The organism is Paenibacillus sp. FSL R5-0914, from assembly GCF_038004525.1.
Classification (GTDB): Bacteria; Bacillota; Bacilli; order Paenibacillales; family Paenibacillaceae; genus Paenibacillus_AQ.
In genome coordinates this window covers 230686-288356 of the sequence record NZ_JBBORH010000003.1, presented here as the reverse complement: position 1 = coordinate 288356, position 57671 = coordinate 230686, and the positions used below count along the sequence as shown (strand labels likewise).

The following is a 57671-nucleotide window of genomic DNA, read 5'->3' as shown; positions in this document are numbered from 1 at the left end:
CGTCAAGCATAGCAAAATCCTGAAACACACGTACAGGATCAGCAGATGAAAGGACCGTCACAGCACTAGCCAGGCGAATCCGTTTAGTCAAGGACGCAGCAGCGGACAACACGATTGCTGGTGAAGAAGCTGCATAATCTTCACGATGATGCTCACCGATACCAAAAACATCAAGTCCCACCCGATCCGCAAGGACGATTTCTTCGACTACTTCTCGTAATCGCTGTGCATGACTCATCACAATTCCAGTCTCAATATCAGGCTTTGTTTCTACGAACGAAGTAACACCTATTTCCATGATTTATCACACCTCTTTTAATTTTTCTCCTGCACTACAACCAACAGATATTTGGGGCAACCCTATTTTTTTAAGAAGAATGCTCTAGACAACGGATTAAAGCTGTCCAATCCATCTCACCATAACCATGGGCTATTCCTTCAGATAAATGATGATGGATAAGTTGGCCCAAAGGTAGAGGAGCTTGGACGGACTGCGCTGCCTCTATAGCCAGTGCAACATCCTTCAGCCCTAGCTTCATTTTAAAACCAGCTGGTTCAAACCGCTGTTCTGTCATTATCGCCCCATAGTTCTGATATAAGGGAGATTGAAAAAGAGCATTCACCACATCCATAAAACGGGCTGGCTCTATGCCATACTTTCCTACCATCAGCTGCGTTTCTGATAAAGCTTCCAGCATAGAAGCAATTAAAAAGTTTACGCCTATTTTCACAACATTTCCTTCTTCGCTATAATCCCCAATCTCGAATATTTCCTGACCTAATTGTTCTAAAACAGGAATTAACTGTTGTCTGGCTTGCTCCGGACCTGCCAAAATGATGCGCAATTTAGCTGCTTTAGCGGCATCCGGACGCCCCAGCACTGTGGCAGACACAAAGTATTGCTTTCTCTCCGCATGCGCCGCGGATAATTTCCGAGCCAGATCTACACTGATTGTACTGGCAGATATGTGAATTCCTTTTTCTGATAATCCATTCAAAATTCCATTTGGGCCCTCAACAATCTCCTCCAAAGCGGCATCGTCAGAAAGCATGGTTATGACCATATCGCTCTTTTGTGCTGCCTCCAATGGTGTCTCGGCATAATGCGCTCCTTGATCTATTAGGGGTTGCGCTTTTTCACGAGTACGATTAAAAACGATTAATTCATTACCAGCTTTCAACAAATTTTGGGCCATTGGAAAGCCCATTTTCCCAAGCCCGATAAATGATATTTTCATAAGTCTCTTCTCCGCATTAAGGATGATTTACAATAACGGAACGATCGTTCCGGAATAACCAAAAAAAATTTATATTCCTGCAATTACAAAGCTTATCATCTCTTTGGCACGCTGCTGATCTTGATCTGCTTTTGCCATAATATTTATGCTTTGATGTAAATTCAGCAATAAATAAGACCACGCTTTGACATCAGTGGTTTTATCAAGTTCGCCTGATTGTCGGCCTTTTTCCAAAAGCTCGCAAAAAGCCTGTTCTAAATTCAAAAAACTAGTCTTTATCAATTCATTTATTTTTTCATCCCGCGACTCTAGTGTTGTAGCTGCATTCGTTACAAAACACCCGCCGGGTAGGCTCGTATCGTACGCTGAAGTAATATGTTGCTCAAAAAATTGTTGAATCCCTGCTCTAACGCTTGACGCCTGTTCAAGAATGACCTGTCTATTGAAGCTTACCTTTTTGTAATGTTCCAGTGCGGCAATGTACAACGTTTGCTTGTCAGAAAAAGTATCGTAAAGACTAGATCGGCTAATGCCCATAACCTGCAGCAAGTCCGGTATGCTTGTTGCCTCATAACCCTTTTTCCAAAACAACAGCATCGCTTGATGTAGTGCTTGATCCTCGTTAAACTCTCTTGTCCTTGCCATGAGTAACACCTCCTGTAATGGCAATATAACATATCTGGAACGATCAGTCCAGATAAACTTCGAGAGAAAACCTTACGGTTTGCTTGGCATAGCTGATGAACTATAATTAGCCCACAAAAAGACCTGTTCGGTAGGCTTCATCGCTTACGAACAGGTCTTAGTTTATTATTCCGGTCTCTCAATTTCAAAAATCTCACCAATCGTAGCGTAATTAGCTCCCGCTAAACGACTTACTGCATTTAAGGCTCTAGGGTCAATCCGCCCCTCCTGATAAATCGATTCATCGATATGAAACTGAACAATTTCGCCGATGAACAAATCACTCCCAGGTTCTTCTGCTCCTAGAGGTATCGCTTGTACAAGCTTACATTCCATTCGAACCTTTGCTTCCAATACACCAGGTACAGCTATATTTTTACTTGGGACCGGTGTAAGATTGGCAAGTTCAATTTCACTTTCTGCTCTTGGCAATGAGGCAGCGGTTTGATTGATTTTTCCAACATTCTCATCATCTACAATATGCACAACAAACTGATGATTGTTATAGATATTACGGGCTGTATCTTTTAATCGTCCCGCTGGTCTTTGAATAGACAGTGAAACCATCGGAGGATTAGACGAGACGATATTAAAATAGCTAAACGGCGCACCGTTCAAAATGCCATCTTCTGATTGTGTAGTTACAAAAGCAATGGGCCTAGGAATAACAGTACCAATTAATAACTTATAATTTTCCCGCTCACTATTTTGCTTCGGATCAATCGAAATCAATCTCCCCAGCTCCTTCTTCACTCTTTCACGAAATCGATCGTGCTTCTAACGGTATCAATAGGGCGTACTAACTTCTCAATTTGCTCACGTTTAGGTTCTAAGAATGGTGGCAATGAAAGCTTTTCTCCAACCGTTTCGTATTCCTCGTCTCCCATAAATCCAGGTCCATCTGTTGCAAGCTCAAACAGGATTTGTGGAGCAACACGTGTATACAGCGACTCGAAGAAATGACGATCCACATAACCTGAAGTACGGAATCCAAAGTCTTCAAAATGCTTAGTCCACTCATCCAGCATCGCACGGTCTTCTACTCGGAAAGCCGCATGGTGAACCGTACCAAAACCTTGGCGTGAATTCGGTAAGTCCTCGTTATGCTCAACAATAATTTGCGCCCCGTTTCCGCCTTCGCCGACTTCAAACAAATGATAAGCATCTTCCTGACTGATTTCTTTAAACAGCATGACTCTTTCCAACATTTCTTTAAAATAGCTGAAGTCAGCTATACGTACAAAGATCGGTCCCAAACCAGTGATCGCAAACTCTAAAGGAATTGGTCCTTTTTGCCATGGTGTACCTGATGCGACCCCTTCATTAAATTCATCGGAGATAAGTTGATATTGTTGATCATCAAAATCTACGAAGGATAAAGTCTTTTTGCCAAACTGCTCTTTAATTCCGGTATGCTTCACATCCAAGCGATCAAAACGTTTTACCCAGTAGTCTAATGCAGCATCAGTTGGTACTCGGAAGGATGTCTTGGCGATCTCATTGGTTCCGTGTACACCTTTAGGAATGTTAGGAAAGTCAAAGAACGTCATATCCGTTCCGGCACTGCCCTTATCATCTGCAAAAAACAAGTGATACGTTTGGATATCGTCTTGATTGACGGTTTTCTTCACTAGACGCATTCCCAATACGTAAGTAAAAAACTCGTAGTTTTTCTCTGCGCTGCTTGTGATGGCTGTTACGTGGTGAATCCCTTTTAAATTTCTCATGATTATACACTCCTAAAGTTTAGTTTGATTTTGTAATATAATTCCCTAGATCAAGAAAGATTAATTGAATTATCTTAATGTTAAGATATCCACCAAAAAAAATATCTTTCCAACATTCGATTACATGTATCTCACAAATTATCTTTACATTAATTATCTTTAACTTAAGATAAATTTAACACACTCCTTTGTTGTTGTCAACAAAACACTATAAAAGATAACAGCCTTGTTCAGTATGTAAATAGATATCCTGAACAAGGCTGTTTTGTTTTGGTGCTTACTCGATCACAAATTTACCAACCGTCTCATTCATCATTTCCGCAATATTCGCCTGGTGCTCAGAAGAAGCAGCCACATCTTCAAACGCTTGTAATGTATCTGAAATGTGATTTCGAATGCCACTTACATTGTCCGCAGACTGTTGAGATACTGCGGCAACATTCGTCATTGCTTGATCTACCTCTGCCATTGATAGCTTCAGTCCGTGCATTGAAGATACCATTTCACCTGTGATCTCATGAAACATATCGGCATCATTTTTATATTGCATACTTACTTGCTCGAAACTCTCATAATCACTTATCACCGTCGAATCGATAAAATCCAGCAGCGCTTGTGATTGAAAGGACACATTCTCAAAAGCATCTTCCACTAGCAGTGTCATTTTCTGAATCTTCCCCACCGACTCCTCCGACTGTAGAGCAAGTTTGCGTACTTCATTAGCAACTACAGCGAATCCTCTTCCCTCATCCCCAGCTCTTGCTGCTTCAATGGAAGCATTCAAGGACAATAGATTCGTTTGGGCTGCAATCTCTGAAATGTACCCAGCTATCTCTCTTACTTCATTAACAACTTTCCCTGCCTCGATCGCGTGCATAATGGAATTCTGTTTCTCAGCATACAAACTTGTCGCATATTGAATCGATGCTACAGCCTTTTCCTTCGCGGAAGCTGCCTGTACCAGAATTTCTTCGGAGGTATTTAGTGCGACTCCCGCCTTATCACTTAGCAGATCTGCATTGGAGATAATCTCTTGTACTGTTGCATTTACTTCTTCTGTTGTAGCACTTAAAGATTCACTTCCAGAAGCAACCTCTTGCGAGGAATTATAAATTTGATCCATTGTAGCATTTACTTCCTCAACTGTTGCAGATAATTCTTCGCTAAGTGCACCTAACTCTTGTGCTGAGGAAGAAGCACTAGTTACGATGGTTTGTACTTGCTCTGCCGAATGATTAAGCGACTTCACGATTCGACCAAATTCATCTTCAGCATCAAACTTAGCTCTTTGAGTCAGATCTCCTCGACCAAACGCCTCTGAAAAGTTCAGGATAATGGTTACTGCTCGTGAGAAATATCTTCTCAAGGACAAATATGAACCGATTGAAATCAGGATAACGAGAAAAGCAACAATGATATTGACCGTAAGTCCTTTTTGAAATAGCTTCTTATTCTGAACATCTGCATATTGGGCACTTCCTAAGTTCATTTCAACTAATTTTCCAAGGTCTTCATTTCGTTTCATATTTAACGCTTCAAGATCAGAGATGATATCTTCAGCAGGATCATATGTAGGGGTATTTAGCATCTGTTCAAGCATTGGAAGCTGAATTTGCCTATACTGTTTCGTTAATGATAAAACTTCAGCATAAATCTCCTTTTCGTTTGGGAGGGAACGTGTTTCTTCATACTTATTCAAGATTTCATTGTTTTCAGCTTGAAGCTCAACAACTTTCTGATAACTCTCTTGAAGTTCGCTTGGATCATGACTAGCGATCATCTTATTCGTTAAGGTTACTATTTCATGATTATTAGATTCGAATTTCCCAAGTGCATAAACTGACGTAAGATCGTTCTTATACATACTTCTAGAGTTCGCATACATATTGCTGAAATACACACTACCAACGATCGCAATGATCAGAGCACCCAACAATAATATTGAATTTGTAACAGTAATTTTGCCTACGATAGTCCAATTTCTCATTTTCCTCATGCTTTGCACTCCCTATGTACTTTTAATTAAGCTTTCATATTCTGCTACTGGCATTGGTTTCGCGAAATAATAACCTTGAGCGATTTCACAATCTATTTGTTTCAAAAAATCAATTTGCGCCTCTGTCTCAACTCCCTCTGCCACAACTTTCATATTTAAATCCCTAGCTAGCTTGACCATACTGGCAATTACTATCTTCCCTGTCTCATCATTTGACTTACTCATCAGAAAAGCCCTGTCTAACTTAATGACATCAGCAGGGAAATATTGCAATACATTTAAGGAACTATAACCTGTCCCAAAATCATCGATAGCAATGGAAAATCCTTTACGTTTCAACTCCAACAAAATATCTCTAACAAACTCTAAATTTTGGAATACAATAGACTCGGTCAGCTCTAACTCTATCAATCTAGCAGGTACCTGGTACCTGTTAATAATATTCGTCAAATGGAGCAGGAAATCATTATGATATAGGGTTATAAGCGATATATTCACTGAAATCGGAAGTGGCTGGATTCCTTCCTGGATCCATTTACTCAACATGATACATACTGATTTAAACACCATTAAATCTAATTTCACGATAAAGCGATTCCTCTCAAATATGGGGATAAATACTGCAGGAGATATAAGTCCCTTCTGAGGATCATTCCATCGAACCAATGCCTCAGCGCCATGAAAACTGTTCACTCGCAGATCCATTTTCGGTTGTAAATATACTATAAATTCACCATTTGTCATGGCAGCATCCATCTTTCTTACGATGTCTTGCTCTTCGTGTATCTGCAATAGCAATTGTTCGTCAAAGAAAGTGCATGAGCTCTTGTATCCACCTTTAATGGACTTACAAGCGATTCCTGCTCGGTCAATACATGTGAGGATATCGCTCTGACGATCATCTATACAGTAAATTCCACAATTAATCACTAGCCTAAAACCTTCTTCATTTCCAAACGTATAGTCGCTCATTTGTTCAGTAAGTACTTGTATACGGATGAATAATTCCGCCTTATTGTCATACGAAGTGAAAAGAATAAAACGATCACCCCCTAAGCGTCCAATGACATCCTCGTCTAATGTGTTTGCTGTTAAGCTATTAGCCACTTGAATCAAAATGCTATTTCCTTCATGAAAACCGACAATTTCATTTATGTATTTAAATTGTTCAATATCAAATTGCAACACAGCAAACTTTGTATTCGGTTTCTCTTTAAGTAAATACTGAGCATCTATAACAAATTTATTCGTTCTAGGAAGATGTGTTAACTCATCCTCAAAGGCAATCCTCTCCATCTGTTTCCTAATTTTGCTCTTATTTAATAGAATGTTAACAAATATGATCAATAATAAGACAAACATGATTACACATAATAAAAAAGTCGCCTGACTCATTTGAGACGCTTTGGCCATGATCACATCTTTCGGTATCACGGAGAGAATATACCAGTCCTCAACCCCCTGGATGCCAGAATAGCCAACCATTTTGCTATCTCCGTTAATCCAAAATATTCCTACTCCAGATTTTTTTGCGGTTATGTTCTCTTTAAAGATTTGCAGTTGTTTCTTATTTCTAGAATCAATACTTATACTTTCGAATATGTTATCAATGGACTTATCCTCTTCGAGATTCTTCGATTTGATAATGACTTGTCCCTTTTGATCAATGATTTGAGAATAACCATGACCTTTAAAGAAGGAAACTGCAAGAGCATCATAAAGATCCTGTGTATATTTGCTGGCAGATAAAGCACCCTTCACTTCACCTTTAAACTTAAGTGGACTATTGATCGTGATAATTTCTTTATTAGAGATCTTATCTAAGAATGGATCAGAAATACTGCTAATACCCTGAAGAGCTTTTTGGAATCCTACTTCATCTGATACATCAAACATCGTCCCATCTGATGCGTAAGCTTTACCATCTGGGCTGTTGATGCTAATTCGAATAAAATTATATTTTTTATCAAAGTGATGCAGATATTTTTTGGTCTTATCCCAATCCATATAATTGATTTCCGAAATAGAATCAGCAATTCCATCTAATGAATCTAATCCACCCTGTATCATATTTCCAATCGATCTACTCGCATGTATCGTAGCTTCTGATGTAGCAGCAACCGCTTCTTGCTCATAAGAGTTAGCAGTCCATTTTATGAAATAGTAAGAGCACCCCCAAAATATCAACGTTGCCATTATGACGAGGCCTATCATTCTCCATACTCTCAGTGGTTGTGTTTGATCCATGTACTATCATCCTTTTTCCGATTTATTACGTTTTTATTAGAAAACGAATTAAAAAAAGCCGCTATCAGAATGATAACGGCTGCATATGCATCAAAAAATAAGATCAAGAAACTCCAACTGCATGCAACCGGCTGTCATATCTATATGTAGATTTAGACCCTATGGCTTTGTGTCCCTACTTTTCAATAGGTTTACCAATATTCTGTTTTCACTATTATTAGTCATAAATACTCTATTAATAATAGGTTGCTTCCAAAAGACCTATTTCCGTAGTGAATTTTAATTTTTCCATGGGAAAATTTTCACAAATATCAATGTTAACTTTAATATAATATTCATTAATGTAAAGCAACAATTCTGCGAACAATTATAAAATTAGATACTAAAGCCCAATGTAACATTTAAATATGTCACATTGGGCTTATTTCTCAACACGAACTATGTTTGCCTTACAAACGCATAACGAAGAACAGCTTCTTCTAGAATATCAATCCCCATAATGATATCATCTAAATCCGTATATTCATTGGGGTGATGACTAAGTCCATCAACGGAGGGAACAAAGATAAGCCCTACTGGGCAAAGTTTGTTCATGTTCATGGCATCATGCCCTGCACCACTGATCATCCGTTGACTCGATATCCCCTTCTCTTCACAAATGGATTCTAGAGCATGAGTGATCTCATCCGATAATAAGACAGGTTCCTCGGAGATGATTTCCGTACTCGCAATTTCAAGTTGTCTGCTCTCTTGTACTGAGGCTATTGTCTGATATAAATGATCTAACACACGTTGCCTGGATGCCACTGAAGTAGATCTGATATCAATTTTAATTTCCACTTCTCCCGGAACCACGTTCATAGCGCCATTCAAGATATCTATCACCCCTAGCGTCGCAACCGTTCCAAATTCTTGTTCGAGTTTGGCTGCTTTCTCAAGCGCAAGTGCTATTTCTGAGGCACCCAGAAAAGCATCTTTTCTCATATTCATAGGTGTCGTTCCAGAGTGGGATGCCTTCCCTGATATTTGAATATGAAGCCTCACGGGTGCAGCAATTCCAGTCACAATTCCAATTCTTTTATTATTGTTTATTAAGACAGGACCTTGCTCAATATGTAATTCAAAAAACGCTTTTAATTCTTCATTCTCTCTACTCGCCTGATCAATACTGTTATAATCCAGTGCACATAGCGAAAATGCCTTTTCCATTGTAATACCGTCTTTGTCCTTCAAAGATCTATATTTCTCCTTCTGAAATAACCCTGACATTATTTTGCTGCCTACTGTTGAAATACCAAAACGCGAAGATTCTTCACAGGCAAATGAAATAATTTCGATGGGATGATCCGTTTCAATCCCTTTTTCGTTTAGACGTTTGATCACTTCCAAAGCAGCCGTTACACCTACTACACCATCGTACTTCCCACCTTGATATACCGTATCCAAGTGAGAGCCCATTACAACGGGTGGGAGCCCTTCTATCTTCCCACTTCTTCTAGCAATCACATTTCCGCAATGATCCATCCGAATATCTAAATTTTCAGCCTTGCACATCCGCATAAAAGCACTCGTACATGTCTGCTCTTCATTTGTATAGGCAATTCTAGTGATGCCCTTCTCACCCGAGTTATATTGATTAATATTATCAAATAAAGCCTGATATCTTCTCTTTCTATCCATGCTAATATCTCCAATCCTGGGTATTCATGATTATGGTTTCATCAAAATTCGTGAATGATATACAATAGAGGTAGTGCTAGTCTTTAAAAATTACTTACTTGATGAGGTGTAATGGATAGCTATGAAGAAGACCATTATTTTTAAAGAAAATGACTCATTTACAATTAAAGCTGATTTTTATGAAACAAACCGTCCCCAAGCCCCTGCTATTGTGTACATTCACGGAGGCGGTCTACTTTGGGGTGATCGAGAAGATCTATCCGAGGAAATGATACAACTTTACACTAATAATGGCTTTGCGCTATTTTCGATTGACTATAGATTAGCCCCTAGGTCCACCCTATCTGACATCCTTGAAGATGTCCAAGATAGCCTTCTTTGGTTAGAAAAGGAAGGACCAAAACAATTCTCCATTGACCCCTCGAGGATCGCTGTAGTGGGAAGCTCAGCAGGTGGTTTCCTTGCACTAAGCACAGGAATGTTTACCCATAAGCCACGTGCGATTGTCTCCTTCTATGGATATGGCGATATTAGCGCTCCATGGGCACTCGAACCAAGTAAATTCTATTGTGAAAAGGATATCGTCTCCATGGGGATTGCAAAAGGTACAGTGTCCGATCAAATCATTACGAGCGCAAGCGTTGACGAGCGTTTTCTTCTCTATTTATATGCAAGACAATCCGGTCGTTGGATCGAAGAAGTGACGGGCTTGAATCCTTCTCTACATAAGGAAGAACTCCTCAAATTCTGTCCTATTCATCATGTAACTAAGGAATTCCCCCCTACATTGTTACTGCACGGAACGAACGATGTAGATGTGCCGTATGAACAATCGGTATTCATGAGAGCTGCGCTAGTGAAAGAAGGAGTACCGGCAAAGCTTATTACTATTCCAAACGGAGAGCATGTATTTGAAAAAGATTTCGATAACCCTGTTGTGCAAAAAGCTCTTCATCAGGTGATTGATTTCCTTCAGCTTCATCTTGCTGAGTAGATCTGTAGAAGAACAGGAAAATCCGGCACTAAAATAGTGCCGGAAAATATAGTAGACCGCATGAATTATTTCTTGTTTAATTCGTGGAAATGCGTCCATAAATGATCGCAATCTTCTCTAGCTTCCACTTTAATCATATTAACAACACTCTCATCATGACCCACAAAATATTCGCGAAGGTGAATGTCAGAGAAGCCGTGCTCTTTCGCATCATCTCTTGTGCTGCAATAATGAACTTCTTTAACACCTGACCAAATAATAGCGCCCATACACATCGGACACGGTTCACATGTGGCATAAATTACACAATCCGATAAGTCCATCGTGTCTAGCTTTTTGCAAGCTTCTCGGATAGCTACCATTTCCGCATGTGCGGAAGGATCCGTGTCTCTCATCATTGTATTGCTAACCGCTGCAATCACCTCATCGCCTCGGACAATCGTTGCACCAAACGGGCCTCCAAATTTCTTGTTCATACCCTCGATCGTTGCATCTACGGCCAATTTCATGTAATCCATTTCAAAATTCCTCCTCTAGTTTAATTGGGATGATTTTAGTGTTTTGCTAAAGATGGTGTATAGAACAAAAGAAACAATTAAGCCACTAAAGAAAGCAAAATCATTCATCCTAACTAGGAAGGGGATACCCTTAAGAAATGCACCTGACATAGGAAGGATGAAGCTGACTGCTAGAACAGCCATCGCAACAGGATTGTAACCATTCTTATATTCACCATTGCTGCCTGCTGGGACATAGATATTATCAAGATTTAATACTCTTTTCCGATGAATAAAGAAGCTTGAAAGCATAATGCCCGCAATTGGACCAAAGATGGACCCAATAAAGCTATAGAAGTAGAATAAGGTCGTTGTACTTTCTACAAGCTTCCATGGCAAAATCAAAGTTCCAACAACGGCTGTTAAGACACCTGCAGTCTTTACAGTGAATTTTTTCGGGAAAAGAGATGACATTTGCAAGCCAGCTGGCAATAGGTTTGCAAACACTACGAAGGCGATTGCTCCTACGTTTAGCGCTAGAATCAATACAACAACAGCGAAAGTGTTTTCAATTTTATCAATGGCATGAACGATATTGAAAATCGGTTCACCAAACGCAATTTCTGTACCCGCGATTAAGGCCACACAAGTGATAGCAAAAAGAATATAAGACAAGATAAACCCTAATGGCAATCCAATCATAGCCGCTTTTGGTGATTTCGCACGATGTGTGAAGTCCGACATATTCACAACAGGACCCGCCCAGTTAGATACCAATGCACTCACGCAAGCAATAAAGACTAATGGACTTGAGCTTGGGTTCGCTGGTACATACTCTAAAATCGGACCAAACCCTTCAGCAATCTTGATCGCCCAAACAGCAGCACCAATAATAAACACATACACTACTGGGGAAGACCAGTTACCGAACTTACCTAATGTTTTCATTCCACCTAAGAACAACAGAACCGTTGCTGTCCAAAGAATCGCATAGGAGATCATTGTCGGGAATGCTAACCCGAATAGTGTGAAGCCACCGCCTAAATCCATATAATTCGGAATAAATCTAGCAAATATAACATTTAATGATTCTGCACCAACAACGGTAGTGGTTCCAAAGAATACTAATCCGGCAACAAGTCCTCGTATCAATGCCGGTATAATTGCTCCTTTTACCCCAAATGAATCACGAAGCAACATCGCGAATGGCAGCCCATATTTGGAGGCAGAATATCCGTTTAAAGCATAAAATGCGGAGACAATAATGGCCGAAAGCATAACGGCAAAGAGCACCTGTGTTGTATCCAATCCTAAGACGAAGAAGCCTGCAACTGTCATATACGACATAATATTATGAACAGCACCCATCCAAAGGGTTATATAGTTGGACATTCCCCAGTCTCTTTGCTCAGGCTTTTTAGGCAGTAACTCCTCACCGTAACCGTATGATTTGTACCTATCATAATTTCGTTCCAACTTTGCTTGATCCATATCTACACTTCCCCTCGCTTAAATTACTTCACGATATGAGTGCCTGCTTGTTCATTCATCGCATCCTTCAAGCTTTCCGGATTCGTAATAATAACTCGCGTTCCGCTTTTCTCTAAGAAGCTTAAACTCGCCTCGATTTTAGGCAGCATACTTCCTGCTGGGAAGTGATTTTCTAGCACATATTGTCTGGTCTCATCAACCGTCATTTTGGATAGCTCCTGTTGATTCGGCTTACCATAGTTGATGCATACTCTAGACACTCCCGTTGTAATAATTAAGGTCTCCGCATGAATTTGTTCTGCTAAAAGACTCGTTGCAAAATCCTTATCGATGACTGCATCAACACCTTTGTACGTGTTATCATCAGACTTCACGACTGCGATACCTCCACCGCCTGCAGCGACAACGACAAAGCCCCCGTTGATTAATGACTTAATCGCGTCTTTCTCCACAATATCTATAGGTCTTGGGGATGGAACTACTCTACGGTATCCTCTGCCAGAGTCTTCTACAAAGCTCCATTCCGGATGTTCTTTTTTCATTTCTTCCGCTTGCTCTTTGGAAAAGAAGGATCCTACTGGTTTCGTTGGATTCTTGAAATTAGGGTCTTCTGAGCTTACTTCGACTTGTGTAATCACCGTAGCTACATTCTTGTGGATCCCTCTAACTGCAAATTCATTAATTAAAGCTTGTTGAATTAAATAACCGATTCCACCTTGTGTATCGGCTCCACAATTCACTAGTGGAACAGGAGACATGCCGGCAATTTCATGTGCAATCTCAGATCTTCTTAGTCCAAACCCTACCTGTGGTCCGTTACCATGAGTAACGACGACATTGTAGCCTTCTTGCACCATATCAACAATATTGACGACAACTTCTTTTACTGCTTCAGATTGGTCATGAATCGAATCCAGCCCATTTTCCTTGACCAATGAGTTCCCGCCAATAGCAACGATTACAGTCTCTTTCATCTGATGCCTCCTATGTTGCAATTCTTATTCGCTAACCGAGTAACTCAAGAGATTGCTTTTTGTGTGAGTGGTATAACGGATTCGTTGGATCATTCTTAATTGCGTTCTCGATAGCCTCAATGGCCTCTTTATGCTTACCAAGCGATCTTAGACTGTTCGCCTTATGAAAGGAGAAGTCATATCTATTCGGCTGAAGCGCTAGCAGCTTATCCATCTCGATAACTGCTTCTTGGTGTCGCCCAAGTTCTCTTAAATAATTGGATTTGTGGTAGCGATAGAACGTTTCATTAGGTGCCAGCTCACAGGCTTTATCATATTCCTGAAGAGCCTCCTCCGGTTTTTTCCACAGTCTTAAACAATTCGCTGTGTAGAAATAAAATTCTAAATTAGCAGAATCCATAGATAAAACGCTTTCAAAGCATTGAAGTGCCTCTTCGTATCTCTTTAATTCCTGCAAGAAATAACCTTTATAATAGATGAAATCCAGGTTGTCAGCATCCACTTCTAGCGCTCTATTGATGATGGATATAGCTTCTTCATATTGATCGTTGTTAGCGAGAGCCTTTGCCTGCTTCACATATTCGTTATTTTCTTGGAAGCTTTGTTCTAGAATCTTCACGACTTTATGTTGACCGTTCTCTTCGGCACGTTGTAGGGATGAGAGCCCATCTCGATCAGGCAAATGCACATCTGCTCCTGCATGAACAAGCGCTTCAATAATGTCAGAATATAGTCGTCCGCCATTCCCCAATATGACTGCTTCAAGTAGGGCTGACCAGCCTAAGTCGTTGACATGATTCACTGGAACCCCAGCATCAATACACACTTCTACTGTTTTTAAATAGCCCTTTTCGCTCGATGGTAACAGCGCTGTTCCTCCAAATCGATTCACGCTCTTCAAATCAGCTCCACCAGCAATCATGAGACGCAGGATTTCATAAAAGCCATTTGCTGCTGAGCAAATAAACGGTGAGAGTTGTGTAATATCTCTAGTGTTCACGTCACTTCCTGCTTCTATTAACCTTTTAGCAATCGCGATTTGATTGTTTTGAGTTGCCGCCATTAACGCTGTTCTCCCTGCAGCATCTTTATATTCAACACTGGCACCTTCGCCTAATAGTTTCTCAACAGAAGCCAGTTCTCCCTGTTCACTCGCCTCAATAAGTTTTGTATTCAAGGATAGACTATCCAAAATTGTTCACTCCTTCACAGCCTAGCACGAAGATGTTCGTCTAGTTCGAAATAAGAATGGTGGGCTAAGCAAGTTAGCCCTCTTCTTATTTAATATTTTCACTTAATGCAAGTAATGCTTGTTCAAATGCTTCGATTGGAGGGTTAACGATACCTGCACCAATCATTCCAATCCCCGCATCTTTATGTGCAATGGCTGTATTGATAATCGGCATAATTCCTGTTTGGATGACTTTTTGAATATCAATACCTGTTGGAATCCCTATAAAGTCAAGCATTGGAATCGTCACGTTAGGATTTTCAGTGGTTGTGATTTCTGCCATTTTTGTGGTGTAACTGATTGCATCATCAACGGTACCCCCCACAAGCGAAACAATAGCCGGTGCAGTTGCCATAGCAAATCCGCCAATTCCATAGGTCTCCGTAATCGCACTGTCACCAATATCAAGACCAGAATCCTCAGGTTTGTAACCAGCGAACATAGGACCAATTACTTGTTGTGCAGGACCTGTAAACCACACGTTTCCAGCGATTCCACTCACACGGATACCGAATTCCACTCCGTTACGAGCCATTGTGGTAACAATGGTACTATTCTCAATGCCATGCGCAGCATCAAGGGCACATTTACATAGCGCCATCCATGTCGGACCCGAGAAATAATCGCTGCTGCTAACGAATTCAAACACTTCTTTTTTCTGCTCAACAGTGAAATCGGTTTGGATAATATAAGGCGTTAGTGCTTGAATGAGCAGGGTTGTTCCAGCTACATTTCGGTTATGACACTCGTCCCCCATATGAAGGGCTTGTGAGAGCATTAGGCGCAAGTCAATCCCATTTGGATTAAGTTTCATCGCATCTCTTAAAATAGGACCCAATACATCTCGCATCCAAATCAAACGCTGGATAACACTCTCGTCATTAGCACCCATACGAAGGATTTTGGACATTTGTTCACTTAAATTTGTATAGGCAATATTTCCATAAGTTTTATTCTCAACAATATGCATAAACATGGAAGCCGATGTTACACCAGCCATGGAACCAACACAGTTATGTTCATGACATGGCGAGAAAATAATCTCTCCAGACGCGGCTAGTACAGCTGCTGCTTCAATATTGGGGGCAAGTCCTTCAAATACAATAGCCCCTGTTATCGCACCTTTCATCGGACCATTCATTCGTTCCCAAGTGATTGGCGGGCCAGCATGTAAAATCGTATTTTTCGTCATACCAGGAACCACATTGATCGCTTGGTCAAAGCCAATCAGTACCGGTTGCGAGTTAATAATTCGCTCAACAGCCTCTTTGTTAGCAGCTTCAATCTTATCTGTAACACTTGGGTCTTCAAGCTTATCCAGCGCAGCAATTAATTCTGGATTCCCTCTGCCTGGCGGCGTCCACTCCAAGTGAGTTACATTCGCGTTTTGTTTTAACAAATCATCTCTAAAGTTCGCAATGCCTACATTTATGACATTTAGTTTATTCGTAAAAAGTTCATTGATTTTACTCATGACTATTCTCCTTTCACAACGAATTCTCTTGCTAGTAGACCTGCGTTCTGACTGCTGCTAGCATGTGTAGCACCAGAAGCTAACAATTTATTTATTTGACCTTCAATATTTTGACTATCTAGCTCGGTTCCAAGAATGTATCCAATAATCTCTAGATGTCTTCCTTCATCTTCAGCGGCTTGCTTCGCTTCGATAATCGCTGGAAGCATTGCGCCTACAGGATCTTCGTGTGCTCCGAAGCCTAGAACAAAGTCCATCACAATAACACCGACAGAAGGATCTTTCGCTTCTTGAATAAATCTTTCAATCCGAGTGGATGGATCTATCATTGGATGTGGCTTACCTTGTGTAAATTGGTCGTCTCCGAAGTCAATAAAGGTATGATCTTGGCTTACTCTAACATCTTTTAAGCGATATTCAGGATCTCTCTGAATGTTACTGTAGACATTATCGAATTTCTCCATAGCAATGTGCATCGCTTCATCACAGAGCGTACCGCCACTAAATAGTCCACGGATATATTTTTGCTGAGGATTTAACTTCGCTCGTACTTCTTCAATAAGCGGAAGATTTAACGCACGTTTGTTAAGCTTCGATTCGTCTGCTCCAGCTAAAAGTACCGCTTTAAGTGCCGCTTCTTTTGACATTTTTGCAAAATGACCGCCAGCTTGGGTGACCTTTTTTTCATTCCCACCCACAAACCAAACCACGACTGGTTTCTTACATTGTTTAATTTGTGCAAGTACTTTCTCTTCTACACTTGGTGCTGGTGGTTTAGATACGAGAACAATAACCTTTGTTGCATCGTCCTCTTCTAACGCTTTAATTCCGGCCAGCATCATAATGCCGCCAACCTCTTCACTTAGATCTCTACCGCCTGTACCGATCAACTGTGTGATTCCACCGCCAAATTCATGAATACGAACCGTTACCTCTTGGCTACCTGTTCCTGATGCGCCAACGATCCCGATATTGCCTTTTCTCACGGCATTCGCAAAGCACAAAGCGACATTACCAATAATCGCAGTACCACAGTCTGGCCCCATCATTAGCAAGCCTTTTTCTTGGGCTAAAGTCTTTAATTCAATTTCATCTTCAATACTTACATTGTCGCTAAACAGCATGACGTGAAGATTATTTTCAAGAGCTTTTCTTGCTTCTCTAGGAGCGTAGCTCCCATTTACGGCAATAATCGCTAAGTTAGCTTCAGGAGTACCGTTTACAGCTGAGGTAATTGTTGAGTATTTAACCTCACTCTTTCCTTTAGAGGAATCTTTCTTTTTCGTTAACAAATCATTGATGCTATCGAAAGCACCCTCACATAGTTCTTCAGAAGCAGCCTTCACAATAATCACTAAATCACTTGTTTTGGCACTTTCTACTTCAGGTGTCATCAAGCCCACATTTCTAATGACCTCTTTATTCATTTCAGTACCCATTGCAATAATGGCTTGTTCTACGATTTCGATCTGATTCGCTTTTGTTGAGAGTGACATCAAAGATACGGAATCGATATAAGTGTTTGGTTTTACTAAAACTTGAACAGTCATACTTGTACCTCCCATTTACTTGTTCATTTCCAGCCCTGCAACAATTCCTAGAGCTATATCAGTACCCGAAGTGGACCCTATAGCCAGTACCCTATCTAAAGCCAATAGCAATTCCTCTTCGCTACCTCTAAATAAAGCTTCCATTAAGTCACTTATAGACTCTCTTACCTGGCCAACTGCTGCTTTAGCTAATGCCATATAGCTGATATCATTGGTTAAAGCCTTCGCATGTAAGACGACTTCTTCACAAAACGATTGGTGTGAAAAGTATTGATGATTCTCGATGCCCATGACGGTAAACAATCCCACCAAGAAATCATCGCCGGCTGGCGTTAAGCCTGGTCCAAGGCCTATGAGCGAAGTTGCATGTGTGATTGCAGTAGAGATTCGCTTGTTTTGCAATTCCGATACAAGTAACTGCGTCCGTTCATGAAGCATTCTAGACATTTCATCGTCAAAAGGATTGCCGCTCTTGAAAGCCCTTTCAATTCTGCTGTTATTTCCGTGAAGTTTGATATATTGCTTCATGGTGGATACATTCATTATTAAGACATCAGCTTCTGAAGGATATTTAGGCAGTTTACAATTCCATCTCTTAACACCATTCATTGTGATAGACATCTTATTAGCAATTGATAAAACGGAATGACCCGAACTTACAATGTCATTCACCCTGATATCTGCTTCTTCAAGGTGTTCTAAGTCAATAATAAGTGTATTAGGAGCATTATCGATTCCCTTACACGCAATAGTATACAAATCTCCACGATCCAAACATTGAATATTGATTGTGCGATTAAACGTGCTATGAACAAAACCATGAAACTTATGATGAATGATTCGTTGAATAAAATCTCCATCACCGGATTTCGCAAATCTCACTAGAGTCACCTCTGTTTTAATTCCTTATATTTTCAAAAAGGTGATTGACCTCCTTTTCACTTCAACAGATGGATGAATGCATTGAATAATATGATTTGGTTACATCGTACAAAGGCAACGACAAGCGTAACTACCTTACGCACTTAATATATAATATACTGGTAGGGATCGTCATCGTTTAAGCGAACCAAAAAGAGTGCATCCTATTTGTGCATGTTATACAAGCGAATGTGTTAAAAGTGTGTCTGAGGAGCGTGCCAAAAATTGCTAACTGTTAAAGACTTAATGAAGATCAAGGCTATAGAGGGAATAAAAATTGTTGCTGGAGAACAAGGCATTGATAAATCCATATCCATCGTTAACATTATTGAGAATCCTGACGCCTTTGACTGGCTTTCACCTAACGAACTACTCTTATCTACAGGCTACATCTTTAAAAATAATGCAGAACTACAAAATCGAATTATTAAGGAACTTGCGGAGCTGAACTGTTCAGGATTGGTTGTAAAAATGAAACGGTACTTTGACAAGCTTCCTCAGAACATGATTGATGAAGCCAATAAGTATGGGTTGCCCCTTTTAGAACTGCCCTTTGAATACACACTCTCTAACATGATCTCGATCATTAATGAGAAGGTTTCCGGAAGATATGATTTGCTCAATAGAAAGACTTTAGATATACATAACTTGTTCTTCAAAATCACCCTCGAAGGCGGTGGTATTGCCAAAATAACTTCCATGTTATCCGAAACGATTAGTAATCCTATTATTGTCGTAGACAAGGATTGGCGATTATTGCATCACACTGAACATGCGAAGAACAACAGTCCTCTTGAGTATTATCTTGATTTTTCAAATCGACAGCCTGTTTTTAATAAAGCGTTCATCGATACTATTCCTACCAATCTAAATGAAATGAAAAAGTCTATTAAGAGGACCTATCATTCAGAAGGTGCAGAAATAAAATGTCGAGTGATTCCTGTCGCTGCTTCTAACTATATTTATGGCTATATTGTGATTTGGCAGACAGTGCAAGAGCTATCAGAATTTGATTACATTATTTTGCAGCAAGCCTCCACCATCATGGCACTCGAGCTGATCAAAGCAAAGGAAATTAGCGAACTTGAAATAAGAATTAAGCAGGACTCCATTGATGATTTACTTTCGGGGAAAATATCATCCCATGAAGCGCTGCAAACCTTATGTTATTTACATGGATTAAATCCGGGCTATATGTATTACAGTATGGTGATAAATATTGAAATGAATGAAGCAGACAAGTTTGAAGATATGATTATCGGAAAGTATAAAATGGAGTCCATTGCAAAAAAATGTGTGGACATCATTTATGACTTGTCGCATAAAGCGATTGGAGAAATAAAGTGCTTTTATAGAAATAATAGAGTCATCATTCTAGTAGGGCAAAATGAAGAAAGACCTCCTGTTGCGATTAGTGATGCCAAGTTATATGCAAATGAACTGCTTGAGGTACTTATTGAAAGAACGAAGGAAACACTCTTAATAGGCATTGGTCAGCAATACAGTACAATCAGCTCGCTGCATAATAGCTTTTCTGAGGCGAACGAAATGATTAAATTGATGCAACAAAAAAACCTTCAAAACAAGGTCTCACATTTCGAAGATTATTCAGTTTACCATCTGTTGGAAGCTAATATCAAGGTCGTTGCCTTAGAAGAATTTTTTCGGAAGTGTCTAGGTACAGTGTATGATCATGATCAATTACATGGTACAAGCTACATGTTAACTTTAGAAAATTACTTTATTAACAATCTGAATGTCACCGAAACTTCAAAGGCTATGTTTTTACACAGAAACACACTTATCTATCGCATTGAGAAAATAAAGGAAATCGTAAATCTGGACTTAAAGCATTCAGAAGAATTACTACGAATTCAAATAGCGCTAAAGATATTTAGTATTTTAAATAAAACGATTTAAAAAAACTCCCCATACAGCAGCAGGGTTCATTATTACACCTGTCTACTACATGGGGAGTCTTTTTATACATACTTATCTCGGCCAGACAACATTCCAAACGTTGTAACTACTCCAGAGATAACGATCAGTGTGATCAGTGGAATCGTCCACACTTGGGTCATATCGTATAAATAACCGATCAATATAGGTCCTATGGCTGCAAGCATATATCCCGTGGATTGAGCCATTCCAGATAATTCTGCAGCTTGATTTCCGTTTCGGGCACGAATTCCGATATAACTTAGCGCCAATGGGAAATTCCCTCCCAAAGCGATACCAATCAAGATAATACTTAGGATCATTATGGGGTAAGATGAGCCCATGCTTAGGCCACCATAACCAACAATGGAGCACATGCCTAATGCGAATGCAATCCATACTTGAGAGCGTAGTCGTCCTGCAAGAATCGGAACAAGAAAACTAACAGGTACGCCAACAATTTGTGTGAAGGATAATAACCAGCCTGCTGTACCCCTACTTATGCCATAGTTATATAAGATTTCAGGTAACCAAGACATCGTTATATAAAATAATGAAGACTGAAATCCCATGAATAGCGCTATTTTCCAAGCGAGTGGTGAACGCCAGATTTGCTTAGCACTGATCCTTACACTTTTCACTGCATTATCTTTGGCTGGATTTAATCTAATTAGAAGGATCCATACCACGATCGCTATGATTGTCGGAATTCCCCATACGATTAAGGCTCCGTCCCACCCAAGCTTCAGACCATGGGCTAGAGGAATACTAATACCTGATGCTAACGATGCGAACAATCCCATTGAAGTGGAATAGATACTTGTCATTAGACCGAACTTTTGTGGGAATTTCTCCTTCACAACTACCGGCAATAAAACATTCCCGATGGCAATACCTACTCCAATCAATAGCGTACCAACGAAAATAAAGAGTGTCATTGAAATGGAACGAATGCAAATTCCGACCAAAAGAATAACCAAACCTAACAATAGCGTCTTCTCGTTGGATAAACGAGCAGCGATTCTAGGAACGAGAGACGACATAACGGCGAAGGATATCAAAGGTATACTCATTAATAAACCTGCACTCCAATGTGCAAGCCCCACATCTTCTTGAATAACGCCTACTAATGGACCTACCGATGTAATCGCAGGGCGTAAATTAAAGGCTACTAGAACAATCCCCGAAATGAGTAAAATGATATATAACGAATTCTTGTTGTCTTGTGTCTGTGGTGAATGCAAAAACTAAATCTCCCCTCAACTAATCAAATGCCAAATGATCTTCAGAATGTAGCATTAGTTATAACATATAAGAAAGTAGTTTAAAAGTATAAAGTAGCAAGGAGGCGTACCCGTTTCGCATACAAAGAGATAAAAGCGGAAGCGTTCACCTAAGCGAACACGTTAATCCTAATTAAAAGACAAAGCTGTACCAAGTAGCCATTTTCATGACTTTGGTACAGCTTCTTTGTGCTGATTTTATGTTTAGATTTCGTACCACTTGATCTCATTCGCTTCCAGCTTGAGTGAGAAGCTAGAGCCATCACCACGATAAACGACAGTTTCCTGTGGCTCATAAGTGTTGTTAACGACGCAGTATTTACCATTTTTAACATAGGCATGAACCTCAACATTATAGTTTTCACTGAACCAGCGATTTAGCTCGTGGTCGCTGTGAGTGCTCCAGAGAATTGCACGGTAAAGTAAGCGACTGTTCTCAAAACTATAAGGCAATCCACTGATGTAGACAGATCGTCCACTACCGAATTCATTCACTGCAAGTTGAACTTCTTTATCAACCTGACGAAGGACAGTGGTGCCTTCGAGAGCGAATATATTCTTCTTTCCTTCACCGAAATCGATAATCTTCTTTCCTTTATCATCTACTCCGAAGTCTTCAGTAATAAAATGATCCTGCTCTTCCCAGTTATATTTATCATAACCGAGAGTGAATCCTTTTTCTTGCTCTACACCGAGGATGCTTGCAAGCTGGAAGTACCTTCCGTTCGCTTGATGAGCTGCGGGTTCGCCCACTCCAATGAATCCTCCGCCCTCATGAACAAATTGCTTCACTGCTGTTACAATATCTGTATCCAGCCACCAATCCCCACCTGTGTAGGCCGTATCGCCATCCCCTACATTCAAAATGACATCGATTCCTTTAAGGATAGAGGGGTCATTCTTAATATCATCAAAGCTAATGAATTTGACATCAAAGGGTGCACCAGATAACGTCTCTATGATCCCTGCATAGCTATAATTTTGTTTTTGATAAAGGGCATGATGAACCATATGATTACCCCATGCACGCATTTTACCCCAGCAGTTGAGTACTGCAACGGTTTTGACACTGTACGGTGTTGTTCCGTGTACATTATCATACAAAGTACGGAATTCATCACACACACTCTCGATGTAGCTCATGAAATCCGGAAAATCCAGTGCCAGCTTCAAATATCCACCATAACCAATTCGGTCAATCGGCTTACGAAGGATCGCTCGTCTTGCTGTGACCCAGTTTACTTTGGCTTCACGTACAGGATCTCCACCCTCATAGAACGTATCCGGGAAGAAATACGGTAGGAAACGTCCCTCTGTATAATTCACACCAGGTATATCGCTAATCAGCCGAAGGGTGGAACCATTGCCTACACTACCGACAACAGCATCTACCCCAATCGATGAGAACTCTTCCATAAATGGCTCGGTACCAATCCAGTGATCACCAAGAAACATCATGGCTGTCTTTCCATATTCGTGAGTAATATCGACTAATTCCTTAGCAAGCACGGCGACCTCACGCCGCTGAAATGCCTGAAAGTCTTGGAACTCCTTGGTCGGAATGCGATAGTTATTATTATAGTAGCCCTGATCAATGATATATTCGGCTCTAAACGGATAGCCCATCTCTTGTTCAAATTGTTCAAGAATATAAGGACTAACCGATGCTGAATAACCATACCAATCCACATATTTCTCACGTGCAAGCTCATCGAAGACGAGTGTGAATTGGTGGAAGAAAGTCGTAAATCGAATGACATTGACATATGGATGTTCATCAATAAATTGACGTAGTCGTTGCATTGTGAACTCACGCGACTTCGGTTGGCGAACATCAAAGGTGATCTGAGGCTCAACATTTTCCCAACCATTCGTGACCGCATTGTACATATGAACGGGATCCCACATAATATAGGCTAGAAAACTAACCGTGTAATCGTGGAAGGGACTTGCTTGAATAATAACACTGCCCGTTTCTTCGTTATAGCTCCATTGCTCAGTCGATAGCACATCTCCTGTGGTACGATCGATAACTTCCCACCAGCGCTTGATATCGTCACGAGTATTCACTTTCAGCATATCTGGATAAAGTCCCTTCATTAAAGGGATAATTAGACTAGAGCCTTCAGCTGTATAAAAAGGCGTCATAAGATACATCTGCTGGATTTCATCCGAATTTGCTTTTGCCCATCCATTTTCTTTACGAGTGGTATAGTAAGTGGAATACACCTTAGCATCGATATCCCGTAATTCTGCGGGAAAGTCAGTACCATCGCAATCACGTACTGCATCCGCGCCCCAGCGCTTCATAACTTCTATCGTTTCAGGAATAACATCCAGATCTGTGGGTATCGTGACCCGTCCTTTGTTCATCTTTCATAACTCTCCCTTTACTTAAATTTCCGATTATAGAACCAGAGAAGACCTATTAGAAGTGCCAGCCCCAGTAGCATAATTCCGAGCCCGGGTGCACCAATATTTTTTTGCCCAATAATAACGAGTACTAGCGCGAAGATGAAGACAATCAGCATCAACAAATTGCGTAACGGATTACTCATGGTATCACCTTAACCTTTCAACCCGCCCATGGTCATGCCTTGGGTAAGCTTCTTTTGTACTAACATATAAAGAATAAGGGTTGGCAGCATGACTATTACTAGACCTGCATACATTTGTCCATATTCGACAGCTGATTTCTGAGCAGCCATGAGATTCATTAAACCAACTGGTAATGTTCGAAGTCCTGGCTTCGTCAGTAAAGTCATCGAAATGATATATTCGTTCCAGAAGGAGAGGAAATTAAACAAGATAACCGTTACAATGCTAGGTTTAGCCATTGGCATAATAACCTGCACCATCGTTCGGAAATAGCTTGCACCATCTACAGAAGCAGCTTCTTCAAATTCCCTAGGTAATGATTTAAAGTAGCCCCCCAATAGATAAATCGTGAACGGAAGCGCCATTGCAGCATAGACAAGTGCCAGAATGAATAAATTATTCAGGAGTATCGGCTGTCCAAATAAATTGCGAGCGACCTTGTCACCGTTATTGAGCATAAGGAAGATCGGAACAACAATATAATTCACATTGATAAATAATCCTGCCATAAACATCAAATTCAAGATGACGCTTCCCTTGAATTTATAACGTGCAAGCACATATGCAGCAGGTAAGGCAATGACCAGCAGAAGCGCGATCGCAATCACAGTTACGATTACGGAGTTGAACATGTAACTGCCCATCTTAGCTTTCTGCCAAGCATCCGCGAAGTTTTGTAGATAAATTCCTTTTGGAAGAGCCCAAGGATTAGCATAAAACTCTACATTCTGTTTGATGGAGGCCATAAACGCCCAAGCTACAGGGACGATGATGATAATTGCTAGTAGGATCAGCACAACATAGATGAGGACCTTATACAACTTATCGCCGGCTCCATGATGTGTGAGTTTATTATTATTCAAGTTGTCCCCTCCTTAATATTCCAAATGTTCACGTCTAGTGACTGCGTTTAGGATAGCAGCTAGTGCGAATGAGAACAGGAACACAATTACACCGATTGCCATACCGTAACCATACGAAGAGTTGGTATACGCCTCTTTGTACATATAGCTCAAGAATACCTCAGTAGAACCGTCAGGCCCGCCTCCGGTCATCGCCACAACAAATAGGAAGCTCATATTGATTGTGCTGATGACGAAAAAGGTAAGGGTTGTACGGATATTTGTCCAGATTAAAGGGATCGTAATAGTGAAGAATTGATGTATCCTACTTGCACCTTCAAGGTCAGCGGATTCATATAAGCTTTCAGGGATATTTGCCATACTTGCCATATACATAACCATGTAATAACCGATAGCCTGCCAGATCATAGCGCCTGCGAGTGAGAAAATAACGATTTTCTGATCACCCAACCAAAGTGTTGGGTCTGATGTTGCTTCGCGGAATAAATTTAAGAATGCATTTAGCAGTCCGCTATTTGGATCATAAATTGCAGAGAATATTGCACTGATAACAACAACAGATAGAATGTTCGGGATGTAGAAGATAACTCGTAATACATTTTGTCCTTTTAGATTTTCTCGTGAAAGCATGGACGCGAACACTAGAGCAAAAGCAAACGTAATGATCGTAACTAAAATGATAAGTAGAAGACTGTTCTGAAACGCTTGATAAAATTTATCACTTTGAAAAAGCTTCTCGAAATTTTGCAGCCCTACAAAGGTTTTGTCATCTGTGTATCCACCCCATTTGTACGTGGACATACGGAATACATTGATTGTAGGTATAATTAGAAAAACAACGAATAGGATTATGGCGGGAGCAATACAGAAGAAAATAAAACGCCCTTGTCCTTTCTTGATTTCCATTGGTCCATCTCCTTCTTAAGGTAAAAATAATGGTGGCAGCTTCGCGCATGCCACCATTGTTCACAGATTGAATTGGTATCCAGCATTGCCTTTAATTATTTCAACGCTCCACGTAACTGATCGCTTGCTTTCGTAATCGCTTCAACCCACTGTGCTTGTGTCTTAGCCTTAGTCACAAGGGAATCCACGGTACCAAATACGGTATCCGAAATACTTACCCCTTCAACCGGATCTGTTGTAGCAAATGCCCCCATAGCTGCCTTTGCACCACCATCATAGATGCTATAGAAGAGTTTATTGTCACCTTCCAATTTGCCTGCCATACCGTTAATAGGTTGGACTGCACCTACTTTAGCAAAAATGCCTGCTGCTTCATCTGAATAAAGATAAGCAATAAATTGTTTTGCAAGATCTGCATTTTTAGCTTTCGCAGGAACCCAGATTTGTTCAAAGAAGGTGTAGGAGTATCTATCACCACCAGCTTTTACAGCTGGTAGAGCAGTGAATCCCCATTTAAATCCTTCAGCACGAGGTGCTTGACCCATTTCACCAACAACCCATGTACCGTTTGGCATGAAGATAGCTTTGTTATCAAGAATAAGCTGTTGATTCTTAGTGAAGTTGTCTTTATTTCCATTCGCCGGAACTGTTTTTTCAGTATAGGAAGCTAACTTATTAATAATATCAAATGCTTGTGTTGCTTCTGGTGTTTGCCATATTCCTTCTGTGTAATGCGTCGCTTTGGTGAAGAAATCAGGACCCCCAACTTCGTTAAGCAAAGCATAGAAGAATGAATCGAAATAACCGGTCGTTGGATAGGAGAACAATGCAATTCCATCAGCCTTAGCTTTGTCTCCTAATGCCCACATTTCATCCCAAGTCGTAGGGACCGCCCAGCCTTTCTTCTCAAGTAAGTCAGCATTGTAGAACAGACCCGTTGGGCTATAGAACATTGGCATTAGGAAGGTTTTCCCATCACCATAAGGGTTCGTAATAGTTGTATCCGTAAACCCAGGAATAAGCTTGTCCTTTACGGTAGCACTCTCACCGGGAACAGTCATTGAAAGTACGTCTGTAAGATCAGTGAGGTTATTGTCCTTAATGAAGGTTTCTGTCAAACCTTTAGGCTGACCTACGGCAAGATGGATGACGTCAGGAAAATCTCCTGATTTCATACCAGGTCCGATAACATCTTCAAGGCTTTTGTCGATCGTTGATTCAACTTTCACACCAGGGTTAGCTTTTTCGAATCCAGAAATTACCTCTTTCCATACATCAGATCCGTAAGCGGTTTCTAAAGCGGCTAGCTTAAGAGTACGAGTTTCGGCAGTCGAATTAGAGTTCTTCGATGTGTTGGTGGCATCTGTAGATGTGGAACTAGAATTACTTTCAGTATTACCACCACAGGCCGCAAGACTTAGAGACAGTGCAGCTGTAAGTGCAAGGCTAAGAACTTTTCTCATAATAACCCTCCATATTTATCTTTTTATTGATGCTGTAAACCGCATACATAGGAGCTTTCTTACTCATTCATCTTATCCGATCGTTCGAGTTTCTTTCAACAAACATGTTGCCGTTCATTTTATATATCTTGCTTTATTAGAATTTTTTTATAAATTATTGACTATTTCAATTTATTGTTATGCAGTCTAGTAATTGTGGTAAAGTAAGCTTATATCAACGCAAAGGACTGACCTTATTTGGGAAATGTACGTTATTCGCTACCTGGTAAAGGACGTGGAGAAATTCCCGCCAAGTTAATCTATGTCAGTTCCTCTATTTATGAAGGTGATTGGTACAGCATGCGTCATTCTCATAATTTTTCCGAGCTTTTTTATGTCCGAAGCGGGCGGGGAAACTTCATTGTAGAGGATGAAATCTATCCAGTGAAGCAAGACGATCTAGTTATTGTGAACCCGAATGTGGAGCATACCGAGCTATCGGTTAGTAGTGATCCACTTGAATATGTCGTGCTTGCGGTTGAGGGGATGAGCTTTGACTTTGGCGATCGAAGTGCTAGCCGTAATCATGAGATCATCAATTATCGTAATCAGAGGGATGAGTTATTCTTCTATTTCAACGCCATGCTTCGGGAAACGGAAAATAAAGATGCAAACTATGAGGCCATTTGTCAAAACTTACTAGAGGTTGTAGTCACTATATTAATGAGAAACTCTGGCCATCCATTTTCCGTCGTGGCTACTCAAAAGGCTAACAAGGTATGTAGCAGGATCAAACGTTATATTGACTCTAACTATTCAGAGGAGATTTCACTTGACTATCTAGCAGAAAAAGCACATTTCAGCAAGTATTATCTGGTGCATACCTTTGCAAAATATTATGGGATGTCACCCATCAATTATTTAATTGATGTCAGGCTTCGTGCCAGTAAGGAGTTACTAGAAACCACGGATCTCTCCATCTCTCAAATTGCGGAATCTACTGGTTTTTCTTCCCAAAGCTATTTCTCACAAAGCTTCCGCCGAAGCTGTAATCTAACTCCACGCGATTACCGACTTCAGACCAAGAGACGAGTTCAATGACGGGCGTAGAATTGTTTAATAATTCCGCGAAAAAATCCTGAAAATCCAAACAAAAAATTTATATCCCTCATGGAACAGCGCGCACCGATTGAGTATCGGCACGCGCTGTATTTCTAAGCTAGATAAAGAGAAATATTTAATTGTTTGATTTTCTCAATCCACTCTTCTGATAAACCTCTATCGGTTACAATCGCATCAAAATCATTTAACGAAGCAAAGTAAGTGGATTTAACCATATCAAACTTAGAGGAATCAATCACTAAAATTTTCTCAAGGGCACAATTAATTGCCGCATTCTTTGTGTCCACTTCACAACTGTTCGTGCAAGTAATGCCTAATTTAGCATTAACTCCAGCAGCAGAAATAAATGCTTTTGTTGTTCGTGTTCTACTTATTAAATCCAACCCTTCTCTGCTTTCAAACATTTGAAGTTCTGGACGGTAATGACCACCAATAAGAATAAAATCCTTAAATCCTTTTTTATGAATCTCAATTAATGCGTTCATAGTACAGCAAACAATTTCCACAGAATGATTTGACGGAATATGTTCGATGATTTGAGCGGTTGTTGTACCAATATCAATAAAAATAATATCGTTAGGCTCGATTAGTGAAGCTGCTAACTTACCTATATTATATTTTTCTGATGCTCGATTATTTTTTTGAGTTGTCAAATCATATTCATCTTGTTTATTCTCATTAGGGTCAGAACCATTATAAATAACCGCACCTGAAACAACTTGAACGATTTTATTTTCTTTTAGATATTTAATATCTCGGCGAACAGTCATTTCTGTGACATCAAGTTGATGTGAAAGTTCTTTGATGGATGCGCCACTTTTATTTTTTAGGATTGATACAATTGTATTTACTCTCTCTTGCTTATCCATACCGGTTCATCCTAACTACTAATAATAAAGTATAATTATCAGAATTATACCATATCTAATACCCCAATACTTCCTGCCCTTTTACAATTTTAACTATGGCACTAGTTCCTAAACGGTCTGCACCCAAATCGATAAATGCTTTAGCATCATCCAAAGAGCGAATGCCTCCAGCTGCTTTAATCTTCACATTCTGACCTATGTTCTGTGCAAACAGGCTGACATCCTCTTTAGTTGCTCCAGCTTTTGAAAATCCAGTGGATGTTTTGATATAATCAGCACCAGCTTTTGTAACAAGCTCACATACTTTCACTTTTTCCTCTTGGGTGAGCAAACAGGTTTCAACAATAACCTTTAATACTCTACTTCCACATGCATTTTTAATGGCACGTATTTCGTCGCAAACTTCCTCATAACGTCCACTTTTTAAGAAGCCCACATTGATTACCATATCAATTTCCGATGCTCCATTTGTAATTGCATCTGTTGCTTCAAATACTTTAACGGCTTGTGTACTATAACCATTCGGAAATCCGATAACTGTACATATTGCTATTTTGCCCTCTACATAATTTGCAGCTTCTCTAACATAAGCACTTGGGATGCAAACACTGGCCGTCTGGTATTTCATCGCATCATCACATAAATTCTTTATATCATCCCATGTAGCAGTAACATCAAGGAGGGTATGATCTACTTTTCCTAATATATCTTTAACGTCCATTCTGTTCACTTCTCCCTTAATAATTAATTATAAAACGTTTAAAATGTTAATATTCTAACAATTGTTATTGCACTACATGTAACTAGTTTTTCCATAGCCATTGAAGGTGAAGAACCGAGCTCTGGGTGCGTGCAACTGCAACTAATAAGTGCTCCTAATATGTATCGGTTTAAGTTGCAATTCCTTAGTTTCCGCTACAAATCAGGTTTCCCCCCAATAACTCACAGGAACAACTACTGTTCTGAATCACACTCCTCCTTCTAATAACTCCAGGATATTTCATTTGTTACATTACCAATATATATTGTTATATTAATAACATATGTTTGAATTATAACACAATTATGAATATAGTCAATTAAAGTAAAGTTGAAGCCCTTATTCGTGTCATACACCAATACATAGGCAGGAGCATAGACTTTAGGTATCTGTTAATTAGAGGTATCTAAGGAGGTTAATAAGTGGGATATTTTTACTTCAGAAATCCGTACTATGTGTGCCCAGGTCGTAGTTTCCCCCCATTCCAACCAATGACTCCAGGTGGCATGCAATCAGGCGGACCCATGCCCATATATTCTGGAAGCGGCACCCAACAACCAGGAATGCAGACGCATTCTAGTGGTGGCCCAGTATTTGCATATCTAACCATCACTGATATTCAACCTTTCCTCGGAAAATGGGGGATTTTCACCTTAAGTAGTGGTCAAAAGGTTGTAGCCTATGTCAATACAGTTAATGCTGATTCAATTAGTGTGCTATTTGCAGATGGCAAAAGTGCTGTCATTGACGTAAAAATGATATCCATGGCTGAAGGGCCGTTTCCCACAATGCCAGCTACTCCTGGTAGTGGATCTGGCGGGGGACCTGGTAGTGGTTCCGGTAGTGGCTCTGGTAGCGGCCCTGGTAACTGCACTTGGAAAGAAATCCCCGGCCTTGGTTGGATTTGCATATAATAACTCACGATCCGTCTATGGAATTTTTCCTTCCGACGGATTTTTTGTGTTGTTTTACTAGATTACTAGTTGATATACGAAAAGGCCGCCGGATTATTTCCGACGACCTCTATAACTTCTCTTCAGGTTAAGTTATGATGCTGAGCAATAACCCCTTCTTGAGTTTGCTGATCCAACTTATAACATATCAAAGCAATCACACATGCTGATATCGCCAGGATGGAAGCAGCTATAGGAAGGGAGATTAATCCTCCATGCTGGGCAACCACTCCACCAATTGCGGATCCTCCTGCGATTCCCAGGTTAGACGCTACTGGATTCAACGATGCAGCTAGGTCCTTCGATCTTGGTGAATACTGCTTGGCCAAATCTATCAAATAGAGCTGGGCTGGTGCGCTAACAATACTCGACATTACGGCTAGCATCATTAGTACGATCATTCCTAGAATCGAGATCGATGCGGTCAAACTAAAGATGATATAGACCACAGCTTGGATAAGAAATACGAATCTAAGCTTACTTACCGCATTTCCGGTTGCAACCTTGCCTCCAATCCAGTTGCTGACAATCGTGGCAATCCCGTATACAAACAGTACGCCACTAACCGAGCTCTTAGGAATATTCATCACTTGCTCCAGCAATGGTGTAATGTACGTGTACATCACAAACACCGCTCCCACTGCCGTAACTGGAATGAGAAACGCGAGAATAATGCGTCCATTCGTGAGCAGTTCGATCTGATCCTTAAGTGAGCTAGGTACAGGCTTCGGTAGTTTGCGTGGAATATAGGCATAATTTAGCGCGATGGCAATTCCGGCTAATACCCCATTTAGTACAAATGCTGCAGGCCAGTTGAAATACTGCCCTACAAAAGTGCCGATCGGTACACCAAATACATTCGCAACAGCGAAACCGCTCAAAATTGTAGCGATCGCTTTGCCTCTTTTCTCCGGGTCCACCGCTTCATTCGCTACCGTAATGGCTACAGAAAGAACAAAACCACATAGTACAGCAGTAACTATTCTAGTCACTAGCAGCATACTGTAGGTTCCAGTTATAGCACTCCACAAATTCAGCAGCAGAATCAATACAAGCGATACAAGAATCGTAATCCGTTTCGGGATACGGCTGAACAAAGACATCATAATGGGTGTGCCAATGGCATAAGCGATCGCGAAACCAGATACCAAGCCCCCGGCTGTCGCTAACGTTACTCCGAGGCTCGAGGATATTTCCGAGAGTAAACCAACGATAATATACTCCGTCGTACCCAGAATAAACGCCATAAAAGTAAACGAGAAAATCAATGCGTTCTGTCGTGATGTTGTCATGGTGCTCTCCATCCTATTTGTCTCTATTTTTATAAGAACATACCTACTCATAATACTCATTTAGACTATATTGAGCAATCCTATTTTTCATAAAAAAAGAAGCTTCACACAAGTTCAAAGAACTCATGAGAAGCTTCTAGTTTTACATCATGGAATTATTTTGCTTCAAAGAGCTGTTCAAAAGGTCTCTAACTCATTTTACCTACAACCTTAACTCTTAATCGGGTTGCATTTTCCGGATGATAGGCAAGTGGCGTCTCTTCAACCTCAACCAATTTAATCGTAGTAGGATCGGCTCCTGCCATTACCGCTTGTTTCACCGCTTTTTTTTCAGCATCTATTAACGACTGTTCTCGCGGCTCTCGCGAATAAATATAAATTTGTTCATACTGTCCGCTAATTTGAGAAATTGATGCACCGATGGCATTGGCAACTCCACCGTTCTCTACTTTAATAATGCTGGCTACTCCGGGAATTCCATCTGGAATAATAACACTGCCCCCGCCTACGAGTACAATCTGTACATCTTCGGAAGAAGTTTTCATCTTATCAATCGCCTTGGCTATGATCGAAGAAATTACGGATAGGACTTGTTTGGAAAATTGTTCATCGATGTGACTTACTAAACTTTTATCTCCCACGTCAGCTAACCCAAGGCGAACCGCAATATCCGTCGTAGTCAAGGTGCTTCCACCAAATACGAGTGCTTCTTCTGTGATCTTATAGCCCACGCTATCCGGCCCAACTGTAATCTTGCCATTGTCTACGCGAACAATACTTCCGCCGCCAAGTCCTACAGAGATAATGTCTGGCATTCTAAAGTTCGTGCGAATATCTCCTACTTCCACTGCTACAGAAGACTCTCTTGGAAATCCATCCTGTAAGACACCGATATCCGATGTGGTGCCACCAACATCGAGTACCATCGTATTTTTAATGTTCGCTAAATAAGAAGCTCCCCGGATGCTATTTGTTGGTCCACAGGCAATCGTAAGGATCGGAAATTGCTTAGCATATTCAATCGACATAAGTGTACCGTCATTTTGGCATAAGTACACCTCAGCGCCTTGAATCCCTTCTGCTTCTAACGCATTTTCAAAACCTGTGCTAGTGGTCTCGATGACTTTGCATAAAGCCGCATTCAGTATGGTTGCATTCTCACGTTCAATCAGGCCAACAGACCCGATCAAGGAGGAGCAAGAAACCGGATAATTTGTCCCGTATGCTTCCCAGATTAAGTCTCGAACCTTGAGCTCCTGGTCATTTTTGATGGATGAGAACACACCAATGATCGCAATAGATTCTACTTTATTTCGCCATTCTACTAGAAGCTCTTTAATCTCCTCCTCATCAAGCTCACTGAGCAACTTACCATCATATTCATACCCACCATGAACTAATGCATAGTTTCCTGATAGTTTTTCCACCATGTCTCTAGGCCAAGCCGTATATGGCAGAACAGAAGCGGTAGCAGGGAATCCTAACCGAATCACACCAACTTTGGCTAATTTCTTCCGTTCCACAATGGCATTAGTACACTGCGTTGTCCCAAGCATTGCATGTGTGATTTTCGTTTTATCAATGCTCGCTTCCTTCAATACATTACGCAGTGACGTCTCAATCCCCGTTTTTATATCCAGTGTCGTTGGGGATTTAACGCTATGAATTAATCGGCTTTGCTCGTCCAAAATAATAGCATCGGTATTCGTGCCACCTACATCTATTCCAATTCTAAACATGTTTAGCCACCGCCTTACTCACCAATTCTTCAATAGGAGCATAATCGTAATCATACCCAAAGTATCTCGGTCCTACCGTTTCGATTCCTTTTTCCGTTCTCCATTTAGGATGTGCCGGTAAGCCAATGACGCGTACGCGTTTTCCATATTTCAAACTCTCTGTTGTAACAGGCAATAAAGTTTCATAATCGACTAAGCATATTAAATCCGGGGTCATGGCTACAACCTGGCCATTTTTCTTGGCAAGCAGATTCTCATTTTGAAAATATACCTTCATCTGTTCCTCTTTATTTCCTTCAATGCCCTCTAGGTTCATTTCCCCAAAATTGAAGCCGCCTTTGGTTTCCCGGATGACATCTGTTATTTTCCCTTGAAACAGCTCGTAACCGGATGTCAGGTTTAGAAGCTCTTCAAGCTTGTCTTTTGCATCTCTGTTGTTTGAAGAAATGATCTCTCCAATCTGCTCAGATAGCGTCACGATGTTATGGACACCGCTGTTCTTGATTTGAGCCCCAGTCGTTGGATACAGACTTACCAAAGCACTAGCTCCCATCTCCACAGTAGCTGTACGGGCTAACCGTTCGGTCCATTTATTATCGATCGTCTCAAAAATACCAATGTTCCCTTTTTCATCCGAAATTGCGAGCGGCGCAGCTGAAATGCCATCCAGGTTAAACGTCACCATCTGCAATTCAGGAAATGCCCTCCCCATCCCATCGCAATCAATAAGCGGTAAATTCAGCTGTGCTGCAACGACGATCGGAATCATCGAATTGACTCCGCCTGCTTCCATCGGAAACGTGCCTGTAATTTTTTCTCTGCCCAAATATTTGGCCAGCATCTGAAACACCTTAACAAACTCATCGCCTTTCGGAAATTTCTCCACTAATACAGAAGGCGCACCCATCATGGCGGAAGGAATGAAAAAATCTTCATCCTCGATTTCATCCACAGAGTAAAGTCTTACAGGTCCGTACTTTTCAATAGCCGAAAGAGCCATGAGTTTACCGATGTAAGGATCTCCTCCTCCACCTGTGCCTAAAAATGCAGCGCCTACGGCAATATGTTCAATCGATTGTTTATCTAAATATCTCATTTATTTCCCTCCAGTATGACAGTTTTTGAGGTAGCAAATCGGTAGCAGACAATGTATAAGACAAATGAAATGACGATACCGAGTAATGGCTGATTTGATAATTGAGGTAAGCTTGGGAAAAAGGACAGCACAACGGGCATACAAGCAATAATGGATCCGATCAGCCAAGAAAATACCCCTAGACGATTAACGCCCTCTGTTTCCTTCCAACGGTTCTTATCGCCTTTATTCATGATCCAATAGGATGCAATCATAACCCCTGCTACCGGCGGAACCATAGCTGACAAGATCGACATCACTGGCGTGAAGTAATTCAAGATACCGATCACGGCGAGTACAGTCCCGATGAGTCCAGCAATCCCTACTGCCCATTTCTCTTTTTCTTTGGAAATATGCAATACATTGGTAAGCGCAAATCCACCCGAGATTGCGTTGACCATATTCGTTTTCCAAGCAGCCAGAATCAAAACAGTACCCCCAATAAAAGGCGTTGTAATATTTATAAAGACGGCCGCAATATCGCTAGTCTGGTAAGCAATCGATAAAATAGCACCCACACTAATCATCAGTACGCCAGAAGGAACAATTCCGATTAACGCTGCTTTTAATACGTCAGAACGTTTTCTTGAGAACTGAGAGTAGTCGCCTGCAATGACAGCCCCTAAGGCAAATGAGCCTATTGTTACAGCTAAGCCATCCATGAAATTCATATGCTTCTCAGGCTGGTAGCTCCAAATGTTCTGCACGGAATCCATAGTGAACACTTGAACTAAACCATATATGCAAATCACGATTAATAAAGGTACTGCAATATAACTAAGTACTCTCAGCACTTTCATTCCGTACATTGCTGAGATCACCATAACCAAACCGCTAATTAAAGAAGCAAGGGGAACTGGGACTATCACTCCATACTCCGCCAGCAGGTTCGCCAGTGCCGCCCCGCATACATTAGCCTGAATCCCGAACCAACCGAGGCAAGCAATAGCGAGAATAATGGATAAAATCGTTCGCGAGCCTTTTTTGCCAAAGACTTGGGCTGCGACTTGAACGGTTGTTTTCCCAAGATCCGTACTCTGAATCCCCTGAAGTATCATAAGGACAACGATAATGGCGTACCCTAAAAAAGCGATCAATAATGTCATAGGTAAGCTCATACCAGATATCAACGTATTCCCAACCAGGAGGCCAGGTATACTGATCACCGCTCCGGCCCATACCATCCCCAGAGTGAACCAAGACTGAGGTGCTCCGTCCTTTCTCATGTTAGTTCTCCTCCTCGAAAAGTAATTTTTCTTATTATAGAAGGAACTATGAGATTACGTCTTTTTCTAAAATAAAAAAAAATCCGTGATTTTTGTCTTATTCGACAAAAACTACGGATTATACTAGCTATGTGTGAGTCGATAAATCATGCAAGCGATATACACATCGTAAGATTCGGAGTTGACGGTTACATCATAGCCAATTAATTCACTGATCTTTCTAATACGATATTTTACTGTATTTTTATGAACAAACAGCATTTTCCCACAGTTATCAAAATTCCCCTTTGCATCTAACAAGAAGGTTATGAGTGTTTTTATCGACTCTGGATCACCTAGAATGGGGTCAATCACAGACATCCATTCTTCAAGTATTTCTTCTCCCTGTTCACTTAACTCAATAGCTTGTTTCATAGAACGCATCTCGGCTGCTGTGTACAATTTACGATGCTCATACATCAGATGGACTTTCCGTCCCACACTGTTCACCAGCCGATACATGCGTCGTACATCTTGTGTATTTCTCATTCGGGGAGCATAGACCATTTCGGAAATAAGCGGGGCTGAATTCGTCGTGTCAATATACTCCCCTGCAATTTCATACTCATTGTACTTGTAAGAGCAATTTCCCATAAGGGCTATTATACAATGATCGATAGTTTGAATGACCGCCGTTTTATAATATTTGAACAAATGCTCTTCCAGCTCTTCACGAATTTGTTTCTCTTGCGATAAATCGTGAATATATACTAACCACATCATCTGAATGGAAGAGACATCAATGTGGAGAAAATGAGCCAGTCTTCGCATTTTTTCGCTTTCATCATTAATAATTGCTTTTACCAAGGCATATTCGCTAACCTCGTTATGCTTATCCCCCCACAAATTGATCGCTACTTGTACAACCTCGCTGATTTTATCGATGGTCTTCGCAGGTAATTTTGAGTTCTCTTTAATCAAAAATAAATGCAGCGCTTCTCCGTTTTTTTGATGAATACTCTTGTATTCCACATAGCAATTTGAAACAGGCTCTGCTTGTCCTTTCGTCATATTCATCAAATAGGGGGCGAAGGTCTCAATAATATACCCCACGTTTAACGATGAATTACGGGGCCACATTACTTGATTTACGATATCTAACTGGGTGTTCGTCAGGATGACGTTCGCTTTCAGCCGATCAGACAATATTTTCAGCGTAATTTCGACGCTCCGTGAGTGTTCTGGCAAAAGGGATACTTTCTCTAACGCTTCATTTACAAAATTATCATTGATCGTCTGATTGTTCAGAACAATCGCTTCCATCACTTCATAAATCACTTCGTTGTAACGAAGTGAAAAATCATTTTCCGGCATACAAATGATGATGAAATTTTTGGACTCTGCTAATTGCAGTACCTCGTCAGCTACTTCAGGAATGATAATTCCTACATAGTATAAGATCAATCCTACTTCTCCAAGCTCGTGCAAGTACTCAATCGTTTCACACTGTTTCTCTACACTGTCCTTAATGGAGTAAAAAGAGCTGATCACTATCTCTTCCGCATACCACTCTTCTTGAATGGAATGGACAATTCGAGAAGAATAATCCGCATTTGAAACCTCTAGTACGGATAAAGAAGAAATGGTGCGGTGTAGATTATTATTTCCAGTTAGCACCTTTGCTCCTCGAAAGGAAGGAAGTTGCAGCATATCTTTTACAGTTATCCCCATATCTTCACCACTTCTACTGTATTGTTATCTCATGTTGCCATTAATAAAGCTTTATACATCTTATTTTAGCACTTCAAGCTATAAGCTATGTATATTGATTTCGCTGTATGTATTCTCCTTTCTTCTGTGCAATAAACGAAAAAAAATGATAATATGTATGTTGGGTAAAAGGTCTTTGCTATAACTTATATGTTTTTATATATCGCAACAAGAGGAGATAATATGAGTAACGAACAAAACTTTTGGCTTGATTTACCGAAGCCGTTTTTTATATTAGCACCAATGGAAGATGTCACAGATGTTGTATTTCGTCACGTCATTAGTGAAGCTGCCAAACCCGACGTGTTTTTCACAGAATTCACTAATACAGAAAGCTATTGTCACCCTGTAGGAAAAGACAGTGTACGTGGTCGATTAACGTTCACAGAAGATGAGCAACCAATTGTCGCTCATATTTGGGGTGATAAACCTGTATTTTTTGAACAGATGAGTATTGATATGAAAAAACTTGGTTTTCGCGGTATCGATTTAAACATGGGATGCCCCGCACAAAACGTCGCGTCCAATGGAAAAGGTGCTGGATTAATACTACATCCTGAGGTTGCAGCAGAAATTATTCAAGCAACAAAAGCCGGTGGATTGCCGGTTAGTGTTAAAACAAGATTGGGTTACTCTGAGATTGATGAGTGGCGGGATTGGTTAACACATATATTGAAGCAAGATATTGCGAATCTTTCCATTCACCTTCGTACAAAAGAAGAAATGAGTAAAGTAGATGCACACTGGGAGTTAATCCCTGAAATAAAAAAATTACGCGATGAAATTGCTCCAAATACGTTATTAACTATAAATGGAGATATCCCGGACCGCGCAACAGGATTAAAGTTAGTTGAGCAATACGGCGTTGATGGTGTCATGATTGGCCGCGGCATCTTCACCAATCCATTTGCTTTTGAAAAAGAACCTAAAGAACATAGTCCAAAGGATTTTCTCAATTTACTTCTATTACAGTTGGATCTTCACGATAAATATTCAAATGAACTCGAGCCACGTTCATTTAAACCACTTCTTCGCTTTTTCAAAATCTATGTTCGTGGATTTAGAGGCGCAAGCGAATTAAGAAACCAATTAATGGATACAAGATCAACAGATGAAGTACGTCGTTTAGTAAAAACTGTTTTAGAACAAGAATTAGAATGAGGCATATTCACCTGTGAATTGCCCCGTCAATTAGACAGTATAAAACTATCTAATGCTTAACAGAATGAAAGGCCTCTCGTATTCCTACGAGAGGCCTTTCATTTTTACCCTATACGGTCAGAACGTAGTCCTCAATTCTAGTAAAATCAACTTATCCCCATATGGCAATGGAGATGATCCCACAGGTAATCACAGCCGACATGATAATTCTTCGCACTCCTTGCTTCTCTTTTAGTACAAGTATGCCAAGAATCGTACCTACAACCGTTCCAATTTCTCGTATTGGCGCAATTGAAGCTAGTGGAGCAAGCTTCATTGCCATCAGAAACATAAAATAAGAAGCTGGCGAGCAAATACAACCAATCAAGATCATTTTCCAGTTTTGTTGCCATTCCCTTATAATTTGTGCACGACCGGCTCTTATAACCATGAAGAAAGCGACGATTACATAATTAATATTGGATAATTCAAGCGTTGATAGTGGAGATAATTGCTGGACAATTAGTTTGTCCATTAATGTATAGCCCGCAACACACATCCCTACTACAATTGCATAAAGAATGGATATAGAATGAGTCGTTTTCCCTTGATTTGCATGACGATTAACGATTCCACTAATAATAAAGAGCCCTACTATGATACAACAAAAGCCTATCCAGCCTACTAGAGTTAAGGAATCCCCGAATAACACAACACTTAACAAGGTCACTAGCATGACACCAGTACCTCGCATGATTGGATAGGTCTGCGATAAATCACCATAGGAATACGATTTAGAGAGGAAAATGAAGTACGACCCTTGAAATAAAGCAGATATCGCCATATAGCCAAGTGTCTCCGCATGAAGCTCAACTTGAAGCAGCTCAATAATAAAATAAGGTAATAGAGCAAGTGTACCAACAATATGAATCGACCAGAGAAATACGTATTTATTCAGACTTCTCTTTGTAAATAGGTTCCATACCGCATGGGTAATACCTGAAAATAAAACTAAAAAGAATGCCATTGAAATCATAGAAATATCCTCATTTCACTTATGCGCTAACTCATATGTCCAGTTGCATCCCATCAAATGCTACTGTAATCCCATTCGGCTCAAAAATATGAACCAAATCTTCATGCAACAGATGAGCATTATGAGAGAAATGAGTGACTACGATTCGCCCTTCTGCTTTCATAACAAAATTCTCGATTAACCATTCCCGTGTTTTTAGAGTATCTTCAACATTCATGTGAACTTCACAATTTGGGGCATTCCCAGTCGTACATTCTAGAATAGCAAGATCCAGTTTTTTTCCTTTCAACCAGTCCCAAGTCTGTTTGGGAAACCAACCGCTGTCGTGACCATAGAAAATGGCTTTTTCATCCTTTTCTATGTAATACAATAAACAAGTTTCTTTAGAATCATGATTGGCAAGCAATGGCGTAATCGTAGCTGTTTGTGTTTGTACGGTTTCAAAGGGCTTCAAGTTGTGAAGTTGGAAGCGATGCCTTTCCGTGGCAAGCAATTGACTACAGTGCTTAATAGGCAAATCATGACCGTATAGATGAAGTTCTTCCTCTTCATTAAATTGAGCATAACCAAGCGCACGAATCAGTAAATCTTCAGGATACAAATGATCGGAATGTGAATGTGTAAACAATAAATCGCGAACCTTATCCATATCTACAGAATCACGAATGGAATGATGTAAGGTGTCCGCCGGAAAATCAATCTTAAGTATTTCATCAATCAAGACCGAAGTGCGTGTACGAATATTTTTTCCACCACGTACTTTGGCATGCTTGCAAGTCTCGCAATGACAGAATAACGAGGGAATCCCTTCAAATGCAGCCGTTCCATGAAAAAGAACCTTCATAAATATACCACCCTTGTAGTAGAGAACAACAGGAGGTTAATCCTGTTGTTCTCTCTAAGTAACTCTAGACTAGCTTACTGAATGTTATTATCATCCAAATACTGCAACCATTGCTTCGTGTATTCCGCTTGAATTTTATCGAGACCAGCTTTTTTCGCCTTTTCCATAAATAACTTCAAGCCGGCTTCAACATCCTTAACCATACCATCATTCAAAGGATATAAGTACTGCTTTTCAACTTGTAGAAGGGCCGCCTTCTCTGCTTGATAAGACGTCCAATCCTCTCCGAAACCTTGGAAAATATTCGGTTTTGCTATCTTATCCATTTCATCGAACATGTCTAACACAGCTTGATAGCTCTTATCAAACAACATGAACTCCGGATTTCTCCATGCCCATCCATTCATACCTTCTCTTGTGAATCCATTTGATTGGGCATCACCAAGCATTTTGTAATATTTTCCATCTTCAATTTCAAAATGCTTGCCTTCAATACCGTATTGCGTCAGCCAATTGTAGCGTTTATCCGTGACCAATTTCTCATAGAAAGCAAGAGCTCTCTCTGGGTTTTTGCTGCTGCGTGGAACTGCAAAGCCATTATGAATCGGGTGAACGGGTGAAGAGAATCCTTTCATGTTCGGATACGGGGAATAGCCTAGCTCCCAATCCGGATGCAGTGATTTCACTTTGACAACAGCATCACCAAAGCGGTTAGGATTCTCACTTCCCAAAATTGCTGCGGCTTTACCGGCAGCAAATATATCACTACCACTATCTTTAATGTTCAGCATATTCTTCATAAAGTACCCTTTTTCTTGCCAACTCCTGAACATTTTCAAATCTTCCAAATGCTGTTGAGAGCCCCAATAGCTGGTTACGTCTCTTGGAGTGTCATACATGATGCTAAGTCCATATGGAACTTTATCGTTGGTATTCACAGTTTTAGTAGTCATTTGACGGATGGAATCTACATGACTAACCTCAGTATCCGCCAGAGGTAGCATATCCGGTTCATTTTTGCGTATGCCATCCAAATACTGCTCTAGCGTTTCGAGTGATTCCGGCTTTGGCAAATTATACTTTTTACGCAAATCTTCCCGATAGGCAATACCATCATTTACATACTCCTTCCAGATAGCTGGAACGGTGTAAATTTTCTTGTCAACCTTGACTGCTTCCCAGAAATCCTGTGGTACATATGCTTGTAGCTTAGGTGCAGCCTTCGGTAGGAGATCATCTAGCGGAAGGAAAGCCCCTTTCACCGCATATGACTGGTAATTTGTCCATTCTGCCGTAAAGATCAGGTCAATCGGCTGTCCTGAGGACAACAGAAGCTTATACTTCGACTCCCAGTCTGTCCAGGTTGTGAAGTTGAATTTGACGGTTGCATTCAAATCTTCTAATGCCATTTTGTTAACTTCATCCTGAATGAGATTTAAATCCTTTGGGGCATCGCCCAGCATATAGAACTGAAGCTCTACTTTCTTGGATGTGTCGATTCCAGTCGCTTCTGATGCTTCTGGTGCTGGAGTACTGGTATTCGAATTCGTTGTTGATTCTGACGATGCCTCCTTAGTATTCGTGCTATTACTACTGCAGCCAGCAAACAAACTTGCAGTTAAGAATAAAGAAGTGCCGATCGTTAACAATTTCTTTTTTCCTTTTCTCATACTAACCCTCCCCTTAATTAAATGATCTATGTCAGCCGATCGCATACGAGTTCCCTTCGTTTGCTTTCGGTACTAACCCTTCACTGCACCAATCGTTAATCCCTTCACAAAATATCGCTGCACAAACGGATATAAGAAAATAATGGGTCCAGTAACGACGATCGCCATTGCCATCTTGGTCGACTCTGTCGGAATGTCTCGCCCTAGGGTTACACCGGTTCCAGTGGCCATTTGAGAAACGAACATCATGGTATTGATCGTGTTATACAAGTAGTATTGAAGCTGATACATGCTAACGTCATTAATGAACAAAGAAGACATGAACCAGTCGTTCCAGTACGTCAGAGCAAGGAACAGACCGACAGTCGCTATGCCAGGCATAGCAAGCTTCAGCACGATACTGTAGTAGATCCTAAAGTCGTTCGCGCCATCGATTTTGGCCGATTCGAATAATTCTTCCGGAATCGCAGATTTGATAAAGTTTTTCATTAAAATAATGAGAAAAGGTGTCATAAGACCAGGTAATATCAGTACGGCATAGGTGTCTGCCAGCCCAAAGTATGTAGTCAGCATGATGTACCAGGGCACAAGCCCCCCTCCAAACAGCGTTGTGAAATAAATGAAGAAGGACAAATGATTGCGATACTTGAAATCTTTCCTCTGCAGAACGTAACCCGCCATCGTAATAAGAAACAATCCCACCAACGTTCCAATCACAGTTACAAAAATCGTTACACCATAAGCCTTGATTAGCTGAGTTGGAAAGATAAATACCATTTCATAACCTTCCAGCGAGAACACTTTAGGAATCAAGTGAAAACCGTCGCGAATAATGGATTCATTGGCTGTCAATGAGCCTGAAATGATCAGAAGGAAAGGAAAGAGACAGAGCAAAGAAAAAATCATAATAATCAGGTAAGCCATCATGCGGAAAACTCTAGAACTTAGAATGTTGTCATCCAATGTAATCCCTCCTCCCTACTTTAGAACAATGCGTAGTCATCATTAATTTTCTTGATGATATAATTCACTGTCATAATCATTACAAATCCGAAGATAGACTGATACAAACCAGCAGCAGTTGCCATACCAATATCAAAATTAACTTTCAAAGATCGATAAACGTAAGTATCTACAATATCCGTAACGTTGAAGAGCACTCCGTTGTTCCCGACAAGCTGATAGAACAGATCGAATTGACCTTTCATAATGCTTCCGAGTGCAAATAAGAGCAGAATGATAAATGTTGACTTCAGCATAGGTATGGTAATATACCAGATTCGCTGAAAAATATTTGCACCATCAATTTTGGCAGCTTCGTAATACTCATCGCTAATTCCCATGATGGATGCAAGATAAATGACCATGGAATAACCCAGGTTCTTCCATAAATAAAATGCTGTAATCAGAAATGGCCAGAGCCATGGTGTATTGTATATGTCTACTGGATCCAATCCGAACGATTTGAGTAACTGATTAACAAAACCGGAATCAGCATTAAACATGTTAAACGCTAAAACACTAATCAGAACAAACGAAACGAAGTAGGGTAGAAACATAATGGATTGTGATAACTTTTTAAATAGCTTCCCTCGGACTTCACTTAATAGGATTGCTGCCCCTATAGATACCACGTTACCTAATATGATAAAAACCACGTTGTATCCAAGCGTATTGATTGTCAACTTCAACAGAATTCCAGATTGCGTTAAAAATTTAAAATTGTCTAATCCTACAAACGGACTTCCAAATAAACCACCTGCAAAATCATAACTTGTGAATGCATAATAGATGCCGACCATTGGAGCATAAGAATTTATTAAGAAAAAAAGCAGTGTCGGTGCTATCATCAAAAACATGATTTTATTCTTATTTAATTCATAAAAAAAACCTTTCTTCTTAAACATGACTGACCTCCTCCTGAATAGAATTGCTCGTGAATCTTACTTCCAAATCATAGAAGAAGCGGATTCGATAATATACTGTACAATGACACACATTGCTGTAATCTCGGTATTTGTGAAGTATGAAATTTCTGTACTTTTGTGAATATTCACTACATTTAACCTAATTTCGGCTGCTGGATTTATAAATTTGATTGAAAGCACCAGACTGATGATTTATACTCAGACCAGCGATGAAAGGGGTTTCAACAAATGATAAAACATTGGTCTAAAGAGCATAAAAAAGTTTACAGCCGAATACTCCTTGGCTCTATTGGATGTGTTGTTATTACCCTTTTGATAACTTCAACTATTCTTTATATGAACTTTACAAGCATCGCACTTAAACAAGTTTATCGTTCCGATTCAAATAGTCTAAATCAAATTAAAACGCAATTATCTACTATGACAGAGACTGTTACCTCACTGTCCTCCCAGATTTACTATGATTCTGCGGTATCTAAGTTGTTGTATTATGCGGACTTGAATATCTATGATGTCATTTTTGCACAGCAACAACTTGATAACTATCGCGCATCCTTACCATTCATTGAATCCATTTATGTATATAATGCGAAATCCAATCAGTTCTATATTAGTTCCAATAATTCACGAAGCGGAATTCAACCGAAGTCCGAACTGGATGATGATGGAATTCTAGACCTTTTTATGAAATTCAAAGAACATCGTCCCTTTCAACCGATTCCCAGAACCTATAACATTGGTTCGGTTCAGACCACTCCAGTATCAAGCTACACTTACTTATGTTATAGCGTCATTGATGATAATAAAGATTTAAATACAGCTGTTGTTGTCAATATCTCGGCATCATGGTTAGGCCTGCGAATGGATCAGTCGGAGAAAGAGATCTCGGAGAATAACACGTTTATCATTAATCAGGATGGAATATTATATTCCAGTAGTGATAAGCAAGAGATGCTAACTGATATATCTGATAAAACCTATATACAGAAAATTATTCAGGATACTTCAGAATCTACATATTTTGTAGACACTGTGGATGGAGTTAAATCTTTAATAACGTTTACTACACCCGATTCATTAGGCTGGAAATATGTTCGGATTACCCCTTATAGCAATATCACTCAAGAAATAAATGAAATGAGGTATCGAATATTATTTATCTGTATTGGCATTCTTCTCTTAGGATTGTTGATTTCGTTAACTTTATCCCATAGCGTATATCGCCCGATTGACAAAGTCATACGCAAGTTCAAAACCCTGGAAACAGAAAGACGTAACCATCAACATATTCTCAAGCAGGATTTCCTTAGAAATACGATTTTAGGTAGAGAAACGAATAATGCTGAGGTGTTACAACAGAAATTACATTACTTCAATTCAGAGCTTATGGTTAATAATAAATCACTGATTGTTTTGATAAGGATCGATCAATTCCCCACAGTCCTCGAGAAATACAAAGAAGATATAAAATTGCTCAAATATGCCATAATGAACATTTGTACAGAAATTTCCTCACCGATCTTTCAAGTCGAAGCCATTGATATGGGGGATGATAGTCTTTTACTTTTGCTAAACTTTCATGATCCGCTTTATATAACGGAACGGGATTCGCTGATTGAAATGGCAGAGCTTATGCAATTGTCAATCACCAAACATTTAAAATTATCCATCACGATTACCTTTAGTCCTGTGAAGGAATCCATTGAGCAATGCATCTTAGTCTACAAGCAAGTACTTGAGGCTTCTTACCATCGATTATTCAAAGGATACGGCAGCATCCTCTTTTCGGTTGACATTATGAACTTAAAAACCAAAGAATATATGTTTCCAGTTCACAAAGAAAAACAGTTCATTGAATCCTTGATGTCAGGAAATGCGGAAAAGGCACGGAGCATCTATATTGATATCGTAGGAGAAATATCAGAATATTCTTTTACCGTTGTTCAACTTGTCGTATCGCATTTAGCACTTACTGTTAATAACGTCTTGCGAACATTAAAAAAGAACAATGCGATTTTAACATTACCCGAATTCGATACAACGTTCTTACTACCAAATCATGTTGAAACCATGGAAGAAATCAACACTCCATATTTCAAGATATTTGAAGAAATAAGTGAAAAACTCGAAGAAAAAAGAAGTACAAAACAAGAAGATCTCATTAGAAAAGTACATCAAATTATTGAGCGAGATTATAGCAATTCCAACCTGTGCATAAATTCAATTGCAGACGAGCTCTCGATGTCTCCAATCTATTTGAGCCGGTTATATAAACAATTAACTACAAAAGCACTACCCGATATAATTAGTGAAATGCGGTTGAATAAAGCCAAAGAGCTACTAAAGACCTCTGAATGTACCATTGTTGATATCGCAGAAAAAACTGGATTTACTAGTAGTTCGTATTTTTATCGTTTATTTAAGAACAGTACTGGTATAACCCCGAGCGATTATAGAAAAAAAAGAGATCCTCTACAATTTTGTGCAGCAAGCGAAAAAAAATGATACTATGTATGATGGGCAAAATGTTGTAAAAGAAGGAGAACTTAATGAGTAACGAACAAAATTTTTGGCTTGATTTACCAAAGCCGTTTTTTATATTGGCACCTATGGAAGATGTCACAGATGTTGTATTTCGTCACGTGGTTAGTGCAGCTGCAAAACCAGATGTGTTTTTCACGGAATTCGCAAATACAGAATATTACTGTCACCCTAAAGTAAAAGTAAAAGAAAGTGTACTTAGTCGATTAAAGTTCACAGAAGATGAACAACCGATGGTCGCTCATATTTGGGGTAATAAACCGGAGTATTTTGAACAGATGTGCATGGATATGAAAAAGCTTGGTTTTCGTGGTATCGATATTAACATGGGATGCCCAGTAAAAAACGTCGCAACCAATGGAAAAGGTGCTGGATTAATTCGACATCCTAAAGTAGCGGCAGAAATTATCCAGGCAGCAAAAGTTGGTGGATTGCCGGTTAGTGTGAAAACAAGATTAGGTTACACTGAGATTGACGAGTGGCGCGATTGGTTAACACATATACTGAAACAAGATATTGCGAATCTTTCCATTCACCTTCGTACCAAAAAAGAAATGAGTAAAGTAGATGCACACTGGGAGCTTATCCCTGAAATCAAACAATTACGCGATGAAATTGCTCCAAATACGTTGTTAACGATTAACGGAGATATTCCTGACCGTGCAACAGGCTTAAAATTAGTCGAACAATACGGCGTGGATGGTGTCATGATTGGCCGAGGTATTTTCAAGAATCCATACGCTTTTGAACTAGAATCTAAAGAACATAGTGTGGAGGAACTTCTTCATTTACTACTTTTTCATTTAGATCTTCACGATAAATATTCAAAAGAACATGAACCACGTCTATTTAATCCACTTCGGAGCTTCTTCAAAATCTATATTCGTGGATTTGATGGTGCCGACGAACTAAAAAATCAATTGATGGAGACGAATTCAACCGATGAGGTGCGGCGATTGGTGCAACCATTTTTAGATAAAGAATTAGAGTAATTCGTAATAAAAATTAACGGCCTCAGTTCTGAATTTCATCAGACAGAGGCCTTTTTTATTAAAGATAACCTAATTCCACTCAAGCTTTGGCAGCAATTCTTTTTGCAGCTCACACATCTCATCGATCATCGCACAAGCTTGATAATAGGTTGGAGCTTGCGGATCAAGCAGAATCGCTTGCAGCAATTTTGTTCTCGACTCTTCAACAAACGCCTCAAGTAACAGCTTATGGATTGTACCTTGGATATGGATCGTTCCGATAATGGCAGTTGGCAGTTCAACCGTCATTGGCTTAAATTCGATACCATTTTTGTTAACGATCGCTTGTGTTTCAACGACCATATCCTCTGGAAGTCCTTTAATCGCACCATGGTTTGGCATATTAACAGCATTCAGCTCGATTTCATCGTCGAAGAAGATCGCTTCGATAATTGGCACTGCATATTCATTACTGATTTGAACCTTATCTTTATCAAATAGATAAGCCTGCTCAGACCACTGCTCTTGATTCAGCGTATTCTCAAATAAGCCTTTATCCAAAGTACTGCCACTTGCACAGTATACAAATTCAGGTGTTCTGGAGTCCTTCTTCCACAGCTGCTCACTCATTGGGTCGTAACGGAACTGCAAGGGTAGTCCAGCATAGAAATCTTCAGCCCATGAGATATACTCACCGCAATGGTTAGTACCTGGGTAAGGATAGTATCCGTACGTATGGTACAACGTTCTGGATAATCCAATATGATCGAAATGTGCCAAACGGTTAGCTAGCTTTTCTTTCTCGTGGAATAGAGGATATAAATCTTCTCCCGTGTTCTTGTTCCATATCTTCGTGAAGAAGCCAAAGTGGTTCAATCCGCCGCCTTCAATCGCAATATCTTTACTATCCATCTCCAGAAATTCAGCTAGCTGATGAATACCCATGTCTAAACCATGGCACAAGCCCACCACTTTGATTGAAGTTAATTTGGAAATGGCTTCCACTAGCTTTGCTTCCGGATTCGTATAGTTAATTAGCCAGGCATTTGAACAGACCTTTTCCATCGTCTTTGCAATTTCCAGCATTGGACCTAGATTTCTCAATGTATGGAACATAGATCCTGGACCGCCGTTCTCACCATATAGCTGTTTGCTACCATAACGCCGTGGAATGTGAAAGTCTTGTGACCAGTAGTGATATCTCTCTACCTCAATCGCAACGATAGAGAAATCAGCATCCTTTAAGGCATCTTCCAAATTCGTCGTTTGCCAAATCTTCGCAGGATGAGAAAATGCCGTAAACATTTCGGTTGCATACTTGTATGTTCTATTCACGTTTTCTTCTACAATGTCCATAAGCGCGATTTCGAGTTCTACTTGATTTCTCAAACGTTCTGATAACACGAGATCTTGAAGTGCTCCTAGTCCAAAGGAAACACTTCCTGCTCCGATTAACGCAACCTTCAACTTTTTCATGATCTTCAAGCTCCTTTTGTCTTTTTGTATATGTTATATCCAGCACCAATAATTCCAGCATCAGGGCCAAATTCAGTTAACACGATTTTAATGTTCTCTTTTAAATGTGGAAGGACTTTCTTTTTAGCGCTTTCTATCACTCTATCAATCAGCCACTGGTTGTGATGAATGACCGCTCCTCCGATAACAAAAATATTCGGATCAATTGTTTGCATCAAAGAAACAATTGCGTTGGAAAAGTACTCAACCCACCTGTCGATCACTTCAATCGCTTGCCGATCTCCCATATGATATCTTTCAAACAACAAACCCGACGTGGCATCAATGCCATATAAAAACTTACTTTCCGCTTCAAGAGCAATGCCGCTGCATAGGGATTCCAAAGTGCCGTTATACAACGTTGAGTGGTTTCTTTTGCTGTCGGAAATAATCATGCTTCCGATCTCGCCCGCATATCCATGAGCCCCTTGAATAATTTTCTTATCAAGTATGATACCGCATCCAATTCCTGAACTAACCGTTATATAAATGGATTGATTATACGGCTTGGCAGCTCCATGATCCGATTCAAGCACTGTGATCACGTTTACATCATTCTCAAAAAACACTTCATAATTCGGAAAGAACGCCCTGATAGTTTCGATACTAACATTCTCTAGGCAAGGGATATTGGTTATATCTCGAATAAACTGTGTTTGATCATTCCAAGGAATCGGCAATACAATACCTATCTTGCTTGCTAGCTGTTCATGATCGACTTTCGCTGTCATTTCCTTGACGGTTTTGAAAATTTCGTCAGCATTTTGGAAATCTCTTGTTAATGCCGACTCCTTCCGAACAAGTTCAAGGTGCTCATTCACTAATCCAACCCTTATATTTGTACCTCCAATATCAACACCAATAACGAAGTTACCCATATTACGCTCCTCAACTATGATGACTGATCCATATATTTGGCGGCTGCAGCATCTAAAAAGAAATCTATATGATCATAGCCGAGCAATTGCTGAGCAGGCAGCCGTGCGTCAGAGTTTGTGAAAATCTCCTTCACGATTTCAGCTTTGCGTTCTCCAGTTATGACGACAACCACTCTTTTACTACTTGCAATCTGTTCCAAACCTAATGTAATGCCTTGCTTTAATTCAGTCTGCTCATGAAAATATTTTTGAGCGACAGTCTTTGTTGTTTCCGACAGCTCCACAACACTGCTGTAATTTAATACTGGGCTACCCGGTTCATTTAATCCGATATGCCCATTCATACCTACGCCCATCAAGCTGAATGTAATTGGGTGTTGCTCGATAAAGTGATCAATTCGCAAGCATTCCTGCTTCATATCCGGCGATGTTCCATCAAAAAACACAATCTGTCTGCTATCCAGTGAAATCTGCGAGAACAGATCTTGATTCAACATCTGATAGCAGCTTCCTTCAGAGCTTTTGTCAATGCCAACCCACTCATCCAAGCTAACGATGTTAAGCCTCTTGATTTTCAATTGGAGGTCCGCATCATTGGAAAATTTCTGATAGCTTTTTTGTGGAGTACTCCCTGAAGCCAGGCAGAACACGGGATGCTGATCGGTAAATAAATGATCTTTCATCTCTCTGGCAATTTCGTTTGCTACTTCCTCTTCATTCTCAAAGATTTTGATCATGTTGTTCACTTCCTTCTTGTTTACTCCGAAATGACATTAATCATCTCTTGCTGGAGAATAAGTATAGCTGCTCCCATTGCTGTTGATTGATGTAACTTACTCACCGAAATTTGAGGAGTCCACTCCGTATATTGCTCGACATAGCTTTTCGTGCGGTCCAATATACGTTCCGGAAACAGCGCTACCGTTTTACCGCTAATAATGACCTGGTCGATATCCAAGATGCTGATCATATTGGTAATCGTTAATGCCAGATTCTTCGAAACATAATCAATGCAAGCTTCTACGTCATTCGTTGAATTCAAATCATATTTGCTTAACAAATACTTAATAGCTAATTTGCTTTCCAGCCAACCGACTGAAGATGGAGTCCTTTTATATTCTGAATCAAAGCACATATACTCCAGCTCACCCGCACTTGCATTAACGCCGCGGTGAAGCTCTTTGTTAATAATCAAGCCGCCCCCGACCCCATCACCTGCAGCAACATGAACGAGACTCGTCAGTGCTTGATCCGAGTTTTCAAGATTCCGAAATTCCGCCACAGTCGCTGCGTTCACATCATTCTCCAGAAGAATGGGCAAGTTCACTTCGCTCTTGAGAGTTTCAATAATCGTTTCATACTTAAAGTCGTTTTCTTTATTGTGATGCGTTCTCATCCGGATCGTTTTCTTTCTTGTATTGATCGCACCATCAACGCCAATACCAATCCCCAATACAACACTATCCGTTTCCTTCGCTTTACTCTTCAAATGTTCTACAATCTCTATAAATATCGAAGTGAACTGCTGGCTATAGAACGGAATATCTGTTTCAATCGAATACGAATCTATGACCTTGCCGTGCAGATTAATAAGTACCGCTGTAATCGTGTTGCCAATAATCTGTATCCCGATTGTCGTATAGCTGTTTTCATTAAATCTGTAAACCGTACGCTTTCTTCCCAAGCCGCCAGATCCTTCTCGACTTTCACCAGTGACGGTCAATAAACCAATCTGTTCAAAAAAGGTAACTATCTTGCTTACAGTAACAAAGCTCATTGCCGTTTTTTCTGTGATCTCGACTTTCGCCAGTTCAGGATATTGAAGCAAAATATCGAAGACTATTTTTCTATTCTCATCTTTAATATCATTGGGCAAAAATGATTTCATATGTCCTCCTCGTTATATTATTAATATTATTAATATAATTAATAAATGAAGTTAAATAATTAATCAAAAAAATCAGGTCAGCACTGACCTCTTGAATTTATTATATATTCACTGTAGTGAACGTCAAGTGTATTTATTTAACTTCCTTAAATTTATCTGTTCTCTATCTTATTATCACCAACTAGTCGTGCATTTGGTACGCCACAAAAAGAAGCCTCTCATAAGTTCAATGAACTCACGAGAGGCTTCTAATCCAACCTATTTCAAGGCTTTATCAGCCTTATTACATCATGCCGCCCATACCACCCATGCCGCCCATATCAGGCATACCTGGTTTTTCTGGTTCTGGCTTGTCAGCAATTACTGCTTCAGTAGTCAAGAACATAGCAGCTACGGATGCAGCATTTTGAAGCGCGGAACGAGTTACTTTAGCAGGGTCAACGATACCTGCTTCGAACATGTTCACCCACTCGCCAGTAGCAGCGTTGTAGCCGATGCCGATAGCTTCTTTTTTCAAGCGATCCACGATAACGGAACCTTCTTGACCAGCGTTAGCTGCAATGGTACGAACTGGTTCTTCGAGCGCGCGAAGCACGATGTTAACGCCTGTTTTCTCGTCGCCTGTTACATCTACAGCAGCAACAGCATTATATACGTTCACAAGAGCTGTACCACCACCAGAAACGATACCTTCTTCAACCGCAGCGCGAGTTGCGTTCAGGGCGTCTTCGATGCGAAGTTTACGCTCTTTCAATTCAGTTTCAGTTGCAGCGCCAACTTTGACAACGGCTACGCCGCCAGCCAATTTAGCCAAACGCTCTTGCAATTTTTCTTTGTCGAACTCGGAAGTTGTTTCTTCCAGTTGAGCACGAATTTGGCTTACACGAGCATTGATGTCCGCTTTGTCGCCGCTTCCGTCTACGATTGTTGTGTTTTCTTTAGTTACGCGTACTTGACGTGCGTTACCCAGTTGTTCAATGGAAGTGCTCTTCAGATCAAGACCGAGCTTCTCAGTGATCACTTGACCACCAGTCAGGGCAGCGATATCTTGCAGCATAGCTTCGCGACGGTCGCCAAAGCCAGGAGCTTTAACAGCGACAGCGTTGAATGTTCCACGCAGTTTGTTCACGATCAACATTGCTTGTGCTTCGCCTTCGATATCTTCAGCGATAATAACAAGCGGTCTAGCTTGTTGAACGATTTTTTCAAGCAATGGAAGGATTTCTTGAGTGCTGCTGATTTTTTTATCAGTGATCAAGATGTATGGGTTCTCCAGAACAGCTTCCATTTTGTCCGTATCAGTAATCATGTACGGGGAAATGTAACCGCGGTCGAACTGCATACCTTCTACGACTTCAAGTTCAGTAGCGAATCCACGGGATTCTTCAACAGTGATAACACCGTCTTTACCTACTTTTTCCATAGCTTCAGCAATCAATTGGCCCACTTCTTCGTCAGCAGCAGAGATAGCAGCTACTTGAGCGATAGCTTGGGAATCTTCGATTGGCTTAGCGATTTTTTGCAATTCTTCAACTGCTGCACGAACTGCTTTGTCGATCCCTTTGCGAATAACCATTGGGTTAGCGCCTGCAGTTACGTTCTTCAGACCTTCACGGATCATAGCTTGTGCCAGAACCGTTGCAGTTGTAGTACCGTCACCGGCTACATCGTTAGTCTTAGTAGCAACTTCTTTAACCAGTTGAGCACCCATGTTCTCGAATGCATCTTCAAGTTCGATTTCTTTAGCGATAGTTACACCATCGTTAGTGATAAGCGGGCTACCAAATTTCTTCTCAAGTACCACGTTGCGACCTTTTGGTCCAAGTGTAACTTTTACCGCATTTGCCAAAGCATCTACACCGCGCAACATAGAGCGGCGTGCTTCTTCACTAAATTTAATTTCTTTAGCCATTGTGTAATTACCTCCTAGAATTTTTTGTATATCACGTTACTTTAAGTAGTTTAGATTTAGCTTATAATCGACTCTCGCTTAGTCAAGAATCGCGTGAATGTCGCTTTCTTTCATAATCAAATATTCTTTACCTTCGTATTTGATTTCTGTTCCTGCATATTTAGAGAAAAGAACACGGTCGCCTTCTTTTACTTCGAGCGCTACACGTACTCCATCTTTCAAAGCTCCGCTACCTACTGCAATAATAGTTCCTTCTTGTGGCTTTTCTTTCGAGGAGTCCGGAAGCACAATCCCGAATGAAGTGGTTTCCTCCTGCTCGCTCGGTAGCACCAATACGCGTTCACCTAAAGGTTTGATCATGAAAAAATAGCCTCCTTTAAAATTATGTTATTTTGCTTCAAAACATAGTTTAGAACTTACCTGTCTTACTTCAAAATCTCTGGTGTTTATGAAAAATATCAATTGGACGCTATGAATATCTGGTCCATCTCATATTTTCCATAAGCATTAGCACTCGACAGCTTGTAGTGCTAACAACAATTTTTATGATACTCAACTTGAGCCCGGATTTCAAGTCCTTTTACACAAATTCGCATTTGTTTTCGTAAAAAATAACGTTTCACTGGTTGTCCTAGGCACACACTCTATACATTCTATCCACAGGGTGTGAAAATATGCGTATGATTTCAGTAGTCTCAACTGTACCACCTACGCCCGAACATTTCAAAAAACGGGGGTTTAAAACAAAAGAACTGTCTCTTTCGTAGAAAAATCTACTTAGTGACAGCCCTCTTATCATCATTCCTCACTCTTGGTGTACTGAGCTTCCCTTGCCGCATCCGCAGCAAGCTGTTTGCGATAGACGAAGGCGGACAGGAATACGCTAAACTCATACAACACAAGCAGTGGAATCGTCACCAGAAAGTCTGAGATGAAGTCCGGAGGAGTGATGACTACAGCAATAAAGACAAGCGTGAAATAAGCGTATCGACGCATTTTACGCAAGCGTATCGGGTTAAGAACCCTCAGTTTGGTCAGAAACATCACCAACAGCGGTAGCTCAAACAACAGCGCTAAAGGTAGCACCAGACTGAACATGAAGTTGAAATATTGCGCAATTCCGTAGGTCTCTTCCAGTCCCATACTCCGGGTGATAGAGATTGTGAACGAAAGCGCCATTGGAAATACAACATAATAAGCAAAAGAAAGTCCGATTAGAAAAAGAACAAAAACATAGGGTACATAACGTAGTGTTGCACTACGCTCTTCCGGTCGTAAGCCCGGACTAATAAACGCCCACAACTGATAAGCAATAAAAGGAACTGAAATGACTAATGAAACCGCCATTGCGATCTTCATATACATTCCGATACCATCCCAGAATGAGAACGCATGCAGAACAAACCCTTGCGCTAGATCTGTACTAATTAAATAATCGTAGATTGGCTTGGCACAGAACAGCCCCCCTACCAATCCCAAAACAAATACAATCAGCACATAAATAATCCGTTTACGCAGCTCGGTGAGATGATCTACCACCGACATTTCTTCCGATTCGAGAGACATCCTGACACCATCCCATGACAAGAATAGAAACGCCACACCGACTTTATGTATAGCTGTGCCCGTTTCTGCAGAAAGCAGCAACCAAATTGAAAAAGGGACATCTCCTAAGTCTATTAGACTTGAGAGATTGCCCCATTGTTAAATCATTTATTATTCCGGCAGGCGTTTGTCCTGAGGAATATCTGCAGCGACCGTCTGCGGGGCCGTCGGCACAGGAGCTTCGCTCTTCTTCACCGGATCACCATCACCAATGATTTCACGTGCGCCTTCCTTAAATTCACGGAAGGTTCGTCCAACTGCGCGGCCTAACTCTGGCAGTTTATTCGGTCCAAAGAGGAGCAGTGCCAGTATAACCAACAAGATAATACCCGGAGTACCAATTCCACTAAACATTATTATTCCTCCTTGTCCGTCTATCCGATCATGGTATCGATTACGATAATCTAATAATACCATAACTTATGTCACAGTTACATCCACTATCTTCTATAAATAGTTTATCCTTGTGACGTGACAAGAATATGACAATGTTATTGGCGGTATTGGCCAGTTACCATGAGTAACGCTTCAGGTAGTTGATCCATAATGGCTGCTAAATTCTCATGAACACCCTTCGGTGTGCCCGGTAAGTTGACAATCAACGTGCGTCCACGAATGCCGCATATCCCGCGGAACAGCATCACCGCACGGTTTTTTTGCATCACCGTACTTCGCATCGCCTCAGAAAGTCCAGGCACTTCCCGTTCGATTACACGCCGGGTTGCCTCTGGAGTCACATCACGTATCGCTAAATCCGTACCTCCGGTAGTCAATACCAGATCTGCTTGAAAATAATCTGTGAGTTCTATCAAAGCTGCGATAATCTCATCTTGTTCATCGGGCACGATCCGATATTCAACGATCTCGCCTCCAAGTTCCTCTTCCACCAGCTCCCGAATAACCTGGGCGCTCGTGTCTTCCCGTTCGCCCCTGGCCCCTTTATCGCTGGCCGTTAGGATTGCTGTTTTCCACGCCATAGGTTTGTCCTCCCTCTCTATGTATAATTGGCTGTACAGTGCAGCCCACTTGCTTCAGCGCATCGAACGTCAGCTCTGATCATGGTTCAAGCGCGTAATCTCCATTCTTGCCCCCACTTTTAGTCACTAAGAGCGTTGGTCCGATAATCATGTCCTTCTGAAGAGCCTTGCACATGTCGTACACCGT

50 protein-coding genes and 1 riboswitch (2 of these 51 only partly in view) are annotated in these 57671 nt (G+C 40.5%); of the genes, 7 read left to right on the top strand and 43 right to left on the bottom strand.

From position 1 onward, the window contains the following. The 8 genes from MKX60_RS24580 to MKX60_RS24545 form a co-directional block, all read right to left on the bottom strand. On the bottom strand, window positions 1-298 hold the beginning of the coding sequence (locus MKX60_RS24580; RefSeq protein WP_076283968.1) for an LLM class flavin-dependent oxidoreductase. It extends 755 nt beyond the left edge of the window; 298 of the gene's 1053 nt are visible here — the first part of the coding sequence; its start codon is at window positions 296-298; its stop codon lies beyond the left edge, outside the window. A 70-nt stretch (window positions 299-368) separates the two neighbouring features. Continuing rightward, entirely contained in the window at window positions 369-1238 is an 870-nt protein-coding gene (locus MKX60_RS24575; protein ID WP_076283967.1) for an NAD(P)-dependent oxidoreductase, read from the bottom strand. Between the two features lie 69 nt (window positions 1239-1307). After that, window positions 1308-1883 carry a TetR/AcrR family transcriptional regulator gene (locus MKX60_RS24570; protein WP_339245446.1) on the bottom strand — a complete coding sequence of 192 codons (576 nt, stop codon included), beginning with the start codon at window positions 1881-1883 and terminating at the stop codon, window positions 1308-1310. A gap of 165 nt (window positions 1884-2048) precedes the next feature. Beyond that, window positions 2049-2654, bottom strand: a complete 606-nt coding sequence (locus tag MKX60_RS24565; RefSeq protein WP_076283965.1) for a flavin reductase family protein — start codon at window positions 2652-2654, stop codon at window positions 2049-2051. Window positions 2655-2671: 17 nt separating this feature from the next. After that, window positions 2672-3649: a ring-cleaving dioxygenase gene (locus MKX60_RS24560; protein ID WP_341061265.1), complete on the bottom strand. Its 978-nt coding sequence runs from the start codon at window positions 3647-3649 to the stop codon at window positions 2672-2674. Between the two features lie 277 nt (window positions 3650-3926). Beyond that, window positions 3927-5645, bottom strand: a complete 1719-nt coding sequence (locus tag MKX60_RS24555) for a methyl-accepting chemotaxis protein (RefSeq protein WP_341061263.1) — start codon at window positions 5643-5645, stop codon at window positions 3927-3929. Window positions 5646-5657: 12 nt separating this feature from the next. After that, window positions 5658-7892 carry a bifunctional diguanylate cyclase/phosphodiesterase gene (locus tag MKX60_RS24550; RefSeq protein WP_081393047.1) on the bottom strand — a complete coding sequence of 745 codons (2235 nt, stop codon included), beginning with the start codon at window positions 7890-7892 and terminating at the stop codon, window positions 5658-5660. Between the two features lie 119 nt (window positions 7893-8011). Then, a riboswitch (cyclic di-GMP riboswitch) is annotated at window positions 8012-8098 on the bottom strand. Between the two features lie 232 nt (window positions 8099-8330). Then, complete coding sequence (locus MKX60_RS24545; RefSeq protein WP_341061261.1) at window positions 8331-9572, bottom strand: Zn-dependent hydrolase; 1242 nt, start codon at window positions 9570-9572, stop codon at window positions 8331-8333. 121 nt (window positions 9573-9693) lie between these two features. Here MKX60_RS24545 and MKX60_RS24540 point away from each other — a divergent pair, with 121 nt between their 5' ends. Then, window positions 9694-10566 carry an alpha/beta hydrolase gene (locus MKX60_RS24540; RefSeq protein ID WP_341061260.1) on the top strand — a complete coding sequence of 291 codons (873 nt, stop codon included), beginning with the start codon at window positions 9694-9696 and terminating at the stop codon, window positions 10564-10566. A 65-nt stretch (window positions 10567-10631) separates the two neighbouring features. Here the strand turns inward: MKX60_RS24540 and MKX60_RS24535 are convergent, their stop codons facing one another. From MKX60_RS24535 to MKX60_RS24505, 7 genes are all read right to left on the bottom strand, one after another. Then, window positions 10632-11084, bottom strand: a complete 453-nt coding sequence (locus MKX60_RS24535) for a nucleoside deaminase (protein ID WP_042124600.1) — start codon at window positions 11082-11084, stop codon at window positions 10632-10634. Window positions 11085-11099: 15 nt separating this feature from the next. Continuing rightward, window positions 11100-12554: a cytosine permease gene (locus tag MKX60_RS24530; RefSeq protein ID WP_341061259.1), complete on the bottom strand. Its 1455-nt coding sequence runs from the start codon at window positions 12552-12554 to the stop codon at window positions 11100-11102. Window positions 12555-12577: 23 nt separating this feature from the next. Then, window positions 12578-13528 (bottom strand): carbamate kinase, encoded by a 951-nt coding sequence (arcC, locus tag MKX60_RS24525; protein ID WP_076299180.1) that lies wholly within the window; start codon window positions 13526-13528, stop codon window positions 12578-12580. 31 nt (window positions 13529-13559) lie between these two features. Beyond that, on the bottom strand, window positions 13560-14720 hold the full coding sequence (locus MKX60_RS24520; protein ID WP_341061258.1) for an ankyrin repeat domain-containing protein: 1161 nt from the start codon (window positions 14718-14720) through the stop codon (window positions 13560-13562). Window positions 14721-14805: 85 nt separating this feature from the next. Then, a complete protein-coding gene (locus MKX60_RS24515; protein WP_076283957.1) occupies window positions 14806-16233 on the bottom strand; it encodes a YlbE family protein in 1428 nt (475 codons plus the stop codon). 2 nt (window positions 16234-16235) lie between these two features. Next, complete coding sequence (fdrA, locus tag MKX60_RS24510; protein WP_341061256.1) at window positions 16236-17783, bottom strand: acyl-CoA synthetase FdrA; 1548 nt, start codon at window positions 17781-17783, stop codon at window positions 16236-16238. A 15-nt stretch (window positions 17784-17798) separates the two neighbouring features. Next, a complete protein-coding gene (locus tag MKX60_RS24505) occupies window positions 17799-18665 on the bottom strand; it encodes a DUF2877 domain-containing protein (RefSeq protein ID WP_341061255.1) in 867 nt (288 codons plus the stop codon). A gap of 264 nt (window positions 18666-18929) precedes the next feature. Here MKX60_RS24505 and MKX60_RS24500 point away from each other — a divergent pair, with 264 nt between their 5' ends. Beyond that, a complete protein-coding gene (locus MKX60_RS24500) occupies window positions 18930-20624 on the top strand; it encodes a PucR family transcriptional regulator (protein ID WP_341061254.1) in 1695 nt (564 codons plus the stop codon). A gap of 62 nt (window positions 20625-20686) precedes the next feature. On the opposite strand, the gene MKX60_RS24495 is transcribed toward MKX60_RS24500, so the two are convergent. The 6 genes from MKX60_RS24495 to MKX60_RS24470 all read right to left on the bottom strand — a co-directional run bounded on the left by MKX60_RS24495 (window position 20687) and on the right by MKX60_RS24470 (window position 27755). Further along, a complete protein-coding gene (locus MKX60_RS24495; RefSeq protein ID WP_341061253.1) occupies window positions 20687-21886 on the bottom strand; it encodes a CynX/NimT family MFS transporter in 1200 nt (399 codons plus the stop codon). A gap of 243 nt (window positions 21887-22129) precedes the next feature. Beyond that, entirely contained in the window at window positions 22130-24298 is a 2169-nt protein-coding gene (gene gnpA, locus MKX60_RS24490; protein ID WP_076117996.1) for a 1,3-beta-galactosyl-N-acetylhexosamine phosphorylase, read from the bottom strand. 17 nt (window positions 24299-24315) lie between these two features. After that, window positions 24316-24483, bottom strand: coding sequence for a DUF6903 family protein (locus MKX60_RS24485; RefSeq protein ID WP_170880250.1), 168 nt, complete (start codon window positions 24481-24483; stop codon window positions 24316-24318). A gap of 9 nt (window positions 24484-24492) precedes the next feature. Continuing rightward, window positions 24493-25386 (bottom strand): carbohydrate ABC transporter permease, encoded by an 894-nt coding sequence (locus MKX60_RS24480; protein ID WP_042124581.1) that lies wholly within the window; start codon window positions 25384-25386, stop codon window positions 24493-24495. Between the two features lie 12 nt (window positions 25387-25398). Beyond that, window positions 25399-26292 (bottom strand): carbohydrate ABC transporter permease, encoded by an 894-nt coding sequence (locus tag MKX60_RS24475; RefSeq protein WP_076283951.1) that lies wholly within the window; start codon window positions 26290-26292, stop codon window positions 25399-25401. 95 nt (window positions 26293-26387) lie between these two features. Further along, entirely contained in the window at window positions 26388-27755 is a 1368-nt protein-coding gene (locus MKX60_RS24470; protein ID WP_076283950.1) for a carbohydrate ABC transporter substrate-binding protein, read from the bottom strand. Window positions 27756-27992: 237 nt separating this feature from the next. Between MKX60_RS24470 and MKX60_RS24465 the strand changes: the two genes are divergently transcribed. Next, on the top strand, window positions 27993-28835 hold the full coding sequence (locus tag MKX60_RS24465; protein ID WP_076283949.1) for an AraC family transcriptional regulator: 843 nt from the start codon (window positions 27993-27995) through the stop codon (window positions 28833-28835). A gap of 113 nt (window positions 28836-28948) precedes the next feature. Here MKX60_RS24465 and MKX60_RS24460 read toward each other — a convergent pair whose 3' ends face one another. Both MKX60_RS24460 and deoC read right to left on the bottom strand, forming a co-directional pair. Beyond that, window positions 28949-29725: a DeoR/GlpR family DNA-binding transcription regulator gene (locus tag MKX60_RS24460; protein ID WP_042185310.1), complete on the bottom strand. Its 777-nt coding sequence runs from the start codon at window positions 29723-29725 to the stop codon at window positions 28949-28951. A gap of 55 nt (window positions 29726-29780) precedes the next feature. Further along, window positions 29781-30446, bottom strand: coding sequence for a deoxyribose-phosphate aldolase (deoC, locus tag MKX60_RS24455; RefSeq protein ID WP_076283948.1), 666 nt, complete (start codon window positions 30444-30446; stop codon window positions 29781-29783). Window positions 30447-30907: 461 nt separating this feature from the next. On the opposite strand from deoC, the gene MKX60_RS24450 reads away from it, so the two are divergent. Continuing rightward, window positions 30908-31399: a hypothetical protein gene (locus MKX60_RS24450; protein WP_339800916.1), complete on the top strand. Its 492-nt coding sequence runs from the start codon at window positions 30908-30910 to the stop codon at window positions 31397-31399. A 122-nt stretch (window positions 31400-31521) separates the two neighbouring features. Here the strand turns inward: MKX60_RS24450 and MKX60_RS24445 are convergent, their stop codons facing one another. From MKX60_RS24445 to MKX60_RS24425, 5 genes are all read right to left on the bottom strand, one after another. Continuing rightward, entirely contained in the window at window positions 31522-32730 is a 1209-nt protein-coding gene (locus MKX60_RS24445; protein ID WP_042185304.1) for an MFS transporter, read from the bottom strand. Window positions 32731-32918: 188 nt separating this feature from the next. Next, window positions 32919-34469 carry a hydantoinase/oxoprolinase family protein gene (locus tag MKX60_RS24440; RefSeq protein WP_341061252.1) on the bottom strand — a complete coding sequence of 517 codons (1551 nt, stop codon included), beginning with the start codon at window positions 34467-34469 and terminating at the stop codon, window positions 32919-32921. Then, on the bottom strand, window positions 34462-35565 hold the full coding sequence (locus MKX60_RS24435; RefSeq protein ID WP_339800909.1) for a DUF917 domain-containing protein: 1104 nt from the start codon (window positions 35563-35565) through the stop codon (window positions 34462-34464). The genes MKX60_RS24440 and MKX60_RS24435 overlap by 8 nt, the downstream gene beginning before the upstream one ends. Further along, complete coding sequence (locus MKX60_RS24430; protein WP_341061251.1) at window positions 35562-36830, bottom strand: cytosine permease; 1269 nt, start codon at window positions 36828-36830, stop codon at window positions 35562-35564. Before MKX60_RS24430 ends, MKX60_RS24435 begins: the two co-directional genes overlap by 4 nt. A gap of 123 nt (window positions 36831-36953) precedes the next feature. Further along, window positions 36954-38540 carry a PucR family transcriptional regulator gene (locus MKX60_RS24425; RefSeq protein ID WP_341061250.1) on the bottom strand — a complete coding sequence of 529 codons (1587 nt, stop codon included), beginning with the start codon at window positions 38538-38540 and terminating at the stop codon, window positions 36954-36956. A gap of 222 nt (window positions 38541-38762) precedes the next feature. Here MKX60_RS24425 and MKX60_RS24420 point away from each other — a divergent pair, with 222 nt between their 5' ends. Beyond that, window positions 38763-39740 carry a tRNA dihydrouridine synthase gene (locus MKX60_RS24420; RefSeq protein ID WP_042185302.1) on the top strand — a complete coding sequence of 326 codons (978 nt, stop codon included), beginning with the start codon at window positions 38763-38765 and terminating at the stop codon, window positions 39738-39740. A gap of 151 nt (window positions 39741-39891) precedes the next feature. On the opposite strand, the gene MKX60_RS24415 is transcribed toward MKX60_RS24420, so the two are convergent. The 5 genes from MKX60_RS24415 to MKX60_RS24395 all read right to left on the bottom strand — a co-directional run bounded on the left by MKX60_RS24415 (window position 39892) and on the right by MKX60_RS24395 (window position 45176). Further along, window positions 39892-40755: a DMT family transporter gene (locus MKX60_RS24415; protein ID WP_340974358.1), complete on the bottom strand. Its 864-nt coding sequence runs from the start codon at window positions 40753-40755 to the stop codon at window positions 39892-39894. A 31-nt stretch (window positions 40756-40786) separates the two neighbouring features. Then, a complete protein-coding gene (locus tag MKX60_RS24410) occupies window positions 40787-41599 on the bottom strand; it encodes an MBL fold metallo-hydrolase (RefSeq protein WP_339269095.1) in 813 nt (270 codons plus the stop codon). Between the two features lie 74 nt (window positions 41600-41673). After that, window positions 41674-43269 carry an extracellular solute-binding protein gene (locus MKX60_RS24405; RefSeq protein ID WP_341061248.1) on the bottom strand — a complete coding sequence of 532 codons (1596 nt, stop codon included), beginning with the start codon at window positions 43267-43269 and terminating at the stop codon, window positions 41674-41676. Window positions 43270-43341: 72 nt separating this feature from the next. Then, entirely contained in the window at window positions 43342-44196 is an 855-nt protein-coding gene (locus MKX60_RS24400; protein WP_371915721.1) for a carbohydrate ABC transporter permease, read from the bottom strand. 56 nt (window positions 44197-44252) lie between these two features. Next, entirely contained in the window at window positions 44253-45176 is a 924-nt protein-coding gene (locus MKX60_RS24395) for an ABC transporter permease (protein WP_081382824.1), read from the bottom strand. A 249-nt stretch (window positions 45177-45425) separates the two neighbouring features. Between MKX60_RS24395 and MKX60_RS24390 the strand changes: the two genes are divergently transcribed. Both MKX60_RS24390 and MKX60_RS24385 read left to right on the top strand, forming a co-directional pair. Continuing rightward, a complete protein-coding gene (locus tag MKX60_RS24390) occupies window positions 45426-47702 on the top strand; it encodes an AraC family transcriptional regulator (RefSeq protein ID WP_341061247.1) in 2277 nt (758 codons plus the stop codon). Window positions 47703-47746: 44 nt separating this feature from the next. Beyond that, window positions 47747-48730, top strand: a complete 984-nt coding sequence (locus MKX60_RS24385) for a tRNA dihydrouridine synthase (RefSeq protein WP_076283935.1) — start codon at window positions 47747-47749, stop codon at window positions 48728-48730. A gap of 69 nt (window positions 48731-48799) precedes the next feature. Here the strand turns inward: MKX60_RS24385 and MKX60_RS24380 are convergent, their stop codons facing one another. The 10 genes from MKX60_RS24380 to moaC all read right to left on the bottom strand — a co-directional run. Further along, window positions 48800-50185, bottom strand: coding sequence for a family 4 glycosyl hydrolase (locus MKX60_RS24380; RefSeq protein WP_076283934.1), 1386 nt, complete (start codon window positions 50183-50185; stop codon window positions 48800-48802). Window positions 50186-50190: 5 nt separating this feature from the next. Further along, on the bottom strand, window positions 50191-51102 hold the full coding sequence (locus MKX60_RS24375) for an ROK family protein (protein WP_076299169.1): 912 nt from the start codon (window positions 51100-51102) through the stop codon (window positions 50191-50193). A 14-nt stretch (window positions 51103-51116) separates the two neighbouring features. Continuing rightward, window positions 51117-51839: a 6-phosphogluconolactonase gene (locus MKX60_RS24370; protein ID WP_076299168.1), complete on the bottom strand. Its 723-nt coding sequence runs from the start codon at window positions 51837-51839 to the stop codon at window positions 51117-51119. Between the two features lie 20 nt (window positions 51840-51859). After that, the gene (locus tag MKX60_RS24365) at window positions 51860-52990 is read right to left on the bottom strand and encodes an ROK family protein (RefSeq protein WP_076299167.1); all 1131 of its coding nucleotides are present in this window, start codon (window positions 52988-52990) and stop codon (window positions 51860-51862) included. 283 nt (window positions 52991-53273) lie between these two features. Further along, a complete protein-coding gene (gene groL, locus MKX60_RS24360; RefSeq protein ID WP_042185277.1) occupies window positions 53274-54902 on the bottom strand; it encodes a chaperonin GroEL in 1629 nt (542 codons plus the stop codon). 78 nt (window positions 54903-54980) lie between these two features. Next, entirely contained in the window at window positions 54981-55262 is a 282-nt protein-coding gene (groES, locus tag MKX60_RS24355; protein ID WP_036676506.1) for a co-chaperone GroES, read from the bottom strand. Between the two features lie 438 nt (window positions 55263-55700). Next, entirely contained in the window at window positions 55701-56468 is a 768-nt protein-coding gene (gene tatC, locus MKX60_RS24350; protein WP_042193366.1) for a twin-arginine translocase subunit TatC, read from the bottom strand. A 150-nt stretch (window positions 56469-56618) separates the two neighbouring features. Then, complete coding sequence (locus tag MKX60_RS24345) at window positions 56619-56861, bottom strand: twin-arginine translocase TatA/TatE family subunit (protein WP_042185275.1); 243 nt, start codon at window positions 56859-56861, stop codon at window positions 56619-56621. Window positions 56862-56998: 137 nt separating this feature from the next. Next, window positions 56999-57484, bottom strand: coding sequence for a MogA/MoaB family molybdenum cofactor biosynthesis protein (locus MKX60_RS24340; RefSeq protein ID WP_020429419.1), 486 nt, complete (start codon window positions 57482-57484; stop codon window positions 56999-57001). A gap of 79 nt (window positions 57485-57563) precedes the next feature. Next, on the bottom strand, window positions 57564-57671 hold the 3' end of the coding sequence (gene moaC, locus MKX60_RS24335; RefSeq protein WP_076299166.1) for a cyclic pyranopterin monophosphate synthase MoaC. Its footprint extends 366 nt past the window's final position; 108 of the gene's 474 nt are visible here — the last part of the coding sequence; its start codon lies beyond the right edge, outside the window; its stop codon occupies window positions 57564-57566.

Bases quoted from the DNA above. Each gene is read 5' to 3' on its own strand.
- MKX60_RS24575 (WP_076283967.1), bottom strand. From the start codon at position 1,238: ATGAAAATATCATTTATCGGGCTTGGGAAAATGGGCTTTCCAATGGCC.
- MKX60_RS24570 (WP_339245446.1), bottom strand. From the start codon at position 1,883: ATGGCAAGGACAAGAGAGTTTAACGAGGATCAAGCACTACATCAAGCG.
- MKX60_RS24560 (WP_341061265.1), bottom strand. From the start codon at position 3,649: ATGAGAAATTTAAAAGGGATTCACCACGTAACAGCCATCACAAGCAGC.
- MKX60_RS24555 (WP_341061263.1), bottom strand. From the start codon at position 5,645: ATGAGGAAAATGAGAAATTGGACTATCGTAGGCAAAATTACTGTTACA.
- MKX60_RS24550 (WP_081393047.1), bottom strand. From the start codon at position 7,892: ATGGATCAAACACAACCACTGAGAGTATGGAGAATGATAGGCCTCGTC.
- MKX60_RS24545 (WP_341061261.1), bottom strand. From the start codon at position 9,572: ATGGATAGAAAGAGAAGATATCAGGCTTTATTTGATAATATTAATCAA.
- MKX60_RS24540 (WP_341061260.1), top strand. From the start codon at position 9,694: ATGAAGAAGACCATTATTTTTAAAGAAAATGACTCATTTACAATTAAA.
- MKX60_RS24535 (WP_042124600.1), bottom strand. From the start codon at position 11,084: ATGGATTACATGAAATTGGCCGTAGATGCAACGATCGAGGGTATGAAC.
- MKX60_RS24530 (WP_341061259.1), bottom strand. From the start codon at position 12,554: ATGGATCAAGCAAAGTTGGAACGAAATTATGATAGGTACAAATCATAC.
- arcC (WP_076299180.1), bottom strand. From the start codon at position 13,528: ATGAAAGAGACTGTAATCGTTGCTATTGGCGGGAACTCATTGGTCAAG.
- MKX60_RS24515 (WP_076283957.1), bottom strand. From the start codon at position 16,233: ATGAGTAAAATCAATGAACTTTTTACGAATAAACTAAATGTCATAAAT.
- fdrA (WP_341061256.1), bottom strand. From the start codon at position 17,783: ATGACTGTTCAAGTTTTAGTAAAACCAAACACTTATATCGATTCCGTA.
- gnpA (WP_076117996.1), bottom strand. From the start codon at position 24,298: ATGAACAAAGGACGGGTCACGATACCCACAGATCTGGATGTTATTCCT.
- MKX60_RS24485 (WP_170880250.1), bottom strand. From the start codon at position 24,483: ATGAGTAATCCGTTACGCAATTTGTTGATGCTGATTGTCTTCATCTTC.
- MKX60_RS24475 (WP_076283951.1), bottom strand. From the start codon at position 26,292: ATGGAAATCAAGAAAGGACAAGGGCGTTTTATTTTCTTCTGTATTGCT.
- MKX60_RS24470 (WP_076283950.1), bottom strand. From the start codon at position 27,755: ATGAGAAAAGTTCTTAGCCTTGCACTTACAGCTGCACTGTCTCTAAGT.
- MKX60_RS24460 (WP_042185310.1), bottom strand. From the start codon at position 29,725: ATGGATAAGCAAGAGAGAGTAAATACAATTGTATCAATCCTAAAAAAT.
- deoC (WP_076283948.1), bottom strand. From the start codon at position 30,446: ATGGACGTTAAAGATATATTAGGAAAAGTAGATCATACCCTCCTTGAT.
- MKX60_RS24445 (WP_042185304.1), bottom strand. From the start codon at position 32,730: ATGACAACATCACGACAGAACGCATTGATTTTCTCGTTTACTTTTATG.
- MKX60_RS24440 (WP_341061252.1), bottom strand. From the start codon at position 34,469: ATGTTTAGAATTGGAATAGATGTAGGTGGCACGAATACCGATGCTATT.
- MKX60_RS24435 (WP_339800909.1), bottom strand. From the start codon at position 35,565: ATGAGATATTTAGATAAACAATCGATTGAACATATTGCCGTAGGCGCT.
- MKX60_RS24430 (WP_341061251.1), bottom strand. From the start codon at position 36,830: ATGAGAAAGGACGGAGCACCTCAGTCTTGGTTCACTCTGGGGATGGTA.
- MKX60_RS24425 (WP_341061250.1), bottom strand. From the start codon at position 38,540: ATGGGGATAACTGTAAAAGATATGCTGCAACTTCCTTCCTTTCGAGGA.
- MKX60_RS24420 (WP_042185302.1), top strand. From the start codon at position 38,763: ATGAGTAACGAACAAAACTTTTGGCTTGATTTACCGAAGCCGTTTTTT.
- MKX60_RS24415 (WP_340974358.1), bottom strand. From the start codon at position 40,755: ATGATTTCAATGGCATTCTTTTTAGTTTTATTTTCAGGTATTACCCAT.
- MKX60_RS24410 (WP_339269095.1), bottom strand. From the start codon at position 41,599: ATGAAGGTTCTTTTTCATGGAACGGCTGCATTTGAAGGGATTCCCTCG.
- MKX60_RS24405 (WP_341061248.1), bottom strand. From the start codon at position 43,269: ATGAGAAAAGGAAAAAAGAAATTGTTAACGATCGGCACTTCTTTATTC.
- MKX60_RS24400 (WP_371915721.1), bottom strand. From the start codon at position 44,196: ATGATGGCTTACCTGATTATTATGATTTTTTCTTTGCTCTGTCTCTTT.
- MKX60_RS24395 (WP_081382824.1), bottom strand. From the start codon at position 45,176: ATGTTTAAGAAGAAAGGTTTTTTTTATGAATTAAATAAGAATAAAATC.
- MKX60_RS24390 (WP_341061247.1), top strand. From the start codon at position 45,426: ATGATAAAACATTGGTCTAAAGAGCATAAAAAAGTTTACAGCCGAATA.
- MKX60_RS24385 (WP_076283935.1), top strand. From the start codon at position 47,747: ATGAGTAACGAACAAAATTTTTGGCTTGATTTACCAAAGCCGTTTTTT.
- MKX60_RS24380 (WP_076283934.1), bottom strand. From the start codon at position 50,185: ATGAAAAAGTTGAAGGTTGCGTTAATCGGAGCAGGAAGTGTTTCCTTT.
- MKX60_RS24375 (WP_076299169.1), bottom strand. From the start codon at position 51,102: ATGGGTAACTTCGTTATTGGTGTTGATATTGGAGGTACAAATATAAGG.
- MKX60_RS24370 (WP_076299168.1), bottom strand. From the start codon at position 51,839: ATGATCAAAATCTTTGAGAATGAAGAGGAAGTAGCAAACGAAATTGCC.
- MKX60_RS24365 (WP_076299167.1), bottom strand. From the start codon at position 52,990: ATGAAATCATTTTTGCCCAATGATATTAAAGATGAGAATAGAAAAATA.
- groL (WP_042185277.1), bottom strand. From the start codon at position 54,902: ATGGCTAAAGAAATTAAATTTAGTGAAGAAGCACGCCGCTCTATGTTG.
- groES (WP_036676506.1), bottom strand. From the start codon at position 55,262: ATGATCAAACCTTTAGGTGAACGCGTATTGGTGCTACCGAGCGAGCAG.
- tatC (WP_042193366.1), bottom strand. From the start codon at position 56,468: ATGTCTCTCGAATCGGAAGAAATGTCGGTGGTAGATCATCTCACCGAG.
- MKX60_RS24345 (WP_042185275.1), bottom strand. From the start codon at position 56,861: ATGTTTAGTGGAATTGGTACTCCGGGTATTATCTTGTTGGTTATACTG.
- MKX60_RS24340 (WP_020429419.1), bottom strand. From the start codon at position 57,484: ATGGCGTGGAAAACAGCAATCCTAACGGCCAGCGATAAAGGGGCCAGG.